We start from the raw sequence: 57,486 nt of genomic DNA on the forward strand, positions 1-57,486 counted from the left end.
TGTAGATCAGACGCAGCCGGGGAGTCGTGGCCAGCAGCCCCTTGACGATCCGCTCACCCATCAACACCAGCGAGGTGTGGTACGGGTCGTCGTCGAGCCAGCCCTCCCAGGTCGGGGCGTAGAGCACTGTGAACGGCCGGTCCACCGACTCGGCGCCGAAGGTGTGCACCCCGGCGAGCTGCGGCCGGCCGATCTCGACGATGTCCGAGTCGAGCACTCCCACCCCGGCCCGGGCGTACCGCTCCCGGCCGGCCAGGCCCGCGACCCAGACCTCGTCGTACACCTTGCTGTAGGGGTTGACGCTCGCCTGCTTGTCGCTGTCGCCGTGCCCGACGAAGATGTGCTTCGTGCCCGGCTCGCGGAGCATGTGGATGTTCGCGCCGACGTTCGCGGCGTAGAGCGCCACACGGACGCTGCCGAGTTCGAGGTTCATGAAGTCCACCCCGGCCGGTACGCAGATCACCGGCAGCCGGGTGTCGGCGAGCTCGGCGAACGCCTCCTTGCTGCGCAGCAGGACCACCGCGCGCTGGTTCAGCGCCTCGGTCGGCGCGAGCCACATGTTGGCCTGGTAGACGTCCTTGGCGGGCCCGGCGAAGTAGAGCGCCACCTCGGGCTGGTTGGTGTCCAGCCAGCGCTGCACGGCGGCCATCAGCGTGCCCTGCCCGGCCCCCTGGCCTCGGCCGCGCAGCCAGGTCAGCGCCACGATCGCGCCCACCACACCGGTCGCCACGACCGCCACCCCGCCAGCGACGAAGAACGGCGTCGGGTCGTGCTGCACCGCGGCGGCCACGGCGGCCGGCACCAGCAGCAGGTTGAGCAGGGGCATCCGGTCCCCGGCGACCGCCGCCGCCCAGGCCGGCGGCTGGGGGGCGGCGCGCAGCGGGCCCAGCTCGATGTTGCGCACCATTGCCGAGAGCGGGTTACGACGTTCGATCATTGTGGAGAACGCCCCGGCGAACACCGACACGACCCACACCGCGGCCGGCAGCGCCAGCAGCAGGGTCAGCTCTCCGCCGCGCAACCGCACCTCGGCGGCGACCAGGAGCACGGCGGCGAGGTCCCGGGTCAGCTGCCGGTACGACCAGTGCAGGCCGACCTTCTCCAGGAGCAGCTGCGACGACGGTGACCAGCGGGCGACGGCGAACTCGCCGATGATGGCTGCCAGCCCGGCGACGGCGAACAGGCCGACCCAGCCGAATACGCCGCCGACGAGCATGAGCAGATAGGCCAGCACCAGCAACGCGCTGTGGGCGGCCACTCCAAGGCGACCTGTCAACGTGCCGAACAAAGAGTTCGCTCCCTACGATTTCCAGGACGGGCCGGAGCCCTCGGTGGGTCGACGGCACTCCCCATCGCGCACGGACGGCCATGCCCAGGGGTGCGGCAGGCCACGGCGGCTGTGGTCCGGATTCCCGTGCGACGGCCGGCAGCGCGTGACTGCGACCTTAACGCGAGGGGACAAGGAGGCGTCGCTCGGGTATCCACCACCATTTCGGTCAAAGCTCGTACCTCGGCCGGCCGGGCCCGCTGCGGGCCCGGCCGAACCGATCGACGATGCGCTCAGCCGGCCCGCCGGAAACAGGTTGTCGCGCCGGGCGCCCGCCGCTTCGCGAACTCCTGGTAACCGAGCTGCGGTGCCATCTCACGGGCGTACCCGTTGCCGTTGTAGACGCAGATGGTGCCCACGTCGAGCCGGTCGAGCGCCGGTGCCAGCTCGGTCGACGTCGGCTTCTCGGTGCCGTCGGCGAAATCGGAGAGCAGCAGCCGGTCCTTGGCGAACTGGGATTCGAGGTCGTACTCGACGAGGTAGAAGTCGCGGGGCAGGACGACCCGGACCTCGCTGGTGACGATCAGGGACGTCCGCATGATCGTCTTCGGGGCGAGCAGCAGTCCCGGCGGCCGTTCCAGTCCCTTGATCCAGAAGGCGATGGACTGGCGCTGCTGGGGCAGCTTCCAGGTGGGCCTGTCGTGCACCTCGACCCAGCTCGTCGCCGACCACATCGGGGTGGCGAAGATGGCGAACGAGGCGACCAGCGCTGCCGCGAGCCCGCCCGCCGCCGCGCGTCGCAGCAACGGCGTGGGCGCCGGCACCCGCGCCGTGCAGAGCAGCCCGATCAGCGTGGGCAGGGCGAGCAACCACGGCACGCGCCACAGCACCACCGAGATGCCGCTCAGCGCGCTCAGCGCCTCCAGCACACCGGGCACGAACATGACGCTCAACGCGAGCGTCGCACCGGCGGTGAGCAGCGCGGGCGTACGTCGACGCGCCAGCAGCGGGCCGCACCAGAGCGCCAGGCCGCTGATCACCCCGACCACGCCGACCATCAGCGTCCGCTTGTAGGTGTAGGCAGCGTCGAAGAAGGCGTCGTCCGCGCCGTCTGCGCTCAGCCCGCCGAGGACCAGGCGGGACACCACGAGCGAGCCGATCGGGTACGCGAGCGCCGCCACGCCCGCCACGACTGCGGCCTTCCACCGCCCGACAAGCAGCATGGCGAAGCCTGCGGCGCCGACAAGCATCGGCAGGATGATCGCGGCAGTGGTGGTGAGACCGATCGCGGTGATCGAGAGCGCCACGATGAGCACCAGGCTGCGCCGGGACCGGGTGTCGAACCACTCGGTCAGGTAGAGCCACATCAGCGGGATGACGGCCGAGACGAACATGCCCTTGCCCTCGTAGAGGCGGGGCAGGTGGAACGTGCCAAGCGCGGCGTCCCCGCCGACGACCAGGTAGAGGTACGCGATGGCCACTGTGAAGGCCAGCACCGGACGGCGCGGGGCCCACCGGTGGGTCAGCCGCCACAGCGCCAGCACCGCGAGTACCGCGAGGATCGGCAGCATCAGATACCAGGTGGCCGACGCGGCGTGGATGCCCAGCACGTTTCCCAGCGCGCCGTTGAACACCTCGATCGACGGGATGGGCGGCTGCGAACCCATCGCCGGCAGGACGTTCTCGGAGAACAGGAAGTCGTTGAGCGGGATGAGATCCCGCTCGGCGATCCAGACCGACTTCCCGACGTAGTAGACGTCGTCGGGCGTGTTCCGGGCCAGGAAGAACGAGGAGATCGCCACAAGCACCGACACGACCAGCGCGTACGCCGACTGCGCCGCGGTCGGCGCCGGCCCGATCGAGGTGGGCGTCGGGCCGGCCAGCCAGACCCGGCGCAGCAGCAGGATCCCCCCGATGGCCGCGAGCAGGCCGGACACCGCCGGAATCCACCAGGAGACACCGGCGCCAGTGCCGATCACACCGGCGGTGAGCGCGGCCACCGCGGCGGCGACGAGCACGCCGATCAGCAGACGGCGGTCGACGACGGGTCGCGTGTCGGTCGACGCGACAGCTTCGGGCTGTTCACTCTCCGCGCCGGTGGCGGCCGAGCGGCGGCGGGCACGTACCAGCGCCACCACAGCGAGCACCACGCAGGCGAGCAGCCAGATCCGGAAGGTCACCGACGGACGCAGGGCGAAGATGAAGGCCGCGTGATAGATCACGGTGAAGAGCGCGAACGCGACAACGGCGCCATCGGTGAGCAGCGCCGGGGCGGCGGCCACCAGCGCGCGTACCCGCGCTGCCGGGCTTCGGTCGGGGCCGACGGCCGGCCCGGGTGCCTGTGCGGACCGCGACGGTGGGTCCGAATCGGTGGGCGCGACGGCGATGCTGTCGACGTTGGCCACGGGCGTCCTTCTCGTCAGGGCGGGGATCAAGGGAGGTGTCGGCCTGGTGACGGCCGAGTGTCAAGGGGGCAGCCTAGCCGAGGTGAACGGGATGGTCGGTCCTTGCGCGGCGGGTGTCGCGCGGCCGCTCAGCCGGAGGCTGGCGCCACCCTCGGCTGCGGCAGGGAAACGCTCGCGCCGAGCGCGACGGCAACTGATTCGACAAGGTTGTCCAGGTAGCTGTCGGTGAGCGGCAGCCGGGCGATGGCGAGCCGCCAGTAGAGCGGGCCGACGATGAGGTCGACGGCGGCGTCCGGGTCGGTGTCGGCGGGCAGTTCGCCGCGCTGCACGGCCCTGGTGATCAGGCGACCGCCGATCTCCTGCTGCCGGGCGTGCAGCACCTGGCGCAGGGTCTGGTCGATGGCCGGGTTGCGGGCGGCCTCGGCCAGCAGGTCCGGGATGATCTGCGACGCGAGGGGGTGGCGCAGCGCGTGCGCCACCGCCTGGAACAGCAGCGCGAGGTCGCCGCGCAGGGTGCCGGTGTCCAGCACCGGCAGCTTGCCGTGCGCCGCGGCGGCGACGAGTTCCACCACCAGGTCGAGCTTGGAGTTCCACCGTCGGTAGATGGCGGTCTTGCTGACGCCGGCCCGGCGGGCCACCGCCTCGATGGAGAGCCGGCCGTAGCCGACAGCGGCGAGCTCCTGCATCAGCGCGCGGCGGATGGCGGTGGTGATCTCGTCACGCAGCACCGCCGCACCGGCCGGGGCACGCCTCTTTTCGGTCGTCACCAGAGACTCTTCTCGCAGGTCACGCCGGCCAGCGTAGCGCAACGACGGTACGGTTGCGTCCCGACGTGTTTCGGACTACTGTCCTGGCAGCGACGAGGCGGCGCCCCGCGCACACTTCCCACTAGGATTCCATCGTCGCGAGCCACCCCGTCTGCACGAAAGATCGGAGCGCCATTTCCATGGCCACCACCGCGCTGGTCGACCCCGACACGGGCCTGACCCAGGCGCAGCTGGCCGCTCGACACGGACTGCGGGTCGCCGGTGAGCGCCCCTCCCTGGTCGAGTACAGCCGCCGACTGTGGGCCTACCGGCATTTCATCGCCGCGTACGCCAACGCCAAGCTGGTCGCCTCGTACAGCAATGCCAAGCTGGGCCAGCTCTGGCAGGTGCTCACGCCGCTGACGAACGCCGCCGTCTACTACCTGATCTTCGGGGTGGTGCTGGCGCAGAACGACCGGATCCCGAACTTCATCGGTTACCTGACGACCGGGCTGTTCATCTTCAACTTCACCCAGAGCGCGGTGCTGGCGGGCACCCAGTCGATCAGCGGCAACCTCGGGCTGATCCGGGCACTGCACTTCCCCCGCGCCAGCCTGCCGCTGTCCACCACTGTGACCCAGTTCCAGCAACTGCTGGCCTCGATGGTGGTGCTCATCGGGATCGTGCTCGTCACCGGCGAGCCGATCACGTGGAAGTGGCTGATCCTCGTGCCCGCCCTGCTGCTACAGGCGGTGTTCAACGCCGGCGTGGTGCTGTTCGTCGCCCGGATGGGCTCCAAGGCGAGCGACCTCAAGCAGGTAATGCCGTTCCTCATGCGCACCTGGATGTACGGCTCCGGCGTGCTCTACAGCGTCAGCCTCTTCTCCCGGCTGCCCGGCTGGGCGGCGACACTCGTCCAGTACAACCCGCTGCTCGTCTACATCGAGCTGGCCCGCTACGCGCTGCTGGACGAGCCGCCGTTGCTCAACGAGTCGCTGACCCAGCTCTGGCTGGTCGGCGCCGGCTGGGCACTCGTGGCCGGTATCGGTGGCTTCATCTACTTCTGGCGCGGCGAACAGGAGTACGGCCGTGGTTGATTCCCTGCACGCCGCCAACGAGGCGACCGTCGCCCTGCCCGTGCTGACGCCGGAACGGATCCCCACGGTGGTGGTGGACGACGCGCACATCATCTACCGGGTGCACCAGGGCGCCGGTGGTGGCACCACACCGGTGGCCGCGCTGCGCCGGCTGGTGAAGCGCACGAACGCGCCGAACATCCGGGAGGTGCACGCGGTCAAGGGCGTCTCGTTCACCGCGTACCGGGGCGAGGCGATCGGGCTGATCGGCAGCAACGGCTCCGGCAAGTCCACGATCCTGCGGGCCATCGCCGGCCTGCTGCCGGTCAACAGGGGCGCCATCCACACCCAGGGGCAACCGTCGCTGCTGGGCGTGAACGCCGCCCTGCTCAACGACCTGTCGGGTGAGCGCAACGTCGTGCTGGGCTGCCTGGCCATGGGCATGCATCCCGACGAGGTCGCCAAGCAGGCCCAGGGGATCATCGACTTCTCCGGGATCAACGAGCGGGGTGACTTCGCCAGCCTGCCGATGCGCACGTACTCGTCCGGCATGGCGGCCCGGCTGCGGTTCTCCATCGCCGCCGCCAAGAAGCACGACGTGCTGCTCATCGACGAGGCCCTCGCCACCGGTGACAAGGGCTTCCGCAAGCGCAGCGAGCAGCGGGTACGGGAGCTGCGCGAGGGCGCCGGCACCGTGTTCCTGGTCAGCCACCAGCTCTCCTCGGTGCGCGACACCTGTGAACGGACCCTCTGGCTGGAATCGGGCGTCCTGCGGATGGACGGCCCGACCGACGAGGTCATCCGGGCGTACGAGGCGTACGCGAACAAGAAGTAGCGCCGAGGTCACGCATCGACCCGGCACCATGTGGCCGCGTCGCCCGCGTTGGGGCGGCGCGGTCCGCGCGTTAAGGTTCATTCCGTCGCCGCTCGGGCGGAACCTTCCGTTAACGCATTCGACGAGAGTGAGGATCCGGCAATGACGCAGGACCAGACCACTGGCCCGGACGCCGCAACGGAGACCCCCGTACCCTGGCGGCCGTCGCGGACAGTGGCCGTGGTGCTGGCCGGCGGCACCGGGACCCGGCTGGGCCTCGGCATTCCCAAGCAGCTGCTGAAGATCGCCGGCAAGCCGATCATCGAGCACACCCTTGCCGTCTTCGAGGCCGCACCGGAGATCGACGAGATCATCGTGCTGATGGCTGCCGGTCACGTCGAGGACGCCCAGCAGATCGTCGAGAAGGCCGGCCTGCGCAAGGTCACCAAGGTGATCGAGGGCGGCGACACCCGCAACGCCACCACCCGGATCGCGCTGGAGGCTGTCGGCCCGGCCGACTGCAACATCCTCTTCCACGACGCCGTCCGCCCGCTGCTCAGCGGCCGGATCGTCCGCGAGTGCGTCAACGCGCTGTGGACCTACGACGCCGTGGACGTGGCCATCCCGTCCGCGGACACGATCATCCAGGTGGACGACAACGACTGCATCACCGACATCCCGGTGCGCTCCCGGCTGCGCCGCGGCCAGACCCCGCAGGCGTTCCGCTCCCCCACCATCCGCGAGGCGTACCGGATCGCCGAGGATGACCCCAACTTCGCCGCAACCGACGACTGCGGCGTGGTGCTGCGCTACCTGCCGGGCACCCCGATCAAGGTGATCGACGGCTCGGACGAGAACATCAAGGTCACCCACCCGGTCGACGTACACCTGGCGGACAAGCTCTTCCAGCTCGCCGCGGCGCAGGCGCCCCGGCTGACCAACCACCGCAGCTACACCGAGGAGCTGACCGGGCGCACCATCGTGGTGTTCGGCGGCAGCTACGGCATCGGCCACGAGCTGACCGAGCTGGCCCGGGGCTACGGCGCCCAGGTCTTCCCGTTCAGCCGCTCCACCACCGGCACCCACGTGGAGCGCGCCGACGACGTCGAGGCCGCCCTCAAGACCGCCTTCGAGGCCACCGGACGGATCGACCACGTGGTGGTCACCGCCGGGATCCTGGAGCGGGGCGCGCTGGCCGAGATGGACGAGGAGACGATGGACCGGCTGTTGCAGGTCAACTTCGTCGGCCCGGTGACCATCGCCCGCCAGGCCCTGCCCTATCTCCAGCAGACCAAGGGTCAGCTGCTGCTCTACACGTCCAGCTCGTACACCCGGGGTCGGGCCCGTTACGCGCTCTACTCGGCCACCAAGGCCGCCCTGGTCAACCTGACCCAGGCGCTCGCCGACGAGTGGGCCGACGTCGGCGTCCGCGTCAACTGCATCAACCCGGAGCGGACCGCCACCCCGATGCGTACGCGGGCCTTCGGCGAGGAGCCGGAGCACACCCTGCTCGCCGCGGAGGCCGTCGCCCAGTCCTCGCTCGACGTGCTGGTCTCCGACCTCACCGGCCAGGTCATCGACGTACGCCGGGCGCCCGGCGACGGGCCCGCGCCGGCCGCCGTGCCGGCCCAGCCCGGCGCGGGGCGGGTCGAGGTGTCTGCCGGCACGACCGCCGCAAGCTGACGCGGGCAGCGGAAGCGCGACGGCGGCGAACGGAGCGACATGCGCGGTGACCTGGTCCGAAAGTTGGCCGCCCGGTGCCTGAGCGTCGGCCTGGCCGTGCTGGCGTTCGTCGTGGTAGCGCTGACCGGCGCCACCGGTTGGGGGCTGGCGCTGGCTGTCGCCGCGCTGGCGGCAGCCGCCGCCGAACAGCGGATCCGAGCCGGCGCCGACCTGGTGGCGGAGACCACTCTGATCGCCGCCGCCGTGCTTGTCGGCTACGCCCGGCGGCTGGACGACGGGTTCGACCTGGCGCTCGCCGCCACCGCGCTGGTCCTGCTGGGGCTGGTGCTGCTGGTGGGGCCGCTGCGGAGCGCCGGCAACCTGGAGATCCGGGCGGCAAACCTGCCGGTACGGACCTGGACCCCGCTGATCGCCGGTCAGCTCGGCACCGCACTGCTCGGGCTGCTCGCCGTCGTGGCCCTGGCCGCCGCGCTCGCCCTGCCCGCCGTCGTCGCGCTGGCCGCCAGCCTCCTGGTGGGCGCCGGCGCCGGGGCTGTCGCGCTGGACCTGGCCCGGCGGCGGTTCCGGCCGGCCAGCGGCGGCAACCCGGTGGCCCGCGCGTTGCGCCGGCACCAGCCGGAGTTCCTGCTGCACTTCTCCGCGCCGCCCGGCTCGGAATACCAGGTCACCATGTGGCTGCCGTACCTGGAGCGGATCGGCCGCCCGTTCCTGGTGATGGTGCGCGAGCCGGAGTTCCTCGCGCCGATCGCCGCGGCCACAAGCGCGCCGGTGGTCTACTGCCCCACCCTGCGGACCATGGACGAGGCGCTGGTGCCGAGCCTGCGCGCCGCCTTCTACGTCAACCACGGCGCGAAGAACAGCCACTGCATCCGGTTCACCCAGCTCACCCACGTGCAGCTGCACCACGGCGACAGCGACAAGGCGCCCAGCGCCAACCCGGTCTCGGGAATCTTCGACCGGATCTTCGTGGCCGGTCCGGCGGCGATCGACAGGTACGCCCGCGCCGGCGTGCAGATCCCGGCGGAGAAGTTCGTCGTGGTGGGCCGCCCGCAGGTCGAGTCGATCGACGTACGCCCGGAGCCGACCGTCGGGCTGGCCCAGCCCACCGTGCTCTACACGCCGACCTGGACCGGGCACCACGCCGACGCCGACTACTGCTCGCTGCCGGTGGCCGAGGCACTGCTGCGGCGGCTGCTGGCGCGCGGCGCGACGGTGATCCTGCGGGCCCACCCGTACACGACGCAGAACCCGGCGTCAGCCCGTCAGCTGGGCCGGCTCACCGAGCTGCTGGTCGCCGACCGGAGCCGCACCGGGCGGCCACACGTGGTCGGGGCGGCGGCCCGGGAGCTGAGCCTGACCGAGTGCGTCAACCGCTCCGACGCGCTGATCTCCGACGTGTCCGGGGTCATCTCGGACTACCTCTACTCCGGCAAGCCGTACGCCGTCACCGACATGGGCAACGAGGGCGAACGGTTCACCGAGAACTTCCCGCTGGCCGCGTCGGGCTACGTGCTGCGCCGGGACATGTCCAACGCCGACGAGGTGCTGACCGCCCTGCTCGACACCGACCCGCTGGCCGAGGCGCGCTGGGCGACCCGCCGGCGTTACCTGGGTGACTTCCCCGCCGAGTCGTACGCGGAGGCGTTCCTGACCGCCGCCCGCCGGGAGTTGACGTCGACGGACCACACGACCGAGCGGCCGGCGCAGCTCACCCCGCTGGCCTGACAAGGGCGTGCCGAGCGTCAGCGGTACGCGTCCAGCAGCGCCAGCACGGCAGCCGGGTCCTCCACGTGCGCGTTGTGCCCGAGCCCGGGCAGCGTGGCGACCGGCACCCCGTACTCCTTGAGCTGCGCGTCGGTGACCATCGTGTCGTGCTCGCCGCGCGCCAGCACAACAGGCACGTCGGTCGCGGCCAGGAGCGCGGCGAGATCGGGCTCCCCGACGGCGAACGCGCCGGTGTCCATCGCCAGGCGCCACCGGCCGTCGACCTGGCGCAGACCGGCGTCCACCATCGGGTGGTCCGGCGGGATCAGGCCGGTCAGCCCGGCGATCCGCAGGTAGCGACGGGCCGCCTCGGCCCGGCTGGCGAACCAGCTGACCGGGCGGGCCGCGACGTCGGCGGCGCGGGTCAGCTCGTCCGGCGTCCAGACGGCCTTGATGCCGAGCCCCACCACGGCGTCCACTGGCGTTCCGGCGGCGCAGGCGGCCAGCGCCAGGCCGACCACACCACCCAGCGAGTGCCCGAGCACCACGATGCGGTCGCCGGGCGCCAGGGCCTGGGCGATCCGCTTGGCGAAACCCTCGAAGGAGTACGTCGGAAGTGGCTCCGACCAGCCGTGGCCGGCGAGGTCGGGCGCCAGCCACCTGCCGGGCCAGTGCTGCTCCAGCAGCGGCGCCCAGGGCAGCCAGACGTCACCGGTCGCCCCCATGCCGTGCAGCAGAAGCAGGACCGGCCTACGGTCGGCGTGACCACCCGATTCATCCACCACGGCCGCAGTCTCCCACGGCGTACCGGCTCGCAGCGAGATCCGTCGCGGTCCTGACCCGGCGTCGACGAAGACGCCGCGGGCGCCGGCCCCTCGTGGGAGACGGCGCCCGCGGCGTCTGGTGGGGTCTCACGCCTGGTCAGGCGGAGTAGCCCCGGGTAGCGATCCAGTTGGCCAGGTTGATCGTGGTCATCCAGTACTCGCCGTAGGCCGCGTTCGCCGAGTCGGCGATCCGCACGGTACGGCCGTTGTCCTTGTAGCCCACCACTGCGACGTAGTGCCCGCCGCCGAAGGAGTGCCAGCCGCCGTTCGTGTCGACGGCGTCCCCGGCCACGTTGGCCACCACGCCACGGCCGTCGGTGATCGCGGCGACGACGTCAGCCTGGAGACGGTCCATCTGGGCCGGGCTTGGCGAGCCGGCGAACATCCGGGTCCGGTACGGGGAGCCCTTCACCTCGGCGTTGAGCACCCGGGTGGTGTCCAGGGCCGAGTTGGTGCCCATCTCGGTGGTGCCCAGCTCGGCGCCCAACTGGTCCTGGGTGCGGTTGATGCCGGCGGCGCTGAGAGCGTTGCGGACGGCCGCCGGGCCGCAGTTGTAGTACGTGTTCTGCGCCTGGTAGCGGAAGTCGAGCACCTTTGTCGCGGGCGGCTTCGGCGCCGCCTTCCTGGCGGTCAGGTCCGGGTCGCTGCTGGCCTTGGCGGCCGGCGACGCGGCGCTTGCGGAGGGGGCGGCGGCGCTCGGGCTGGCGCTGGTCGGGGCGGCGCTGGCCGAGGGGTCCGCGACCCGGGCGTCGCCGCGGGAGGCGGCGGTGTCGCTGCGCATCTCGGCGACGGTCGAGGCGGTGTGCTGGCCGACGGGGGCCTCATCGGCGCCGGCCACCAGGGCGCCGGTGGTGGTCGCGATGGCGAGGGCCGCGGCGGAGGCGACGGCGATCTGGTACGGGCGTTCGGTGGCGAGGCGGCGCAGCTGACGCTGCAGGGTGTGCTTCACGGGTCCTCCACGGTTCAGGGGGAGAGCGGCACACCGGGGGCAGCCGGTATCCGGGCACGCGCCAGCGCGCGGACCGTGGTCCGCGGATGGTGGAGCCGCTCAGGGGAACGCCCGGCGTGGCCGGGCGGAAAGTGCGGTGACCCTGGGGGTCAGCTCACCGCCACGAGGCGGACAAGCGTGGGTACCGCGACGCCGTGAAGGCGGAGGAATAGCCGAGGGGTATGCGGGTGCTGCATGGGGATGGAACTCCTTCCGACACCGCCTACCGGGTTAGCTGACGGATTCGGGCGGGAAGATCGCCCTACCGCGGGCCGTGGCTCGCGGATTCACCCCGGACGTACTTGTGGGTCCCCGGTTCGTTGATCACGATTGAGCGGGTCAGCGCGGCGTCGCCATTCGCGATCGGTTACCGCACCGGACGGGATGACCCTACTGGCCCTCCTGAGCCCTGCCAAGCCTCGCTCACCTGCGTAAACCTTGAACGCGGCGACAATTTCTGGGCGTATTGCCGCTGACGTGACTCGATGGGACGAGCGGTTACGGAGGCACCGTAGGTCGACAAGCGGACAGGCCGTCGACAATGCCGCCGGATCTGCGGGAACAATCCGGCCGAACGCGTCAGCCGCCCGATTTCCCGCGCGTGTGACCGGGCTCACCGAATAATCGGGGCGTTTCAGCCCACCCGCGCCGGGCGCCACCGCGCCGCCGCCGGCAGAACCGCGACACGGACGGTGCGGCGGGCTGCCACCCGCGTCGGCCGCAACCGGGCCACCGCCGCGTAGGCCTCCTCGGCCAGGGCACGCGCAGCGGACGCCGCCAGCTCGGCGTCGCGCCAGGCCGCCCGTTCCCGCCCGGCGGCAGCCTCGTAGTCGGCCCGCCGCGTCTCCCGGACCGCCCGGCTGAGCAGCACCTCCTGCTCCACCGGGTGCCGACGCGGATCCCAGCCGTGCCGCTGGCCGAACACGTCGCCGAGCTGCCGCATGGTCAGGTCCCCCCGCCAGTACGCGGCCATCGCCGCCCGGTGCAGGTAACGCTCCCGGGTGGCGTACTCGGCGGGGGTGCGCGGGGTTCGCGGGGTGGGCAGCGCTCCGGCACCGGCGAAGCGTCGGGCCGCGGCGTCCGCCTCGTCGTACCGCACCCAGATCTGCTCCACCTGCTCCTGAGCGGTCAGCCAGTCCGCACGCCGCCGTCGGGCGGTCTGCGCCGCGCGGGCCGCGGCGACGGCCACCTCCTCGGCGTACCGGCGCAGGTCGGCGGCCTCGGCGGCGGCGGCCTCACGAGCGGTGGGCGGCGGCTCGACGGCCGCCCTGTCCCGTTCGGCGGCCGTCGAGTCCCGCTCCGGACGGGCCACCAGGACGGCGAGCACTGTCAGTGTCAGCAGGAGCAGGGCCGACCAGATGGCGGCGGCCTGCGGCACCTCGGTCAGGAACTCGTAGAAGACGACGGTCTCCATGGTCGGCACCTCGGCGGGAGAGCATTGCGATGGGAAGCCGCACGCGTTCGGTCCGACGCTACCGCCGGCACGAACCGGGCGCATCGGGCGCCGGGCGTGTCGACGCACGCCGCGCCGGACCGCGTCTGACCAGGTTGGACCCGTCAGCGCGAGTCGGCGTACGTCGATCGGTCGTCGGGCTTTTCGCCCCCGGCTTCGGTGGCCGCGGTCCGTTGCCGGGGGACGGCCGGCGGACGGGCCGGGCGGCGCGGTGCCAGTCGGCGCATCAGCGGAGTCTCGACGTAGCGGTGCAGCAACCCGGCCAGGACCAGGCTGACCACAAGGAACCCGAGCACCACAGCCGGGCCGCGCCAGCCTTGGAAGCCCGTCCCCCAGTCCCCGCTCCACCGCAGCACACTCGTCATCACCAGCACGTGCACCAGATAGAAGGCGAAGGAGACCTCGCCGAGCCACACCAGCGGACGGGACCGCCACGGCGAGCGCCGGTCCCGCACGTCCGCGTCCGCGGCGGCCGTGATCACCAGCAGGTACACGACGGCGAGCAGGGTGGTCCACAGTTCGGCGCGGATCCACTGTGAGGCGGCCACCCAGGTCGCCACGAAGATCACGGTGGCCGTCGTCAGCCCGGGGCCACGCCAGAGACCCCGACGCATCAGCTCGGCCGCCACCGCGCCCAGCCAGAACTCCAGCGACCGTACGGGCGGGAAGATCTGCGTGAACCACCACCGGCTGACCTCCGGCACCAACTGCTGGGCCGGCCAGAGCGCGAGGATCAGCAGGGGCAGCGCGACGATCAGCGTCCACAGCACCGCCGGACGGGCCCGGCGCAGCAGAGGCAGCGCCAGCGGCAGGCAGAGGTAGAAGAAGAACTCGCAGGAGAGCGACCAGCTCACCGTGTTGATGCTGTAGAACCAGCCCGGCCGGGGATCCCACGCCTGCAACAGCAGCAGGTTCTCCAGTGCCACCGCCGGCAGCACCGGGTCGGCGAACCACCAGGCGACAAGCAGCGCCGCCGCCCACAACACCAGGTGATTCGGATAGATCTTGGCGACCCGCCGTCGCCAGAAGGCGAGCCGTGAGTCGCCCGGGCGGGCCGACCAGACGAGCACGAAGCCACTCAGGATGAAGAAGAACTGCACCCCGGACAGGCCGAGGGAGAACACCGCGTCGACAACGGCCTTGAAGTCCGGCTCGGCGATGATCCGCATGGTGCCGGCGTGGAAGCCGAACACCAGCAGCGCGGCGATCCACCGAAGCCCGGTCAGCGAGGGAAGCCTGGCGAACACGGGCGCGGGCGGGGCCGCCGAGGCGTCAACGGTGCTCGTCATGCCGGGGTCCCGACGCTTCGCAGGGTCACCAGCACGTACGTCTCCTCCTCGGCGCGGGTCAAACGACGTGGCGGCCCCGGAAGGCCGCACCGGGGCACCTTACCGGGTCACTCCCGGGTGAACCGGGCGGCCGTTGTTTACCTCCTGCTCCGTCGGAGTTCAGGACTGAGGAGTTCTTGGCGCGCCTTCTTCGGCGGCACCGACGCCCTCGGCGCCGCACCGGTGCTGACCCGGGTGCTGCTGGCCACCGGCCACCCCATGGACCTCACCGTCGTCGTCGGGCGACAGGAGATCGAGGCCGACCTGGAGGACATCGCGCCCGGACGAAGGCAGATCATCCGTACCGTCCCGCCCACCGGCTCGCTACCGTCGCTGATCACCGGGGCGGACCTTGTGGTGAGCGCCGCCGGCACGTCGACGTGGGAGTTGTGCTGCCTCGGCGCGCCCGCCGCGCTGGTCTGCGTGGTCGACAACCAACGCGAGTCGTACGCCCGGGTGGTCCAGCACGGTCTGACGGCCGGCCTCGGTGAGCTGCCGGAGTTGGCTGAGGGTGGCCGCCGCGGGCGTACCGCGCGGGCGGCGGCGGCGCGGACCCTGCACGGGCTGCTCAGCTCGCCGCAACGCCGAGCGGCGCTTGCCGCCCGGGCCTGGGCCGCCGTGGACGGGCTGGGCAGAGCACGGGTCGTCGACGCGGTGTTCGAGGCGCTACGCCATGATCACGCTCGATCCTGGCTGTAGTCCCCTCGATCCGAACGCGAGACCACTGGATCCAGGATCGAGCACGACCATGGGGGCGACGCGAAGGGCGCGCGCCTAGCACGTGTGTACGAATGTGCTGTTAGGGTGGCCGCATGACGCAGGCCGCCTACCAGCCGTCGATGCTCGACCTGACCGACGCCGGGCCGACAGTGGGGCCGCTGCCCGGCCAGATCCGCCGGCGCCAGCTCAGCCGGGGCGCGTGGGTCGACCACCTGCCCGGGTGGGTGCGGGGCTCCGACGCGGTGCTGGACACCCTGCTCACCGAGGTGCCCTGGCGTGCCGAGCGACGCACCATGTACGACAGCGAGGTCGACGTGCCCCGCCTGCTCAGCTGGTACGCCGCCGACCGGCCATTGCCGCATCCTGTGCTCACCGCCGCACGGGCGGCCCTGACCCGGTACTACGCCCCCGAGTTGGGTGAGCCGTTCGTGACCGCCGGGATGTGCCTCTACCGCTCCGGGCGGGACAGCGTCGCCTGGCACGGCGACACCATCGGCCGCTCCGCGCACAGTGACACCATCGTCGCGATCGTGTCGTTCGGCTCGCCCCGACCGCTGCTGCTGCGTCCGCGCGGTGGCGGCGACAGCATGCGTTTCCCGGTGGGCCACGGCGACCTGATCGTGATGGGCGGCTCCTGCCAACGCACCTGGGAACACGCCATCCCCAAGACCACCCGTCCGGTAGGCCCGCGGGTGAGCGTCCAGTTCCGCCCCGTCAACGTGGCCTGACCCACCACCCAGGCGTGCCCAAAGGGCGCAGCGCCGCGCGGTGACGCCGACACAGGCCCGCCAGGGCCGGGTCAGTCGCGTTCCACCAGGTGACCCAGGACCGTCGGGCCGAGCATCACGGCGAAGCCACTGCCGTCTCGGCGAGGATCGGCTGCGGGAAGCTCCACCGGCTCGCCGGTGCCCGTCGCGCCGACCGGGCGCGGACCCACCCAGGCGACAGCGACGTCCGTCTCGTCCTTGAGGAAGCGGTGCGCCCGCACGCCGCCGGTCGCCCGGCCCTTCGCCGGGTACGCCTTGAACGGCGTCACCTTGACCGTCGCACCTGTGGACGTGACGACCATCGGCTCACCGTGCCCGGGGTCGTCGGTGCGCACCGCCCCGAAGAAGACCACCCGCGCCCCGGCCGGCAGGTTGATGCCCGCCATCCCGCCGCCCTTGAGGCCCTGCGGACGGACCAGCCCGGCGGCGAAGCGCAACAGCGAAGCCTCCGAGGTGACGAAGGTAAGCGTCTCGGCTCCGTCGGTCAGCCAGGTCGCACCGACCACCTCGTCGCCGTCACGCAGGCCGATCACCTCGAACTCGTCGGACCGCACCGGCCACTCGGGCGAGCAGATCTTCACCACGCCCTGCCGGGTGCCGAGCGCCAGCCCGGGTGAGCCCTCCGCCGGGCCGCCGAGCGGGGCCAGGCCGACAACCGTCTCCCCCGCCTCCAGCGGCACCAGCTCAGCGGCGGACATGCCGCCCCGCAGCGACACCGTGCCGGCCTGCTCGGGCAGCACCGGCAGCGGCAACACGTCGATCTTGAAGGCACGGCCGGCGCTGGTCACCAGGAGCACGCGGCCACGGGCCGTGGAGTGCACTATCGCGCGTACCGTGTCGTGCTTGACCCGGCCGTTGCGCCGGCGCCCCTCGGCGCTCTCCTCCGACTCGGCAGCGGTCCGGGCGACAAGCCCGGTCGCGGAGAGAATCACCTGGCACGGGTCGTCGGCGACCTCCAGCGGGCCGGCCGGCGCGGACGCGGCAAGCACCTCCTTGAGGTCACCGTCGACGAGCGTCGTGCGACGCTCCGCGCCAAACTGCTTGACCACGGCCGCCAGCTCGTCGGAGACGACCTTCTTGAGCACCCGCTCGTCGTCCAGGATCGCGGACAGCTCGGCGATCTCGGCGCGCAGCCGCTCCTGCTCGGCCTCCAACTCGAGCCTGTCGAACTTCGTCAACCGGCGCAGCGGAGTGTCGAGGATGTAAGTGGCCTGGATCTCGGAGAGGCCGAACTGGCTCATCAGCCCGTCCTTTGCGGCCTGGGCGTCGTCGCTGGCCCGGATCAGCCGGACCACCCGGTCGATGTCCAGCAACGCGATCAGCAGACCGTCGACCAGGTGCAGCCGCTCCTGACGCTTGCGACGGCGGAACGAGGTGCGCCGGGTGACCACCTCGTACCGGTGGGCCAGGAAGACCTCCAACAGCGCCTTCAACCCGAGGGTACGGGGCTGACCCTCGACAAGTACCAGGTTGTTGACGCCGAACGACTGCTCCAACGGGGTCAGCCGGTAGAGGTCGGCGAGCAGCGCCTGCGGGTTGACCCCCACCTTGCACTCGACGACGAGCCGGGTGCCGCTCTCGCGGTCGGTGAGGTCCTTGACGTCGGCGATCCCGGTCAGCCGCTTGGTCTTGGTGACCTCGTTGGTGATCGCCGCGATGACCTTCTCAGCGCCAACACCGTAGGGCAACTCCACCACTGTGATCGCCTGGCGGCCCCGGCTGCCCTCCAGCGGGCCGATCTCCACCTTGCCGCGCATCCGCACGACGCCACGCCCGGTCTCGTACGCGCGGCGCACCTCGTCCAGGCCGAGCAGCACGCCACCGGTGGGCAGGTCGGGGCCGGGGACGAACTCCATGAGCTTGTCCAGAGTGGCGTCCGGGTGGTTGATGAGCCAGCGGGCGGCGGAGACCACCTCGGCCAGGTTGTGCGGGATCATGTTGGTGGCCATCCCGACCGCGATCCCGGACGCGCCGTTGACGAGCAGGTTCGGGAAGGCCGCCGGCAACACTGTCGGCTGGGTCAGCGAGCCGTCGTAGTTGGGCTCGACGTCGACGGTGTCCTCGCCCAGCTCACCGACGAGCAGCATCGCCTCGCGGGACATCCGCGCTTCGGTATATCTGCTCGCTGCCGGGCCATCGTCTGGAGATCCAAAATTTCCATGCCCGTCGATGAGTGGCACGTTGAGCGAGAAGTCCTGCGCGAGGCGGACCATCGCGTCATAGATGGCCGTATCGCCGTGCGGATGGTACTTACCCATTGTATCCCCGACAATTCGGGCAGACTTCACGTGCCCGCGATCAGGGCGGTAGCCCTGCTCGTACATCGACCAGAGGATGCGCCGGTGTACGGGCTTGAGTCCGTCGCGGGCGTCGGGCAGGGCGCGGGAGTGGATGACCGAGAACGCGTACTCCAGATAGGAGTCGGACACCTCGGTGACCAGCGGATTGTCGAAGACCCGCGCGCCGGCCTGGTCGAACGAGGAGAGATCGACCTTGTTTTCCTTACGGCGTGCCATGACTCAGATCTCCACTCGAACGGTACGGGTGCTCATGCGTCGATCGCTTCCCGGTCGACGCGGTCGGCGGAGTCGATGAGCCAGTTGCGGCGCGGCTCGACCTTCTCCCCCATCAGCAGTTCGAGGATCCGCTCGGCGGCGTCCACGTCCTCGATGGTGATCCGGCGTACGGCCCGGGTGGCCGGGTTCATCGTGGTGTCCCACAGCTCGTCGGCGTCCATCTCACCGAGACCCTTGAAGCGCGGGATGGGGGTGACGATCTGCTTGCCGGCCTTCTCCAGCTTGCGGACCGTCGTCTCCATCTCGGCCTGCGTGTAGGTGTAGACCGTCTGCGGGTTGCGCCCCTTGGTGGTGATCTTGTGCAGGGGCGGCATCGCGGCGTAGAGCCGACCCGCCTCGATCAACGGCCGCATGTAGCGGGCGAAGAGGGTGATCAGCAGGGTACGGATGTGCGCGCCGTCCACGTCGGCGTCGGCCATGATCAGCACGCGGCCGTAGCGCAGCGAGGACAGGTCGAAGGTACGCCCCGAGCCGGCCCCGAGCACCTGGACGATTGCCGCGCACTCGGCATTGTCCAGAACCTGCTGGAGGTTGGCCTTCTGCACGTTGAGGATCTTGCCCCGGATCGGCAGCAGCGCCTGGTATTCCGACGAGCGGGCCATCCGGCTGGTGCCGAGGGCGCTGTCACCCTCCACGATGAACAGTTCGCTGCGTTCGACGCCGGTGGCCCGACAGTCGACAAGTTTCGGCGGCATCGACGCGCCCTCCAGGGCGGTCTTGCGCCGGGCCGCGTCCTTCTGTTGCTTCTGAGTCAGTCGCACCCGCGCCGCGTCGACGATCTTCTGAAGGACGACGCGCGCCTCGGCCTTTGTGCGCCGGTCCTCAAGCCACGCCTTGACGTGCGCGTCGACGAGGGTCTGGAGGACCTTTGTGATGCCTGTGGTGGACAGCTCGTCCTTGGTCTGCGAGGTGAACTGCGGCTCGGGGATCCGCACGTGCACCACGGCGGTCATGCCTTCCAGGACGTCGTCCAGGGTGGGCGGCTCCTCCTTGGCCTTGAGCAGCCCTCGGGTGTTGCGGACGGCGTCGGCGAGGGAGCGGACCAGGGCACGTTCGAAGCCCTTGCGGTGGGTGCCGCCGTGGGCGTTGCGGATGGTGTTGGTGAAGCACTCGACGGTGCGCTCGTAGCCGGTGCCCCAGCGGAACGCCACCTCCACCTCGGCGCGACGCTGCACGTTGGACTGCATGACACCGTTGGCGTCGGCGGCGTTCTCCCGGTATGTCCCCTCGCCGTTGACGAGCAGGATGCCGGACACGGGCCGGTCGCCGGCAGGGGCGAGGAACTCGACCATGTCGCTGAGCCCGTTGGGGTAGTGGAACCGCTCCTCGGCGGGCGTCTCGCCGGTCAGGTCCCGCAGCAGGTACGTCACGCCGGGGACCAGGAACGCGGTGTTGCGCAGCTTCATCCGGACCGCGTCGACGTCGAGCGCGGCGCCGGTCTCGAAGTAGCGGGCGTCGTGCCACCAGCGGATCGAGGTGCCGGTGGGCTGGCCGCGCTTCATCTTGCCGGTCACCTGGAGGCCGGGGCCTGCGGTGAACGGGGCGTCCGGACCGTCGCCGTCGAAGACGCCCGGGACGCCATGCCGGAACGACATCGCGTGGATCTTGCCGGCCCTGCGGACCGTCACGTCGAAGCGGCGCGACAGCGCGTTGACCGCCGAGGCGCCGACGCCGTGCAGGCCGCCGGAGGTCTTGTAGCCGGAGCCGCCGAACTTGCCGCCGGCGTGCAGCCGGGTCAGCACCAGCTCGACGCCGGAGATGCCGGACTTGGCGTGCACGTCGGTGGGGATGCCCCGGCCGTCGTCGTCGACCTGCACCGAACCGTCGGCGTGCAGGATCACCTCGACGTGGCTGGCGTGACCGGCGACGCCCTCGTCGGTCGAGTTGTCGAGGATCTCGTTGACGAGGTGACCCACGCCACGGCTGTCGGTGGAGCCGATGTACATGCCGGGCCGCTTGCGTACAGCGTCCAGCCCCTCAAGGTGGGTGAGGTCATCGGCCCCGTACAGGGTGTCAGGCTCTGCGGTCAACTGGTCGTACTCCCCGGTCTCGGCGGTGTGCAGCCGGTCACCGGCGACATCAGCCGGCGTGGCGCGCCGCAGCGAGCCTAGCCGGAGGCTGAGACATCAGCTGTAGGCCCCGCGCGACCCGCCGGGCCCGGACCCCACGGACGTGAGCAACCTGACAGCCCGCCACCTCGCCGCACCGGGCGCTCCGCAGGGTTCGAGGGTGCAGTCCTTGTGTGTCCTTCATCGAACGAATCCGTTACAGGCCATTGACGTCCGTCGCACGCGGGTGATGTGATCGCGCTCTCAGAGAATCTTTCATCTTTCGATGGATGGGAGCCCCATGCCCACAATCCGGCGTACCGCGCTCGCCGCGGCCCTCACGATCGTCACGGCCGCCCTGTCGACGGCCGTCGCACTGCCCTCACCGGTGGCCGCCGCCCCGTCGACCGCTGCCGCAGCCGCGCTGCCCACCGCCGCGGTGGCGCTCGGCGACAGCTTCATCAGTGGCGAGGGCGCCGGGGCGTACGCGCCGGTGGTCGACGCCAACGGCGTCGCCCAGGGCTTCCCCGGCTGGACGGCTCCGAACAACAACGCGTACTTCTGCCACCGGTCGGCGAACGCCTCGCTGCACAAGGCCAACCTGCCGGGCATCCAGAACCGGTTCAACCTGGCCTGCTCCGGCGGTCAGCCGCACGACATCGCCACCGCCTCCGGCGCACGGGCCAACGGCCGTACGGTGGCCGCGCAACTCGACCAACTGCGCGCCGTGGCGCAGACCAACGACATCGACCTGGTGCTTATCGGCCTCGGGTCCAACAACAGCTCGTTCACGTTCGGCAGCGTCGCCGAGAAGTGCGCCAACCGCTTCATCGCCGATGCCTGGACCGGCTGGTGGGAGTTCTGGGCGTACCTGGGCGGGCCGGTGGAGCAGAAGCCGTGCACCGACGCCGACCTGGCCACCGCGGCGCAGCTCAGCGCCGCCACCGCCGAGACCACCGCCGCCGTACGCCAACTGCTGACCACCCTCGACCAGGTGGACGCGGACGGGCAGCACCGGGTGGTGTTCCAGGACTACACAAACCCGCTGCCGTTGGACCTGAACGCGACGTTCCACACCGAGGACAGCCGGGACGACACCCGGGACAAGTTCCGCGACCTCGGGGCCGAGCGGTACGCGGCCGGCTGCCCGATCCACCGGGCCAGCCTCGCTCCCGGGCACCGCTTCTCGCAGGGCCTGGGCACCATCGTGAAGACCACCCGGGACACCCTGGCCGCCGAGTTCCCGGCCGACGACCTGGTCTACCTCAACGTGCAGCGCGCCTTCGACGGCGCCCGGCTCTGCGAGACGACGACAAGCCCCACCGGCTCGCTGGCCACCCCCATCCGGTTGCAGGACAGCAACCCGAACGGCACCTTCGTCACCAGCCTCTCCGGCAAGGACAAGATCGCCATTCAGCGGATCGCCAACACCTGCGTCAGCTACTTCCAGACCTGCCAGGAGTCGTGGCACCCGAACGCCACAGGGCACCAGGTGCTCGGCCAGTGCCTCGCCGGGGCGGCGGCCACCAGTGCCCGCGCGGTGAGCTGCGTCCGGGCCAGCAGCGGCGCGATCTCCGTCTCCTGAGGCGTCGCCCGGGGCCCGCCGACGACCGGCGGGCCCCGGCGGCTACCAGCCGGTAACCTCGCACGGCTAGGCTGAGCCGGTGAACGGGGACCCGGAGTACACGCAGGAGTTCGTCGACGTCGACGGCGCCCGGATCGGCGTGCAGATCTATCCGGAGCCGGACGGCCCACCCGGCGCCCCGGTCGTGGTGATCTGGCCCGCGATGGGGGTCCGTGCCCGTTACTACCGGCCGTTCGCCGCGGAGCTACGCGCCGCCGGACTCGCCGTGGTGGTCGCCGACCTGCGCGGCACCGGCACGAGCACCCCCGTGCCGAGCCGCGCCGACAGGTACGGCTACGCCGAGCTGGCAAGCGACGTCGGCGCCGTCCTGGCCGCGCTGAAGCCCCGCCTGGACGGGCGTACCCGGGTGCTGCTCGGCCACTCCCTCGGCGGGCAGGCCGCGCTCGTGCACCTGGCCCTCGACGGCGGCGACGCGGTCGACGGGTTGGCGCTTGTCGCGGTCGGCATCCCCTACTGGCGCACCTACCCTGGCCGACGAGGGTACGGCGTGCTGCCGTACACCCAGGGGATCGCCGCCACCGCGGCGCTGCTCGGCGTCTGGCCGGGTTGGGGTTTCGGCGGCCGGCAGGCACGCGGCGTCATCCGCGACTGGGCACACACCGCGCGGACCGGCCGTTTCCCCCACCTCGACGGTACGGACACCGAGGCGGCCGTACGCGCGGTGCGGATCCCTGTGCTCGCGGTCAGCGTGGACGACGACCAGTACACCCCGCACGAGACGGTGGACCACCTCTGCGGGAAGCTGGCCGCCGCCCCGGTGAGTCGGCAGCGGTACACGGTGGAGCAGGCCGGCGCGAAGCTGGACCACTTCACCTGGGTCCGTGCGAGCACTCCGCTGGCGCGGCAGGTGGCCCGCTTCGCCGAGGACCTGCCGCGCCGCTGAGCCCGAGCCGCACCGCCCGCTGACTCACTCGTCCTGGTCGAGCGGGACCAACTCGTCGTCGCGTTCCACCTGGATCGCGCCGTGGTCCTTGCGCGGGGCCACCTCGGCGATGTTCTTGTGCGGATCGCTGTCCGGGTGCATGAGCACCGGATCGGTGGTGGCGGTCTTCTCCCTGCTCTCCTCCGGCTGCGACATGACGTTCCCCTCTTTCGTCGGGTCGGTGGGATCTACCCGCCACCGCCCGGACGACTCCTGCTGTCGCCCCACCGACCGTGGTGTCCGCGACGTGTCCGCTGCGGCACGGATCGGCCTGCCCGGGGCGGGGTTAGCCACCCGGGCGGCGGGTAAGCCGCAGCGCCCGACACGGCGGAAGGGGATCAGATGTCCGAACGGCATACCGCACTGCGCTCCATGCACGATCTGGGCTTGGCGGCCTGGTTCGGCGGCTCCCTGATGGGAGCGCTTGGCGTCAACAGCGCAGCGGCGAAAATCAGCGATTCGACCCAGCGGCTCCCGATCGCATCGGCGGGATGGTCCAAGTGGACCCCGGTCAACGCGGCAGCTATCGGCGCCCACCTGGCCGGCGCGGTCGGCGAACTGGTGACGGAGAGCCCACGGGTGGCCGCACAGTCCGGGGTTGCCCGGGCCAGCGCCATCAAGACGGCGCTGACCATCGGCGCGCTCGCGGTGACCGGCTACAGCCGCCTGGTCGGCATGCGGCTGGAAAAGGCGGGCAACCCGCCCGTGAACGGCACCACCGAGCCCAATCACCAGACACCGGCGAGTGTGGCCTCCTCACAGCGGCAGATGAAGCTGCTCCAGTGGGCCGTGCCGGCGATCACCGGAACCCTTGTGGTGGTGACCGCGTACATGGGCGAGCAGCAGAAGCCCGGCCAGGTCCTGCGCGGGTTGCTCGGCCGGTCCAACGGGCTGATGAGCGCCCCGAAGTCGATGGCCAAGATGGGCATGGGTATGGGCAAGCGACAGATGGCGATGGCCGGGCGCTGACCGTCCCGGCCCGGCCGGCGTCCCGCCGACACCTCGACGGCGGGGCACCGGCCGGCCCACACCCTCCAATTGCGGTGGACCGACGAGCGAGGTGGCCATGACGGCACATGAGGGACGCAGTGGCGCGGGCGACCGGCTGGAGCCGGAGGCGACCCAGCCGTGGAAAGCCGACGGCGGCTTCGACGCGGAACCACCCTGGGGTGTGGGCGAGGACTCGCCGCTGGACGAGGGCAGCGAAGAGGCGGCGGTGCCCGAGGGACGGCGCGGAGACCGTCGCGCCGGGGCGCCAGCGGGCAGACGTGACCCGGCCGGACGGCACGGCTTCGGCTCGGTGGAGCCGACCCGTACGGCATCGGCCGGACCGACCGCGCCTCCGGACCCGGCACCCAGCGGCCGGTCCTTTCCCGACGACGCGGACGTCGACGACCGAACCCAGGACGCGCTGCGCAGTCGTGGCCGGCGCTCCTGAGACACCGGCGCGATGAGGCCGGCCCGTTGATCGGGCGGCCGTTCGCCGGGCGGGGGACAGCCCGCTGGCGACCCGCCCGTCAGGTGCCGGAGACCGCGGTGGCGGTCCGCCGCTCGGCCTCGTCGCCGAGCAGGGTCTCGGTGAGCAGCTGCGCCATCCGTGTCGCGTCGCGCTGTGCCTGACCGGCGCAGCAGTTGTTGAACAGCACGTGCAGCTCGTCGGCCGGGTCGGCCAGCTCGGCCAACCGGTCGGCCCACCGCTGTAGCTCCTCCTCGGCGTACGCGTAGCGGAACTTCTCCTGCTTGTCGCCGTCCCGCCAGGCGTCGCTGTGCCCGTGGAACCGGACGATCGCCGGCTCCGCCGTGCGGGTGAGGATGGGCGGCACCGACGACGGGTGCCCCTGCGGCATGTCGACGCAGACCAACGACAGGTCGTGCGCGCGCAGCAGGTCCAGAGTGTCGGCTGCGGCCGGACCGTCGAACCAGGACCCGTGTCGCAGCTCCACCCCTACCCGCCACGGCCGGCAGCGCTGCGCCAGCTCGACGATCCGACGCTCCGCGGCGACGCCCCGCGCCAGCCACGGCGGGAACTGCAACAGCACCGCCCCCAGCTTGCCGGCGCCCGCGATCGGGTCCAGGGCTGCCCGGAACCGGGCCCACAACTCGTCGTACGTCGACTCCGGCAGGTCACGCCAGCGGACCCGGCTCGGGCCGGCGTCCGGACGGAGGTCGCGGGGCAGCGTGGCGACCGGGGTGGGATGGCCGGTGAAGAGGCTGAACGCTTTGACGTCGAATGTGAAGTCGTCAGGTGTCGCGTCCACCCAGCCCTGCGTCACCTCGGGCACGGGGATCGCGTAGTAGGACGTGTCCACCTCGACCAGTGGGAACCGGCCGGCGTAGAAGGCCAGTCGGCGCGCCGGTGTGTTTGCCGAGCGCGGGTACCACCCGGAGCGCAGCAGCGACTGGTCGGCCCAGGAGGACGTACCCACCCTAATGACACCCATGTCATTCAGTGGACCGCTCTCCGGGCGAATCGGCAACCGGTGAGGGCTCACGCGCGGCGGTCCCGAGGGGCCGAGAAATGTCGGGCCCCGGTCCTACGCTGCGGCGGAGCGCACATCGACGGAGGGTTGCCGCCATGACCACCACTGACCTCACCCGCGAACGGGCCGACCTGCTCCAGTCGCTGCGCCGGCACCGGGGCTTTCTGTTGCAGACAGTCGACGGGCTCACCGACGAGCAGGCGGCGACGCGCACCACAGTCAGCGAGCTGTGCCTCGGCGGCCTCGTCAAACACGTGGCGGCCATGGAGGAACGCTGGATGCGCTTCGCCGTCGGTGGCGCGGAGGAGATGCAGCGTGAGCCCGTCGACTGGGTCGGTCAGTTCCAGATGGCGCCCGACGAGACGCTCGCCGGGCTGGTCGAGCGGTTCCACACGGTGTCCAGCCGGACGGACGACCTGATCGGCACCCTCGACCTGGACGCGGCTCACCCGCTTCCCGAGGCGCCATGGTTCGAGCCGGGTGCGGCGTGGACGGTCCGCCGGGTGCTGCTGCACCTGATCGCCGAGACGTCCCAGCACGCCGGGCACGCCGACATCCTGCGCGAGGCGATCGACGGCGCCAAGACGATGGGCTGAGCCCTGAGGCGGGCCTGATGTGACGTCGTGCCCGGACGCGGCGCTGAGGGTCACGAGATGACCTCAGAAGCGTTGGACCGGGTGACCAGCGAGCGGCTGCTCGATGGTCGTCTCGTCGACTCGCCGGCCAACCCACTGCCTGTGGCACGGCTGCTGACGGCGGCGCGTGCCGCGCCGCGCCCCGGCGAGCTGACCGGCGAGGGTCGTGCCGTGCTCGCCTTCCGCCGCGCCCGGGCCGCACCGCCCGTCACGCAGCCGCCGTCGGCGGCCGGCGCGTAGTCGGCACCAACGGCCGGCGCGTAGCCGTCTCCTGGCGCCCTGCTCAGCGGACGCGGGTTCTCCGGTTGATCATCACGCGGACGGTGGGCGGTCAGTTGACGCGGGGCCGGCCCAGCCGGCGGTCCCCGGCGTACGCGTCGAGCAGGCCCCACCGGCCGGGGATGCCCAGCAGCTCTATCCGGCCGAAGCCAGCGGGGAGGGCCGGGTTCACAAGCAGGTTCTCGCCTGTGGGTCGCAGGCCCAGCAGGGTGCCCAGCAGCATCAGCAGCGCACCCGACGACCACGACTGGGGCCGACCGGCCACGGGCAGTTGGACGGGATACTTCGTGAGGCTGCGCTCGTAGCCGGCGATCACCTCCGGCACCGCCCCGCGGAGTGTCTGCGCCATGTCGAAGATGCCCGCCGCGATCCGGGCCGCGTGCGCGTCGAAGCGGTAGTGCCGCAACCCGGCGGCGATCAGCGCGTTGTCCGACGGCCACACCGATCCCAGGTGCGAGCCCACCGGGTTGTACGGCCGCTGGTCGGTGGCGAAGGTACGCACCCCCCAGCCGCTGAACAGCTGCGGCCCGACGAGATGCTCGGCGACTGCCTCGGCCCGGTCGTCCGGGACGATCCCGCTCCACAGCAGGTGCCCGATGTTCGACGACAGGGCGTCGACCGGCTCGCCGTGCGGGTCGAGGGCCAGCGCGTAGTACTCCCGGTGCGGCAGCCAGAAGTCCCTGTTGAACCGTTCCTTCAGCGCCGCCGCCTCCTGTTCCAGCCGGTCGGCGTACTCGGGATCTCCCCAGCACTCGCGTGCCAGTCGCGCGCCCCGCCGTTTGGCGTCGTACGCGTAGCCCTGCGCCTCGCAGGTGGCCCGGGGAAAGGCGGGCTCCCGCCCGTACGCGTCGACGATGGCGTCGGCGGAGTCCTTCCAGGACTGGTTGACGGTGCCGTGCCGCTCGTTTCGGCGCTGGTAGCGCAGGTAGCCGTCGCCGGTCAGGTCGCCGTACTCGTCGATCCAGTCCAGAGCCATCCGGGCCGGGTGGCGCAGTTCGTGGACCAGGTCGGTGTCGCCGGACCAGCGTTCGTACTCGTCGAGCAGGACGACGAACAGCGGGGTGGTGTCCACCGCGCCGTAGTAGCCGGCGGTCGGCCGCTCGCCGAACGCCGCCGATTCGCCGTAGCGCGCCTCGACCAGGATCTTGCCCGGCTCCTCCTCGTGGACGTCGTCGAGCCGGCTTCCCTGCAGCAACGCCAACATCCGCAGCGTCGCCGGGGTCAGCTCGGGGGTGAACGCCATTGTCTGCAGGCAGGTGATGATGCTGTCCCGCCCGCACAGGGCCATGGCCCACGGCAGGCCACCGACAGGCACCTGCTCGCTGTATGCGAGCGGCGTGTACCGCAGCGCGCTCAGGTCGGCGAGGCTGCCCTGGTACATCCGCTCCAGGCTTTTCCGCTCGGCCACCAGTTGCGGTGCCCGATCCAGCCAGGTGGACAGGTCGTCGTGCATCCCGCTGCCGATGTCGTGCTGGTGGGACTCCAGGCTGGCGCGCACGTCCCGGCCGCCCTCGCCGCGCATTGTCGTGGCGACGTGCAGGGTGGTCTCCCACGTCCCTTCGGGCGCGACGCGGATCCGGAAGGTGAGCCCCTGCTCGTCGATGTCGGCCGAGGCGCTGCTGCTCACTGTGGTCTCGCGGACGAACCGGTCCCGCTGGTAGCGCAACATGAGCCGCTGGTTCCCGGAGTCAGCGGTGATCTGGACGTGGCGCTGCCGGACGCCTGCGTCCTCGGGGATGTCGGCGATGTCGGCGAAGTCGGTGCCCACCTCCATCCGCACTGTGAACTCGGCGGGCTCGGAGGAGTGGTTGAGCACGGTGATCCGCTCGTGCAGGCGGTCGTGGATCGAGCGGTGCCGGATGAGCGAGACGTCGGCGTCGATGTAGTGACTCGCCACGCCGGGCACCAGGAAGAACCGGGTCTCGTAGTGCGCGACGTCGTCGCGGGAGAGGGCGTTGAGGCGTTCCCCGTCGACGCTGAGCACCCAGTGGGACAGGAAGCGGGTGTCGAACGAGAAGAGACCGACCGGTGCCTGCGGATCGACCTCCATGTCGCCCTGGGCGTCGCTGATGGCGAACACGTTGCCGGCGATGACGTTCACCCGCTCCTGTTTCATTGCCGCCCCTCCCGTCGCGCCAGAGCGGCCCGGCCCAGCTCGCGGGGGTGCCGTGCGCCGGCCGGGCCGGGGAAGACTCGCCGCAGCAGCATCAGCAGCGCCATGTTGCCCCGCACTGTCAGCTCGTTGCGCAGCAACGCCACGGCGAGGTGCATCCGGCCGTTGGCCAGCTTGTCGAAGACGTCCCGGGAGGCCCCGACCACCAGGTCGGCGTCGTCGGACGACCGGGTCACCTGGATGTGCTGGTCGGCGATCGTCAGGTACCAGTGGTCGGTGCAGCCGTCACAGCGCAGGTCCAACCGCACCGTCCCGGAGGTCGTCTCCGGCAGGTCAGGACGCCGGCCGACGTCCAGGTGTTGCAGGAACTGCGTCGCGGTCGTGCCCATCACGTCCCCTCTCCCGGCATTTCCACAGGGTCGCCCGCGTCGGGATGAGCCCGGCTCACCCGAACGGGGTGATGCGGGCAGGACAGCGCGGCGACCAGGCCGAGGGCTGTTTGCCGCCTCCCGGAGCGGGCAGGCACCGGCAAGCCAGACCTATGGGAGGTATCGGAATGCGTGCGCTGCGGCTACGGCAGTGGAAGTCGGAACCGGAACTGATGGAGGTGCCCGAACCGACGCCCGGAACGGGTGAGGTGGTGGTGCGCATCGGCGCTGCTGGCGCCTGCCACTCCGACCTGCACCTCATGGACGAATTCGAGCCCGGTTCGGTGCCGTGGAACCCACCGTTCACCCTGGGCCACGAGAACGCGGGGTGGGTGCATGCCGTCGGCGACGGCGTGACCGGACTGACGATCGGTCAACCCGTGGCGGTGTACGGGCCGTGGGGCTGCGGCACCTGCGCCCGCTGCCGCGTCGGCGTCGACCCGTACTGCGAGAACCCTGCCGGCGCTCCGGTCCCCGGTGGCGGTGGCGGGCTCGGCCTGGACGGCGGCATGGCCGAGTACGAGCTGGTGCCGGACGCGCGGCACATCGTGCCCCTGCCCGACGGCCTGGATCCGGTGGAGGCGGCGCCGCTCACCGACGCCGGTCTCACCCCGTACCACGCCATCCGGCGCTCGTGGCCGAAGCTGCCACCGGGCAGCACCGCAGTCGTCATCGGTGTCGGTGGGCTGGGCCACGTCGGCGTGCAGATCCTCAAGGCCACCACGGCCGCCCGGGTGATCGCCGTGGACACCCGTGCGGAGGCTCTGCGGCTGGCGCAGGAGTGCGGCGCCGACCAGACCGTCACCTCCGGCCCGACCGCCGCCGAGGAGATCCGCGCGGCCACCGGGGGACGGGGCGCGGACGTGGTGCTCGATTTCGTGGGCGCGGACGCCACACTGGCGCTCGGCGTGGCGGTGGCCCGCACCGTTGGCGACCTGACGATCGTGGGCATCGGCGGGGGGACCCTGCCGGTGTCGTTCTTCTCGGTGCCCTACGAGGTGAGCATCGCGACCACCTACTGGGGCAGCCGGCCCGAGCTGATCGAAGTGCTCGAACTGGGCGCGCAGGGGCTGATCCGGCCGAAGACCACCACGTTCGCGCTCGACGACGCCCTGGACGCGTACCGCCAGATGCGCGAGGGGACGCTTGAGGGTCGTGCGGTGATCGTGCCGTGAGTCGGCGGACGCCGGTCAGCCGGCGTCGAACAGGCCGCGGACGTAGTGGGCCTGGCCGGCGTGCTGCTGGTCGTCCTCGGCGATGCTGACCAGCCGCACGCCGAGGGTGACCGGCGGGTCCCATGCCTCGTCGACCACCCGGTCCAGGTCCGCCGGTCGCAATCCGGCCAGGAACGATCCGGTACGCGCCGAGACGGCCGCGTAGTAGTCGACGAGGGCCTGCGCGCTCTCCGGGCGTACGCCCGCGACCTGTTCCGGCGTGTGGCCGTAGCCGGTGTCGTCCGGGTCGGCGGGCAGGCCGAATCGCTGCGCCCAGTCGCCGCTGACCCAGATCTGCTCGGCGTCGAGCAGTTGGGCGACGTGATGGTCCTGGACCCGCGTCAGGTGCCAGACCAGCCAGCCGATCGAGTTGGCGCCCGGTGCGGGCGTCCAGCGCAGCTGCTCCGGGGTGAGCCCGTCGACGGCCGAGCGGACAAGGTCGGGCAGCCGGTCGTAGGTTTCGGTCAGAAGGTCACTCACGTCCACAGGTCACGTCTCCTTGTCGATTGCGGGTCAGGTACCGCCGACACTCAACGGCCAAACCTCGGTCGCCAGGTTGATCATGGTCCTGTCCGCGGCATGGGTGACCAGCGACTAGGTGCGTAATGTCCGGTTTGGCAGGCGACAGTCGGGAAACCGAAAACAGGCGGTGCGGATGTGGCCGGCCGTGGGATGGTTCGACGTGGATGCCGTACCGGTGTCGACCCGCCGGGATGCGGGTGGCCCGGCCGGTGGCGCGGGAGCACACCGCTTCGCCGAGGGCGGCTTCGACGAGGAGAGGCAGTGCCCATGCAGGCTCAGCGCAGGCCACCGCGCAACCAGCGGAGCCAGACCCGGGACGACCGGACCGGCGGCGGCATGACCGGGGCGGCCACGCCACTGACCATCTGGGCCGCCGCCGTGCTGCTCGGCCGGATCGGCGCCGGTGACGACGACATCGAGGACGAGCGGCACATCCTGCGCGGCATCGAGTGACCTTTCGGCGGCCCCTCACAGCCAGCCGCGCCGCTTGAAGATCAGGTAGAGGGTGCCGCAGACCAGCAGCATGAGCAGCAGCGCGAACAGGTAACCGAAGCGCCAGTGCAGCTCGGGCATGTGGACGAAGTTCATGCCGTACACGGTGCCGATAAGCGTGGGCGCGAACAGGATCGCCGCCCATGAGGACACCTTCTTCAGCTCCTCGTTCTGGGCGTAACTGGCGGCGGTGAGGCTGCGCATCTCCTCGTTCTGCTGCTGCGAGACGAGGGTGGCGTTGACGGTGAGGATGCTCTGGAGCAGGTGCCGGAAACCGTCCACCCGCTCCACCACCTGGGTGAGGTGGTCGGTGACGTCCCGCAGGTAGCGGCTCAGTTCCTCGTCGGCGCCGTCACCGCCGGCCAGCGCGCCGAGCATTGCCAGCAGCGGTCGGGCCGCCCGCTGGAACTCGATTACCTCCCGGCTGAGCCCGTAGATGCGCCGGCTGGCGTTCGGGTCACCGCCGAAGACCTGCGTCTCGATCTCGTCGATGTCGTTCTCCAGCCCCGCCACCACCGGCGCGTACCCGTCGACGACCTGGTCGAGGACCGCGTACAGGACCGCCTCGGGCCCCTGGGCGAGCATCGGCGCGTCGGCCTCCATCCGTCGCCGCACAGCGGCCAGGTCGGGGGCCTCACCGTGCCGGACGGTCACTACGAAGTCCGGCCCGATGAACAGGTGCAGCTCGGAGAACTCGACCTCTTCCCGCATGTCGTCGTAGCGGGCGGCGCGCAGCACCACGAACAGGGTGTCGCCGTACTGCTCCAGCTTGGGCCGCTGGTGGGCGTTGATCGCGTCCTCGACCGCCAGGTCGTGCAGGCGGAACTCCCGGGCCAGCGAGGTGATCTGGTCGATGTCGGGCCGGTACAACCCGATCCAGGCCATCGCGTCGGTCTGCTCCTGGAGGCAGCGGTACGTGTCGGCGAGACCGTTCGGTGAGGCGAACCGGTGCCCCTGGACGTAGACGGCGCTGTCGACAAGACCGCCGGAGGGCTCCGTGGTCGGCTCCCCCATGGGTGGCACGCCGACGCGGGTCTCGTACTCGTCGAGTTGGCGGCCGAAACCACCGCCCGGGCGAAACCGACGGCCGCCGACCATGACGCGCTCCCTTTTCCGGTGCCGCCCGTCCGGCGGCCTCCCCACCGGGACGCGCTGCTTTCCCCGGGCCCTGCGGCCCGAAACCCTCCGGCGTGCCGCCCGCCGGACGCCCGGCGACCAACGGTTTCGGCGGACGGGCGGCGGTGCGCCGACGGATACTCGCGGTGACCATGGGCGGGACGGGGGTAGCGCCGATGGAGGTCGACAGGCGCGCCGGCCGGCGGACGGACCGGGTGCGACGCTGGCTGCTCGCCGACGCGTCGGAGCGGCCCGTGCCGCAGGGTCTGCACGCCCGCCCACCGGCGCAACGGAACCACCCGTGGTGGAAGGTGATGTGCCTGACCGGCGTCGATTACTTCTCGACGCTCGGCTACCAGCCGGGCATCGCGGCGCTTGCCGCCGGGGCGCTCTCGCCGGTGGCGACCCTTGTGCTGGTGCTCGTGACGGTGCTGGGCGCGCTGCCGGTCTACCGGCGGGTGGCGGTGGACAGCCCGCACGGTGAGGGTTCCATCGCGATGCTGGTACGCCTGCTGAGCTACTGGCCGGGCAAGCTGTTCGTGCTGGTGCTGCTCGGTTTCGCGGCCACCGACTTCATCATCACCATCACCCTGTCCGCCGCCGACGCCACGGCGCACCTCGACGAGAACCCGTTCTGGCCCAGTGGCCTCAAGGGTCACGAGGTGCTGCTCACGCTGCTGCTCGTGGCGCTGCTCGGCGCGGTGTTCCTCAAGGGCTTCGGTGAGGCCGTCGGGATCGCCGTCGTCCTGGTCGCTGTCTACCTGACGTTGAACGCCGTGGTGATCGTTGACGCGCTGTGGCGGGTGGTGACCCATCCGAGTGCGGTCGGGGACTGGACCACGGCCCTGACCACCGGGCACGGCGACCCGCTGATGGTCGTCGCGCTGTCCCTGCTGGTGTTTCCGAAGCTGGCGCTGGGCCTCTCTGGCTTCGAGACCGGCGTGGCGGTGATGCCGCACATCCGGGGGGACCGGCGGGACTCGGAGGACCGTCCGCTGGGCCGGATCCGGGGCGCGCGTCGCCTGCTCACCACCGCCGCCGCCACAATGAGCGTCTTCCTGATCACCAGCAGCGTGACCACCACAGTGCTGATTCCGCCCGAGGCGTTCCAGCCGGGTGGTCCGGCGAACGGGCGGGCCCTGGCCTATCTGGCGCACGAGAATCTCGGCCAGGTCTTCGGCACGGCGTACGACCTGTCGACGATCGGGATCCTCTGGTTCGCGGGCGCCTCGGCGATGGCCGGCCTGCTCAACCTGGTGCCCCGCTATCTGCCCCGGTACGGCATGGCGCCGGCCTGGGCGCGGGCGGTCCGGCCGTTGGTGCTGGTGTTCACCGGCGTCGCGTTCCTCATCACGATCATCTTCAGGGCCAGCGTCGACGCGCAGGGCGGCGCGTACGCCACAGGGGTTCTGGTCCTGATCACCTCGGCGTCGACGGCGGTGACCCTCGCGGCACGGCGGCGCGGGCAGCGCGGGCGCATGATCGCGTTCGGAGTCATCGCCGTCGTGTTCGTCTACACAACGGCGGCGAACGTGGTGCAACGCCCCGACGGCGTCAAGATCGCCGCCTGCTTCATCGGTGCGATGATCCTGGTGTCGGCGCTTTCGCGGGTGCTGCGGGCCTTCGAGTTGCGTGTCGACCGGGTCGAGTTGGACCCGCTCGCGACGGCGTTCGTCGCCGAGCGTGCCGGGCGTCGGATCCGCCTCATCGCCCACGAGCCGGGGCGGCGCGACCTGGCGGAGTACCGCGACAAGCTGGCGCAGACCATGGCCGACAACGACTTCCCCGACGACAGCGATGTCGTCTTCGTCGAGGTCCACGTCACCGATCCGTCGGACTTCGAGACCGGGCTGCTGGTGCGCGGCAGCGTGGCGCACGACCGCTTCCCGGTGCTCAGCCTGGCCAGTTCGTCGGTGCCCAATGCGCTGGCCGCCCTGCTGCTGGAGATCCGCGACCGCAGCAGGCGACGTCCCCACATCTACTTCGAGTGGACCGAGGGCGGTCCGGCCCGCAACGTCCTGCGCTACCTGGCGTTCGGGCAGGGCGAGATCGCGTCGGTGACCAGGGAGATCCTGCGCCGCCAGGAGCCCGACCCGACGCGCCGGCCGCACGTGCATGCCGGCTGACCAGGCAACGGACGGTGAGCGTGGTCATATCGGCTGGACGGCGGGCCGGGGTCTGCTGCTAGCCTCGGCGCAGGTCATGAGTGCCAGCGCGAAGCCCCGGCTTGCTGGCCGGCAACCCTCCTCCGCGGTGGGGTGCCCCGGGTGAAGACCAGGCACCGGCAGGACGCCGGTGCAAGCGTGGCCTGGCACCCAGGTCAGCACAGACCCGGGAGACCTTTATGCGCATCCTCAACACCGATCCACAAGCCGACGGCGCGGACTTCCGCGCAGGTCGGGTCACGCCGGTACTGATCCGGCGGCGGCACGTGGACATGATGCGGGTGTGCAGCGCCGCCTGTCGCGGCCGCGCAGCGCACTAGCGCACTTCCCCTTTCCAGGAACCACCCAAGCGGTACGCCCTCATCGGGCGCACCGTGGGCGGCGCACGTCCACGCCCGCCCCAGACGCGACCTTTCGGAGACACTCGTGCGATTCCTTCCTGCTCTGACCCGTGCCGCCGCTGTCGGTGCCGCCGCGATCCTCGCCGCGACCGCGCTCACCGCCTGCGGCTCCGACGACGCTTCGTCCGAGGCCACCGGCAACCCGTACAACCTGGCGCAGCCCGGCGTGCTGCGGGCCGGCACGCTCTCCGACGCGCCGCCGAACGTGTTCCTCAAGGACGGCAAGTTCACTGGCTTCGACAACGACCTGCTCACGGCGGTCGCCGACAAGCTCGGCCTGAAGGTCGAGTTCGTCGGCACCGACTTCTCCGCGTTACTGTCCCAGGTCAACAACCGCAAGTTCGACGTCGGCAGTTCCTCGATCACGATCACCGAGGCGCGGAAGAAGACAGTCGACTTCGGCAACGGCTACGACTTCGGCTACTTCGGCCTGGACGTTCCGGCCGGCTCGCCGATCACCGGCTTCGACCAGCTCGCCGGCAAGCGGGTCGTCGTGGTGCAGGGCACCGTCCAGGACGACTACGCCACCGGGCAGAAGCTCGACCCGGTCCGCGTGCCGGACTACAACAGCGCGATCAACCAGCTCAAGGCGGGCACCGCCGACGCGTGGATCGCCCCGGCCGAGATCGGCGACAAGCTGGCCGCCGACAGCAACGGCAAGATCACCGTGGCGGCCAAGCAGCTCAGCCCCACCCCGACCGCGTACGCGGTGGCAAAGGGCAACGACAAGCTGCGCGAGGCGCTGAACAAGGGCCTCGACGAGGTCATCGCGGACGGCACGTGGAGCCGGTTGCAGGCGCAGTACTACCCGGGCCGGCCGGTTCCGGAGGACTTCAAGCCGGGCAGCGGCACGGTGGCAGTGCCGTCGGCGGCTGCGTCCGCGTCCGCCGCGTCCTGACGGCGTACCAGTGACGAGCGAGCAGGGCGGTAGGAGAGGCGACCGATGGATCCGTTGAGCACCCTCTGGGAGACCTTCTTCGACTGGAGGTCGATGCGCGAGGCACTGCCCGACATGCTTACCGTCGGGCTGCCCAACACCCTGATCCTGGCGGTCTCCGCCGCCCTGCTCGGCTCGGTGCTGGGCCTGCTGCTCGCCGTCGCCGGCATCTCCCGCAGCCGATGGCTGCGCTGGCCGGCGCGCGTCTACACCGACATCTTCCGGGGGTTGCCTGCGGCGGCCACGATCCTGCTGATCGGCGTCGGGCTCGCCCCGCTCGGCATGGAGGTCTGGGGGCCCGACCCGTACCCGCTGGGCATTCTGGCGCTGTCGCTCATCGCGTCGGCGTACATCGGTGAGATCTTCCGCTCGGGCATCCAGTCGGTGGAGGCCGCCCAGTTGGAGGGCGCCCGCGCGCTCGGCTTCTCCTGGGCCGACTCGATGCGGCTGGTGATCATTCCGCAGGGCATCCGGCGGGTGCTGCCCGCCTGGGTCAACCAGCTCATCGCGCTGATCAAGGATTCCAGCCTGGTCTACTTCCTCGGGCTGGTGGCCAGCCAGCGCGAGCTGTTCCGGATCGGGCAGGACTACGCGGCAAACACCGGCAACCAGTCCGCGCTGCTGCTGGCCGGGCTCTTCTACCTGGCGTTGACAGTCCCGCTGACGCACATCGTCAACTGGATCGACCGGCGGCTGCGCCTCGGCCGGCCGGCCACCGCGCCACCGGACGACGACGAGGACGAGCCGGCGCTTGCCGGCATCCCGGAAGGAGACCGCCGATGAGCATCGCGACGACCACCTCGGTCAGCCTCGACGCGCGGGACGTACACCTCGCCTTCGGGCCCAACCGGGTGCTGCGCGGCGTCGACCTGACAGTGCCGCGCGGTGCGACGGCCTGCGTGATCGGGCCTTCCGGGTCGGGCAAGTCCACTCTGCTGCGTACCCTCAACCGGCTCATCGAGCCCGACCGCGGCGACGTGCTGCTGGACGGGCGCAGCGTGTTGGGCGACGACCCGGACGCGCTGCGGCAGCGGGTGGGCATGGTCTTCCAGCAGTTCAACCTCTTTCCGCACATGAGCGTGCTGCGCAACATCACCCTGGCACTGCGCCGGCTGCGCAAGCTCAGCGAGGACGAGGCGGTAGCTGTCGCCCGCGCCCAATTGGAGCTGGTCGGGTTGGCAGGCAAGGCCGACGCCCGGCCGACGCAACTCTCCGGCGGCCAGCAGCAGCGCGTCGCGATCGCCCGGGCGCTGGCCCTGCGACCCGAGGTGATGCTCTTCGACGAGGCCACCTCGGCGCTCGACCCCGAACTGGTGAAGGGCGTGCTCGGGGTGATGGCCGACCTCTCCTCCGGCGGGATGACGATGGTGGTGGTCACCCATGAGATGGGCTTCGCCCGGCAGGTAGCCGACACCGTCGCCTTCATGGACCGGGGCGTGGTGCTGGAGGCCGGCCCTCCGGAGAGGATCTTCGAGGGGGCCGAGCACCCACGGCTGCGCCGCTTCCTCGATCAGGTGCTCTGAGCCGCGACATCAGTCCTCGGGGCCGCGCCCCAGCAACCGGATCTCCTCGTTGTCGAGCGCGGCCTGCAACTCCAGCAGCACGAGGTCGTCGATCTCCCGCCTGTCGCGCAGGCGGGTGACCTCGCGCCGTTTGTGGGCGAGAATTCCGAGGCGCAGTTGACGTTCCAGGTCACGTTCCTCGGCGGTGTCCCCGCCGCCCTCGTTCACGTCCGCCAGGTGCCGCTGGTACTCGGCCTGCAACCGGCGAACCGCGTCCTCCCCGGCACCGATGTCCGCGGCGACCTGGGGTAACGCGGCCAGGCCGGCCTCGGTGGCGCGTAGCCGCGCCTGCCGCACCTCCTCGTCGCGCCCGGGGTCGCCGCCCAGCCCCGCCCAGCGCACCACAAGCGGCAGTGTGGTGCCCTGCACCAGCATGATCAACACGATGACCAACGCGGTGACGAAGATGATCAGGTCGCGTTCGACCACCGGACGGCCGGCGACCGTCATCGTCGGGACGGCAAGCGCCGCGGCCAGCGAGACGGCGCCCCGGAACCCGGCCCAGCCGGCGACGGTGCCGACCCGCCATCGGGACGCCCCGCCGTTGCTGTCGGTCGGTGCCCGGCGGCGCAACAGCATCGCCGACTCGCTCGTCAGGTAGACGAACAGCAGCCGCGTGGCGATCACGACCGAGGTGACCACCACCACGATCATCAGGGCCCGTTGCGGCGAGGTGCTGGTGATGCCCCGGACGGCCCGGGGGATCTGGGTGCCGAGCAGGACGAACAGGCCGCCGTTGATGAGGAACGTGGACAGGTCCCAGAACGCGTAGGCAAGCACGCGGGAACGGGCGCGGATCACCCGTGGACCGGCGTAGGCGAGGACCAGGCCGGCGACGACCACCGCGAGCACACCGCTTGCGTGCACCGAATCGGCCAGCAGGAACGCGCCGAACGGCGTCAGCACGCTCAACGCGCCCTCGCGCAGCGGATCGTCGAGCCGTTTGCGAATCAGCACCACGAAGCCACCCACCAGCAGCCCGGCGAGCACACCACCGGCGCTGGCGCCGACGAACTCCTCGCTGATGCCCAGCACACCCGGCTCCGCGGCGCCGGTGAGCAGACCCACGGCCACCGCGAAGATCACCAAGGCGGTGCCGTCGTTGATCAGGCTCTCCGCGTGCAGGGTGGTGAGGAGCTTGCGGGGCAGCCGTTTCGCCAGACCGGTGACCGCGGCGGCGTCGGTCGGCGCGAGAACCGCGCCGAGCACCCACGCGGGGGCGGGGTGCACCCCGAACGCCTGCGCGGTAAGCGACACCGTGACCATGGTGAGCAGCACGAGCACCACGGCGAGCAGCCCGATCACCGGCAGGTTGGCCCGGATCTCGCGCAGGCTGATGGTGAGGCTCTCCCGGTAGAGGATCGCCGGCAGGAAGATCAGCAGCACCAGGTCCGGTTCCAGGGTCAGCTCGGACAACGGCGGTGTCAGCCCGAGCAGGACGCCGAACGCGATGAGCAGGACCGGCGGCGCGACGCGGTACCGGCCACCGAGGGTGGTGCCGAGCAGGACTGTCACGCCCAGCACCACGATCAGGACGAGCGCCTCCACGCGTACCTCCCTCGATCCGTGGCGACGACGGCACGCGCCGGTGCCTCCATCTGACCGCACGCCGCCGGACAGTTCCACGAGAACCGGCAAGTCGACCGGCCCCCGGAACGCGGCAGCACCCCTTGTCGGTCGACGACGACGCGCACGCCGCGGCGGCGGTGACGACTCAGGCGCGGGCGCGGGCGGTGATCGCTCGGGCGGTACGGAGGTGGTCGGCCGCTTCCTCGGGGCGGCCCAGTGCCGCGGCCAGCCCGGCGAGGTGACCCGCTACCGGGCCGGCGGTGAGGACCCCGCTGCCGGCGGCCAGTTCAGTGGCGGCCGGGCGGAGCGCTGCGGCGACGTACTCCATCGTGGATCGGTCCTCCACCGCGAGCGCCGCCTGGGCGATGAGGCAGAGCCGGGTCTCCCGCAGCAGGTCGTGCGGGCCGTCCGGGAGGGTCCGCAGCGCGGTGCGGGCAGCGTCCCGGTCGCCGGCGGCGGCGAGCAGCAGCGGTCGGACCCACGGTTCGTGCGGCCCCCAGTCCAGGCTGGCCCAGTCCTCGACGTCCAGGCCCGCAACCGGTCCCCCGGCGTCGACCTGTCGATCGGCGCGCGCCGGCAGGTCGGCGCTGGCGGCGGCGTCCAGGTGCAGGCCGAGCAGCGCGAGCGGGAGCAGCCCACGGGTCAGGCCCGGCATGTCGTCGGCGGGCAGCCGGTCGGCAGCCGCCCGGTACGCCTGGGCCGCGGTGGCCCGGTCGCCGTCCAGGGCGAGGCGCAACGCGGCGTACCAGCCGGTGAAGACGCCGACCAGCGGCAGCTCGTACCGCTGGGCGAGGCGGTCGGCGGCGCGGGCGTGCGCGTCGGACCCGGCGCGGTCGGCGCGCGCGCAGCACGCCTGGACCAGGATGAGATGGCCCAGCACCTCGAAGGTCACCAGTTGGTGCCGGGCGGCGACGTCGATGAGCTGCTCTCCGATCCGCGCCCGCTCGGTGGCCAACCCGACCCTGTCGAAGGCGTGCATGAAGCGCGCGTTGAGCGCGAAGGCCAGCAGCCCGGCGTCCCCGGCGGTCCGGGCGATCGTCTCGGCCTCGGTGGCGGCCCGGCGACCACTGTCACCGGTGCTGCCGCGCAGCTCCAACGCGAGCGTGCTCAGCAGCCGGCTGCGCTGCGCCGAGCCGGTCGATCCCAGACCGGCCAGGGCGTGTTCCGCGGCGCGGACGATGCGCCCGGAGAGCAGGTCGTCGTCGTTGCGGGTCCAGATGGCGGGCACGTCGAAGCCGGCCAGCACCGCCGCCGTCAGCCGGGGGTCACCGACGGTTTCCGCGTCGGCGATCGCCCCGGCCCGGTACCGCCGCGCCTCGGCCAGCCGGCCCGTCACCGCCAGCGCCCGCCCGAGGCCGAGCACCGCGCTCAGCCGCTCGCGCCGCTCGGTCCCACCGGCCCTGTCGTACGCCTCGATGACCTGCGCCCACAGCCGGGCCGCCTCGTGCGGGTTGCCGGCCCGCTCGGCCACCTCGGCGGCGGTACGCGCGTAGCCGGCAGCCCGCCGGGCGGCGTCCGGTCCCCCGGCGTGCAGCAGGTGGTGCGCGAGCGCGGCCGGGTCGACCGGCTGACGCCGTTGCAGCGCGTCAGCCGCCGCGGCGTGCCAGGCGGCGCGGCGGGGAGCTGACAGGTCGGCGTAGAGGGTGTCGCGGACCAGGATGTGGGTGAACCGTAGCTGCCCGTCGGACTCCCCCTCGGTCAGGAAACCGGCCTGCAACGCGCGGTCCAGGGCGTCCAGCACCGCCTCCGGGTCGTCAGTGAGCGCACCGAGGACCTCCGGGTCGAGGTCGCGGCCGAGCACTGCCGCCTGCCGCAGCACGGTACGGGTCGGTTCGGGCAGCTGCCCGACGCGGTGCCGGATGACGTCGCGCACTCCCGGTGGCACTGCCGCCAGCGCGACAGCGCCCTCACCCACGTACAACTGGGCCAGCTCGCGTACGAAGAACGGGTTGCCGCCGCTGCGATGGTGGATAAGCCGGACCGTCGGCGGGTCCAGCTCCACCCCGGCGACGGCACGGGCCAGTTCGCCGGTCGCCTCGTCGGACAGGCCGGCCAGGTACTCCCGTACCGGTTCCAGGCTGGCGGAGCGGGCCAGCGCGGCGGTCAGCTCGGGGTTGATCTCGGTGGCCCGGTAGGTGCCGAGAATCAGCACCGGTCCGGTCGCCGGCTGCGGGCCGGTGAGCAGCCCGGTCAGCAGGTCGAGCGTGTCCCCGTCGGCGCGGTGCAGGTCGTCAAGGACCACCAGCAGCGGACCCCGGTCGGCGACGCCCGAGAGCAGCGATGCCACCGCGCGGTGCCTGCGGAACCGGGCCACCGCCGGATCGCCTGCGCCCTCGGACCCACCTCCGGCAGGCTCGGCCAGCGCTGTCGGTCCGGTGAGCGCGTCGGTGATCTGGGTCCACGGCCAGGCTGCCGGGGCGCCCTCGTACTCCGGGCTGCGACCCCACGCCGTCGCCCAGCCCTCGGCGGTGAGCCGGCGGGTCAACGCCTCGGCCAGTGCGGTCTTGCCGGCGCCCGGATCGCCGCTGAGCAGGGCGAGCGCGGGCCGGCCGGAGCGGGCGACGGCCTCGGCGGCGTGCCGCAGCCGCTGAAGTTCCGCGTCCCGACCAACGAACGGCCGTTGCGGCGGCGAGCCGACCCGACCGGATGTCGAGCCGACTCGACCTGGTTGCGGCGTCGAGTCGACCCGACCGGATGGCTGCGGCGACCCGACTCGCCTGGCTGGCGGCGGCGCGGTGCTGGTGAGGTGGGGCGCCTGGGCCAGGATGTCGGCTTCCAGCTGCCGCAGCTCGGGTCCCGGGTCCAGGCCCAGCTCGGCCACCAGGACGTCGCGCGCCTGGCGCAGCGCGGCCAACGCCTCGCCCTGTCGGCCGGAGCGGTACCGGGCGACAGCGAGCAGCCGCCAGGCGTCCTCCCGCAGCGGATGGTGGGCGAGGTGGGCGGGCAGGTCGGCGGCTGCCTCGTCCGGCCGACCCAGCGCCAGCAGCGCCTCGGCGCGTCGCTCGACGGCGAGCATCCGCAGCTCGTCCAGCCGGTTGATCTCCGCGGCCGCCCAGATCTCACCCGCGCAGTCGGCGTACGCGGGCCCGCGCCACAACCCCAGGGCCGCGTCCACGGCGTCCAGGGCCGGTGCGGGCAGTCCTGCCGTGAGCAGCCGTCCCGCCTCGCCGACCGCAGCCTCGAACCGCCAGGCGTCCACCGCGTCCGGGGCGGCCCGCAGCACGTACCCGGTGGGTTCGGTGACCAGGAGCCGGGGTGGCTGCCGGGGCGGCCGGTCCGGCTCCAGCGCCCGCCGCAGGTCGGCGACGAAGGTGCGGATGGCACCCACCGCGCCGTCGGGAGGGCTCTCCCACAGGTCGTCGACGAGGCGTTCCACAGGCACGACCCGGCCCCTGGCGATCAGCAGCCGGGCCAGCACGGTGCGCTGCCGGGGCCCCTTGAGCGCGACCGGGCCACCTTCCGTCGTGGCTGTCACCGGCCCGAGCACGCCGAAGGTCACCGCCTCGGGTGCGGCCTGCTGCCTGGTCACAGGACCAATCTAGGCGGGCGTCCCGGGCCACCTCGGCCGGCCGGTACTGATCCGTCGCTGACCGGTCGCTGATGCCCACCGGCCAGGCTCGATCAGGTACGACGGCGACGGGCACCCGCCCCCGCCGACCCCGCTCATCAGGAAGGTTCCCCGTGGACCCGAGGATCAACGGTTTCGACTACCGCCGCGTCACCGTCGCCGACGGTGTGACGCTCAGCGCCGCCGTGGGCGGCTCCGGGCCGGCGATCGTGCTGCTGCACGGTTTCCCGCAGACCCACCTCATGTGGCGGCACGTCGCGGCCGACCTGGCCGCCGATCACACAGTCATCTGCCCCGACCTGCGCGGGTACGGCGACAGCGACAAGCCCGTGGACACCGACGGCGACGCGTACGCCAAGCGCACCATGGCGGCGGACATCGTGGCGCTGGCCGGCGCGCTCGGTCACGACCGCTTCGCGCTTGCCGGTCACGATAGGGGTGCCCTTGTCGCGTTCCGGGCGGGCCTCGACCATCCGGCGGCGGTCAGCCGACTCGCCCTGCTCGACATCCTGCCCACCCTGGACATGTGGGACGTGCTGCACGGTGTCTCGGCGGCTGTCGCGTTCCACCTGTACCTGATGGCGCAGCCGCAGGGCCTGCCCGAGCAGCTGATCGGTGGCAGCCCGGACGCGTTCTTCGGCTACTTCCTGGACCTGTGGGCACGCGATCCGGAGGCGATTCCCGCCGACGTGCGGGCCGCGTACCTGCGTGCGTCCCGGGAGGCGGTTCCCTCGATCGTGGCCGACTATCGGGCGTCAGCCGCTGTCGACGTCGCCCACGACACCGCCGATCGGGCGGCTGGCAACCTGCTGCGGATGCCGGTGACGGTCCTCCAGCAGGACTGGGGGGCGGCGCTGGGCTACGACGCGGCGAAGGTGTGGCGGGCCTGGGCGCCGGACCTGGAGCACCAGACCGTCACCTGCGGGCATTTCATGGCCGAGGAGGCGCCGGCCGAGGTGGTCCGGGCGCTGCGCGCCCTGCTGGGGCGATAGATCGACAACCCCCATGACTCTCAGTTAAATTCCCGACACGTATAGTTATGACAGGGAGGGTGGCCGGTTCGCCGGCCCTCCCCCCGTCACGCTGCGCGCAGCCCGGCCGAAGCCCTTCTGCACCCCATCTGACCTGCGGATACACGACGTTACGCAGGTGGACGCGAACCGCCCGCCGGTGATACACAGGCAGATACCGGCCAGCCAACGACGGCGAGTCGCTCACCTCCTCGACCATCGACCGTCCACACGCACCGCCTGGACGAAGGCCGCCGACGGACCGCGCCGCGAACGCGCGACCAGCAGCACGGCACGTCCCCCGGCGGGCGGCGGGTGACCACGGTCCTCGACCAGGGAGTTGCCGTGGGAATTCTGCGAGTCCGGGCCAAGCACCAGCCGTTCGAGGTGGCCGCTCTGGTCACGACGTCCATCTGCGGTGTCCTGCTGATGGCGCTCGATGTCCGACCACCGTCTGTCCAACTGTCGATGCCCGAACCCATCCGGCTCGGCTGGGAGGTCTCCCTGATCGTCGTCGGGGTGGCCGGGCTGCTGGGCATCCTGTGGCCCGGTCGGCTCTCCACGAGCCTCGGCATCGAGTTCGCGTCCGTCCTGGTGCTCGGCACCATCACCGGCATGTACGCGGTGGCGCTGGTGGCGGTGTCGGGCCAGCAGGGTGTCGTCGCGGCGTCGCTGATCAGCGCGGTGCCTGCGGGGTCGTTCTGGCGGGCCGCCCAGATCGCCAACGACCTGCGCTGCCTGGCCTACGGCCACCAGTGCACGACCCACCGGCGGGTCGTGGGAGGTGTCACGTGATCTCAGCACCGACCCCCGAGGCGCCGGGCTGGGTACAGATACTGATCAGCCTGCTCGGCATCCTCGGCGGGACCACCGGCCTGGCCGCCATCGCCACAGTCGTGGTGCAGCGCGGCAAGTTCAAGGCCGACGCGGCCGACACCCTCACCGAGGCCGCCCTGACCCTCGTGCAGCCACTACAGTCGCGGATCACCGAGTTGGAAGGCCAGGCGATAAGCGCCAGATCGGAGCTGGGGCTGCTGCGCGAGCAGGTCAACCAGTTGCAGTTCGTCGTCCGGGTCCTCACCCGCACACTGGACCGGTGGCGGACGGCGATCCGTGCGCCCGACGCCACCCTGCGCAAGGTCCGTGCGGTCGTAGCGGAGTCCGACCGGCAGCCCGAAGACTCCTGAGCTGCCCCGGACTCTGGCGTGATCCGGCAGCTGGTGCCCGGTCGCTGGTCGACGCGGGGCGGCAGCCCGGCCGGCTAGCCAGGTGCCGCGTCGCTTCGGTCGACGGACTCCCGCCTCCACATTGCGGGCATCGCGTCGAGCAGGACGATCAGCAGCAGTATCCCGGCGACGATCGCGCTGCCGTCCGCACCTGCAAGGGGTGCCCGCGCAGGGCGGGGAGCAGCAACGCCGCCCTGCCCAGGTGGATGGCGACATAGGCGACGGCGAACACGAGCGCGTGCTCGTCGAACGCGGTGGGCACGGCGGCGGCCATCAGCAGGCCGCCGAACATCACCCAGAGAAGCAGGGCGACGATAAGCGGCGCACGCGGGTCGAACCAGTCGGCCGACCACGCGGTCACGAACCACACCCACCAGATCGCCGCCAGCAGCACCAGCACCTGGAAGCCGCCGAGGATGCTGAGGTCGTGCAGGAACGCCTGGGAGAGCCGGGTCAGCGCGAAGATGACTGTCAGGTCGAAGAAGAGCTCCAGGAACGACGTACGGCGGGGGTTCTCCCGCCGTTGCAACAGCCGTCCCGGAAGCCCACTCGTCATTCGCCGTCCCCCCGGGCCCGCAGCCGCAGTCGCCGCCCCAGTCGTACCACCCGCGCCGAGGCGCCCGGGTCGATTCGCTAGCGGGACCGCTCGGCGACCACCACCGAGATCCCGTCGAGGACCCGTTGCAGGCCGAACTCGAAGGCGTACTCCGGGCCGTACGCGGCGCCGTGCTGCTGCCCGGCCGCCGTGCCGACCCGGGACGCGGTCGGGAACCTGTCGGCGGTCAGGAACGTCTCCAGCCACGGCGCGTGCGACTGCCACCACTGCCCGTCGGTCATGCCGGTGTCCCGCTCCAGGTCGAGCACCTCCGACGCGGCGCGGGCGGCGCTCTTGACGTGCCCGAGGACGAGGGTGAGGACCGCGTCCATCTCCACGTCGGTGAGACCGATGTCGGCGACCGCGCCGAGTTCGTGGTCGTACTTGGCGATCGTGTGCGGGCCGAGCACCGGCCGGGTCGTCTCGGCCCGCAGCATCCACGGGTGGCGCTTGTAGAGCGCGAGGTTGTCCCGGGCGATCCGCTCCAGCCGTGCCCGCCAGTCGCCGTCGCCGGCGGTGCGGGGCATCTCGCCGTACGCGGTGTCGATCATGACGTCGACGAGTTCGGTCTTGCCCGGCACGTACGTGTATACCGACATCGTGCCGACGCCGAGCGCCTCACCGACCCTGCGCATGGTCAGCGCGTCGAGGCCCTCGGTGTCGGCGATGTCGATCGCGGCGCGGACGATCCGGTCGACGCTGAGCCCTTGGCCGGCGCTGCGACTGGTCGGTTCCCGGGTGCGCCACAGGATGGCCAGGCTGCGGGCCGGGTCCGCGCTCGCCTTACGCTGACTCGCCATGGTCGGCAATCCTAACAACGCGGCCGTACGCCGTACGACGCCCGGCCGGCGCACGCGAGGGTAGGGCTGGGCATACCTCGGAAGGGGGTCTGGACGGCTGGGGCGCCGGGCCGTCGGCGAATAGCGTCTGCGGCATGACCCCGGACCACCCTCGTCACCTGGCCGAGGCGCTGCGCCGCCGCGACTGGCTGATCTCCGCCTGGCCGTGGCGGGCGCTTGCCTACCTGGTCAGCACCGTGCCGATCGCCGGCGTGCTCGCCATCGGGCTTCTCGTCATCGGCGCGCCACTGTTGGCCGCCGTCAACGCGCTCCGGCAGCACGGCCGACCCCCGGGCCTCCCCCTCATGCTGTTCCTGGCCGTCGGCAGCCTCACCCTGCTGGCGCTGGCGCCGATCGTGAGCTTCCCGGTCGCCGTCGTCGAACGCTGGCGCCTCGGCCTCGTGGACGGCCGCCCTCTGCCGGTGCCGCGGTGGACCGGCCTGGCCGCCCGCTACCGCAGCGCGGCCGGCTGGCGCGAGGTGGCGTACCTGTTCTGCCTCGGCGGTGTCGCGCCTGTCGCGTACTGGGTGTTCCTGCTGCTGGTGCTTCTCGACATCGGCTTGATCGCGAGCCCGTGGCTGGCGTTCGACAGCACGTCGGAGCCCGGCGACGCCGCGCAGGTAATCGTCGTCTGGGGCACCGTCGACACCGCGGGCGAGGCCATCCCGTACGCGATAGTGGGCGTGCTGCTCGTTCCGGTGCTCTGGTACGCGGCCGGGCTGCTCGCCGCCGGCCAGGCAGCGGTGGTGCGGTGGACGCTGGCCCGGCCGGTCGACGCGGCAGCGCTGCGCGAGGTCGCCCGGTCCCGGACCCGGCTGGTCGGCGCGTACGAGGCGGAACGGCGCCGGATCGAGCGCGACCTGCACGACGGCGCGCAACCCCGGCTGACAAGCCTCACGCTCCAGTTGGGCCTGGCCCGGCTGGACGTGGGAGAGGACTCCCCCGCCGCAGGGCCCCTCGCGGTCGCGCACGACCAGGCGCGGGGCCTGATGGTGATGCTCCGGCAGTTGGTGCACGGCATCCGGCCGCAGAGCCTCACCGACCTCGGCCTCGCCGGCGCCGTCCGGGAGCTTGCCGACGCGGCTCCCGTCGCGGTCACCGTCTCCGCCGACCTGGACGGGGAGTTGCCGGAGATCGTCGAGACCACCGCGTTCTTCGTGGTGTCCGAGGCGCTCGGCAACGTGGTCCGGCACGCCGGGGCGACCCGCGCGCAGGTCCGCCTGAGTCGGGCCGGCGGCGATCTCGTCGTGGAGGTGTCCGACGACGGACGCGGCGGCGCCGACCCGTCGCGGGGCACCGGCCTGACCGGTCTCGCCGATCGGGTCGCCGCCGCCGATGGGCGACTGCTGCTGGCCAGCCCACCCGGCGGGCCTACCCTGGTCCGGGTGGAGCTGCCATGGCCCCGGTGACCCGTGTCGTGCTTGCCGAGGACGAGGTGCTGTTGCGGGAGGGCCTGGTCGCGCTGCTGACCCGCTTCGACTTCACTGTGTGCGCCGCCGTCGGCTCCGCGCCCGAGTTGTTGGACGCGGCCCGTACGCACCAGCCGGATCTGGTGCTTACCGACATCCGGATGCCACCGGACCGGCGCGACGACGGGCTGCGGGCGGCCGTCGCGCTGCGCGCCGAGCGGCCCCGGCTCCCGGTGGTGGTCCTGAGCCAGTACGTGCAGACCGGGTACGCGGCGGCGCTGCTGGACAGCGGCGACGGCCAGCGGGTGGGCTACCTGCTCAAGGACCGGGTGTCCGAGGTCACCGAGTTCGTCGACACGCTGCGCCGGGTCACCGCTGGCGGCACCGCCATCGACCCGGACGTGGTGCGGCAACTGCTGCACCGCCCGCGCGACCCGCTGCGTGCCCTCTCCGTCCGGGAACGCGAGGTGCTGGCGCTGCTGGCCGAGGGCCGGTCCAACGCCTCGATCGCGGCCCGGCTGCATGTCACCGAGGCTGCGGTCGGTAAGCACGTCGGCAACATCCTGCTGAAGCTCGACCTGCCGCCCAGTGACGACACCAACCGCCGGGTGCTGGCCGTTCTCACCTATCTGCGCGCCGACCCGGCCGGCTGACCAGCACCGGGTCTAGATCAGCCCGGCTGCGCCGAGGCGTAGATTCGACAGGCGGTGCCGCCGCCATCCGGGCGCGGGCCGGGGAGGAGCACGGCATGTCGGAGGCGTTGCGGGTCGGTCTGCTGGGGTACGGGCTGGCGGGTCGGGTGTTCCACGCGCCGCTGATAGCCGCGACGCCAGGGCTGCGACTCGACGCCATCGTGACCCGCGATCCGCAGCGGCGCGAGCAGGCCGCACAGCACCATCCGGACGCCCGGCTGGTCGACGACGCCGACGCGCTGTGGCGTACACCCGAGGCTCTGGACCTGGTGGTGGTGGCGACGCCGAACCGGCAGCACGTGCCGATGGCCCGGGCGGCGCTGGCCGCTGGCCTGCCGACCGTCGTGGACAAGCCGCTCGCACCGACCTCCGCCGAGAGCCGCGCGCTTGTCGACGAGGCAGCCGAGCGCGGGGTGCCGCTGACGGTGTTCCAGAACCGGCGCTGGGACGGTGACTTCCTGACCGCCCGGCAACTGGTGGAGCGGGGCGAGCTGGGGCGGGTGCTGCGCTTCGAGTCCCGGTTCGAGCGGTTCCGGCCGACGATCAAGCCGGGCTGGCGGGAGCTCGCGGGCCCCGAGGAGGCTGGCGGCGCCCTCTTCGACCTGGGCGCGCACCTCGTGGACCAGGCGGTGCAGCTGTTCGGCCCTGTCGAGCGCGTCTACGCGGAGGTGGACCGTCGCCGTGCGGGCGCGGCTGTCGACGACGACGCCTTCGTGGCGCTGACGCACGCCAACGGGGTGCACTCGCACCTGTGGATGGGTGCGGTGACCGCCCAGCTCGGGCCCCGGCTGCGGGTGCTGGGTGACCGGGCCGGCTACACCACGTACGGCCTCGACGTGCAGGAGGCGGCTTTGCACGAGGGCGGCCGACCGGACCAGCCGGGCTGGGGCGAGGTCCCGCCGGAGCGGTACGGCCTGCTGGGCGTCGACGGAGATCTGCGCCCGGTGCCGACCGAGCCGGGGGCGTACCAGAGCTTCTACGCGCAGGTGACCACGGCGTTGCGCGAGGGTACGCCGATGCCTGTGGACCCGCGGGATTCGGTGGCCACCGTCGAGCTGATCGAGCTTGCGCACCGGTCAGCGGCCGAAGGCGTAGTGCTACCGGTCCCGATCGCCTGACGGGTTGCCGAGCTTGGCCGGTGGGGGTGCCGGCGGGTTGACGTGGACACCGGGCCGGCCGGTGAGCGCGCCGGGCGGGAGCCCAGGAGCGTTGCCGGCCCGGCCCGGTGCCGGATCAGCGCTGCTTCAGCTCGCGCCAGGATGGGTGGGTGCCGCGCCAGGCGTCGGCCAGGATGGCCGCCGAGGCCCGGCTGGGGCACTGCTGCACCCGCTCACGACCCGACGCCCCACCGATCTGGGCGCGGACCTCCCAACCCTGCCCATCAGTACGGATGTACACGTCCCGGCGCCCGCGCGGGGTCGTGTCTCCGTTCCACCAATGCTCCTCGACCTTCATTCGCCGACCGTATAGCAATTTTTGCGCGGAGGGTACGGCGCAGGAACGCACGGACCTGGGCAAGAGCCGCAATTCAGGCGCAAATCGAGACCAGTGTTAACGGTTAGCAACCTTCGACGGCCGTCAACCCTGCGCCGTGAGCAGGTAGTCGTCCGCCTCCGCGCTCCACCGCAGATCGACTGCGCCACCGGTCGCGGCCGCCTTGCAGAACTGGAGGAAGCTGCGGTACCCCAGCTTCTTCTCGCTGAAGTCCGGACGGGCCCGACGCAGCTGGTTCTTCAGACCGGACAGCGCCACGGGATTGCCGGCGCTGCCGAGGTCGCCCACCACCGAACGGAGCAGACCGAAGGCCACCTCCCGGTCGCCGTGCTCGGGCAGCGAGACCTCGGGGTCACCCTTGGCGGGCCCCTCGGCCAGGTCGACCACGTTGTGCCCGGCGAGGTGGCGCAGCAGTTCCCCGAAGGTACGGAAGCCGTAGTCGGACTCGCTGAAGGTCGGGTCCTTGCGCAGCAGGGTCCGCTTGAGCCGGGAGGCTGTCACCTCGCCGCTGGCGCTGCCCTGCAACCCGGCCACCGTCTGGGCCACCAGCACAGCCAGGGCGTCGACGTCCCGGCCGGGCTCCTCCCCCGCCGGCCGACCCTCGGGCTCCTGCTCCCGTTCCTCCTGCTCCGGCTCGGGCGGTCGCTGACCCGGGCCCGACTGTCGGGCCGGGCGACCCCGCCGGCTGGCGGTCGGCGGGATGTCCACGCCCTCCAGCCGGTCGTAGTAGAGGAACTCGTCGCAAGCCGGAGGGAGCAGCGCCGACGTCGACCCCTCGACCCCGACACCGATGACCTTCTTGTTCAGCTCGCGGAGCTTGTGCACGAGCGGGGTGAAGTCGCTGTCACCGCTACAGATGACGAACGTGGAGATGTAGTCGCGTTCGAAGGCCAACTCGATCGCGTCCACCGCCATCTTGATGTCTGCCGCGTTCTTGCGGGAGGCGCCCATGCGCTGCGGGATCTCGATCAGCTCCACGTGGGACCGGGTGAGCATCCGGCGGTCCTCGTCGAAGAACGACCAGTCGGCGTACGCCCGGCGCACCACCACCCGTCCCCGCTCGGCAAGCGCGTCGGCGATCGGCCGGAAGTCGAAGGCCGCGCCGCCACGATGGTCGCGGGCGCCCAGCGCGAGGTTCTCGTAGTCCAGGAAAAGGGCGATCCGGTCTTCTTGCTCCACGCGGCACAGCGTACGCCGCGCAGAGGCGGCCGGAGCAGAACCGCCACCCAACGCGACAGTCCATTTCTTACCAGCATGTTGTCGCTTTTTTTCGTTTACGGATAGGCATCTTGCAGCACAGTGGTCGGTACTGGCACGATGACGATCAATGTCGGGCGTAGGGGGAGCGCCGGGCGGACCTCCCCACCACCATCCACGAAGGAGTGGCACCGATGTTCCGGAACTCGATGCGGGCGCGGGGTCGCCCAGGCCGCCCGACCATCACCACCGTCAGCCTCGCGACCGCCATCACAGTGCTGGCGGCCGGCGGGTCCACTGCCGCCGTCGCCGGTCCGCCGGCACCCGCCGCGACGCCTGTGGTCACCCGAGCCGGCCTCGACCCGGCGCTTGTCGCCGGGCGGGGCGCCGACGTGGACTTCGTCGAACAGGAGGCGGAGAACGCCCGCACCAACGGCACTGTCATCGGCCCCGACCGGTCCGCCTACACGCTGCCCGCGGAGGCGTCCGGCCGCCGGGCGGTCGGCTCACTCCCGGCCAGTACGTCGAGTTCGTCCTGCCCAGGGCGGCCAACGGCATCACAGTGCGGTACAGCATCCCGGACGCGCCGACCGGAGGCGGGATCACAGCACCCCTGCGCGTCTCGGCGAACGGCAAACACGTGCGCGACATGACGCTGACGTCGCAGTACTCCTGGCTGTACAACCAGTACCCGTTCTCCAACGACCCCCGGGCCGGGCTGCTGCACCCGGACTGGTGGATCACCGAGTGCCAGTGCGTGCCGTCGGCCACCACCCCGTACCCGAGCATCAGCACGCCGTTCCGGCCCGCCCACTTCTACGACGAGCAGCGACTCCTGCTCGGGCGCACCTACCGGGCCGGTGACACGATCCGGCTCACCGCGCCGAGCGGCAGCGCCGCCGCCTGGACCGTCATCGACCTGCTCGACTCCGAACTGGTCGCGCCGCCCCGCGTCCGGCTGCTCGCCGCCAACGTGCTGGCCTTCGGCGCCGACCCCACCGGCCGGCGGGACTCCGCCGACGCCCTCGACCGGGCCATCGCGTTCGCCAGGCGTACCCACCTGACCGTGTACCTCCCGCCGGGCACCTACCAGGTCAACAGGCACATCGTCGTCGACGACGTCACAATCGAGGGCGCGGGCAACTGGCACACCATCATCAAGGGCCGCGAGGTGGCCCTGTCGCCGCCCGCACCGGACGGCTCTGTGCACACAGGCGTCGGGTTCTACGGCCGCGACGCCGCCGACGGTGGCAGCCGCAACGTCCACCTCTCCGGCTTCGCCATCGAGGGCGACGTACGGGAACGCATCGACACCGACCAGGTGAACGCCATCGGTGGCGCGATGAGCGACTCCACAATCGACGGGCTCTACCTGCACCACACGAAGGTGGGCATCTGGTTCGACGGGCCGATGCGCAACGTACGCGTCACCAACAACATCATCGTCGACCAGATCGCCGATGCGCTCAACTTCCACACCGGCGTGACCGACTCGCTCGTCGCGCACAACTTCGTCCGCAACACCGGCGACGACGGCCTGGCGATGTGGTCGGAGAAGACAGCCAACGCGCGGAACACGTTCGACCACAACACCGTGCAGTCCCCCACGCTCGCCAACGGCATCGCCATCTACGGCGGCACCGACACCACCGTGTCGCACAACCTCGTCGCCGACCCGGTCCGCGAGGGCAGCGCCCTCCACGTCGGCGCCCGCTTCGGCGCGGAGCCGTTCACCGGGCACCTGCGGATCACCGACAACACCACTGTCCGCGCCGGCACGTACGAGCTGAACTGGAACATCGGGCTGGGCGCCATCTGGATCTTCGCCCTGGACCGGAGCATCGACGCGCGCATCGAGGTCACCGGTGACGCGTACCTCGACAACACGTACAACGCGATCATGCTGGTGAGCGACTGGCCGGTGAAGGACCTCTACTCGATAAACGACGTACGGTTCCGCGACATCCGGGTCGACGGCACCGGCACGTCAGTGGTCAGCGCCCGCTCGGCGGGGTCGGCGTCGTTCGCCAACGTGGACGCCCGCAACGTCGGCGCGGTAGGCGTCAACAACTGCGGGTCGTTCCACTTCACAGCGGCCGGGTCGGAGTTCACCCTCACCGACCTGGGCGGCAACGACGGCGGCTGGCTCGCCCCGTGGCTGCTGCCCAACACCATCACCTGCGACGACCGGCCGCCGGTCTCGCCACCACCGCCTCCGTCGCGATGGTGAACGCGGTGGGCGGCCCGGAAGTCGGGCCGCCCACCGCACGGCTTGTCAGGCGTCAGAGCGTCCGGGCGTACGCCAGCGGCACCGTCGTCGCCTGCCCGGCCCAACTGCCGCTCAGGGTGGCGCCGGCCGCGCCCGCAGCCCCGTCCTCAGCGGGTCGCCGGACGACGACAAGCTCGACGGAGTCGGTGACGATGATCGTGCTGTCCCCGTCGACCACCCGACGGATGCCGCCGACCGGGCGCACGCTGTTGTCCCCGGCGCCGCTGGCGACCACCGTCATCGTCGGCTCGCGCACCTCGCGCCGGCCGTCGACCTCGAAATACTGCTCGGCCTGGCCGGTGCCGGCCAGGATGGCGTGGGCCAGGGCCGCAGCGTAGACCGGGTCGCCGCAGCCGTCGTACACCCAGCGCTGGCCGAGCGCCGAGTGCTCGACGGTGCCCACCAGCCAATCGTCTGCGCCGTCGACGGGCGCGGCGCGGTACGTCAGCGGCACCTGGTGCACAGGCCCGCCGGAGGCGCCGACAAGCATCGTCTCGATGCCGACCTCGCCAGCCGGATCGTCGAAGCGGTAGGCGCCCGAGCTCACCGCGTTGACCCCGGCCGGCCCCTGGTACCACTGTCGGCCCGGCAGCCAGGTCGCCAGCAGGTCCAGCTTCGAGGGGCGCAGCGTCGCCCGGTGCAGCAGTGCCATGTGCAGAGCCTAGGTCAGAGGCCCGCGCACGGGTTGCCGTCCACCGTGCAGCCCACCGGTTCCCTGGCCTTGGGTCGGCCGTCGCGGACGTCGAAACGGATCGTCCGCGAACCGCCCGCCGGCACGGCCGGCCCGCTGAAGGTGATCGCCCTGTCGTTCTGCCGCCATTCGGCGCCCTCGACGTCGTCGACGCTGCTGCCCTCGGCGAGGGTCACCACCACGGACCACTGCTCGGCCGGTGCTCGGCCCGGATTGTTCACCACCACCTCACCCGTGTAGCCGAACAACCGGCTGGAGTCGGTGTCGTAGCGGGCCGTCAGCGGCGGCGGTGGCGCGGCCGAAGGCGTACGCGAGGGTTTCGCCGTCGGGGTGCGGCTCGGGCTGGTGGTGGGCGACGCGGCGGTCCGGGACGGGCGCGCCGACGATGTCGCCCTCGGTGGTGCGGTGGACGTGGCGGTCGCGGCGCTCGGCTCCGACGTCGCGGTCGGCGATGACGAGACCGGCGCGGCGGCCTGCTTCGACCCGCCCGGCAGCGTCATCCAGGCCACCAACCCCGCCACGAGAACGACACCGACCAGGGCGGTGACCACCGTCCGACGGCGGCGGCGTGCCCGCGCTGCGCCGACCCCGCCGATCAACGGCAGTTCGGCGGTCATCCCGGCCTCGCCGCGACGCAGGTCGACCTGCTGGAACGCGAGCCAGTCCAGGATGGCCGGCAGGCGCACCGTCAACGCCTGGCGGAGTTGCTGCTCACGCGGCCCGTGCTGCTCCGCCGACCAGGAGCCGTGGGTGGGGACCTCGCGAACGCTCAGCCGGCAGCCCTGGGTGGTGGGGGTGACAACGCAGGTCAGCTCGGTGAGCCGACCTGCCTCGTCGCAGCGCAGCTCCAGCAGCTCCGGCACCTGACGTTCGATCACCTCGACCTCGACGTTGGCATCGAAGCCGGGCAGTCCGGCAGTGTGCAGCAACAGCCGGTCCGGCACTCCCTCGACCATGTCGGCCTCGGCGAACCAGCGGCCGATCAGCTCCCGATCGGTCAATGCGAGCCAGACCCGGTCGGGCGGGTGGGACAGGTCGACGTGCGCGTCGATCTCGATCACGGCGAGACTCTAACGGGTTGCCCACCGACGCGTCGGGCCCCTCCCGCCTGCTCGACGGGTCGTTCAACCCCAGCGCGTCGACAGTTGCGCCGCCGTCGCCAGCGCGGCCCGGGCACCGGCGCTGATCTCGGCGACAAGCTGCGCCGCCGGCACGTCCCGGGCCAGCGGGTGGGCCTGACCGGCCCACAGGTTGACCACCGAGGCGTCCTCGTCGCGCCGGGCCGCGGCGAGCAGCGGGCGGGTCAGGTGCAGCACCTGCGGGTAGCCGGCCGGCGCTGCCGCGTCGTGCGCACGCAGGAAGGCGTTCACCACACCCCGGGCCCGCTTGCCGGTGTACGCCCGAGTCAACGCGGTGGGTGCGGCGCTTGCCACCGCCGCGCGGTGCAGCGGCGAACTGCCCGCCTCCGGGCAGCGCAGGAACGCCGTGCCGAGTTGCGCGGCGGCGGCACCGGCGGCCAGCGCCGCCGCCAGAGCGGGGCCGTCGGCGATGCCACCGGCGGCAACAAGTGGCCTGTCGCAAACGGCGGCGGCCAGCCGCAGCAGCGGCAGCAACGCGTAGTCGTCGTCATCCGGCACGCCGCCGCGATGCCCACCGGCCTCGGTGCCCTGCACCACGACGGCGTCCACACCCAGCTCGGCGGCGGCCGTGGCGGCGTCGGGGCGGGTGACAGTTGCCCACACCTCGGTACCCCGCTCGCGTAGGGCCGCCACGGCTGCCCGGTCGGGCAGCCCGAAGACGAAGGACACCACCGGGACCGGGTCCGCGAGCAGAGCCGCCAACTTCTCCGGGTACGCGTCGTCGCCGCCCACCGGATCGCCCAGGCTCACCCCGAACCGGTCGGCCTGCGGGGCGAGCCGCCGCGCGTACCCCCGGATTGCGGACTCGTCGACGGCGTCGTCACCGGGCAGGAAGACGTTGACCCCGAACGGCCGCTCGGTACGTGCGCGGACCTCGGCGATGTCGGCGACAAGCCGTCCGGTGTCGATCATTCCGGCGGCCAGGAAGCCCAACCCGCCGGCGGCGGAGACGGCCGACACGAGGGCTGGCGTGGACGGGCCACCGGCCATCGGAGCCGCGACGATCGGCTGGCGCAGGGCGGAGAGCACTGACATCCACCCATCCTGCCGCACCGATCCGCTGGTCGTCAGCGTCGGAGGGTGTGCCGCCGCCACAGCACCGCGCCCACCGCGAGGAGCGCCAGCAGCGTCCCTCCGCCGGCCATCAGCGGCCAGAGCTGCCCCACGTCGAGGCCGCTCGCCTGCGCCGCCGGGCTGCCCGGCGTGGATGGCGGTGCCGCGGCGGCGGACTCCGCGGGTTGGGCCGTCGGGGTCGGCGTGCTGCTGGCGGGGTACCGCAGGATCGTCGGACGGGTGCCCGGCGGCTGGCTTGCGGTCTCGGAGACGGTGAGCAGGGACCGGCCGTCGCGGCTGTAGGTGATCGACTCGCCCTGTGGCTCGTCGGGCAGCGCGACGATCCGGGGGGTGCCTGTGGTCAGCGCGGCGACCACGTCGCCGTTGGACACGTCGTACTCGAAGGCGTCGGCGTAGCTGCGCAGCGCCACCCGCTGGCCGTCCGGGGCGCTCGCCCCGCCGGTGATCACGTTGCGCCCGACGAACGAGTACGGGTTGCTTGTGGTGGTGGACGGCAGGGACACCTGGCCGACCAACGCCAGCGGTGTGGTGCCGTCCGGCTTCAACGCGGTGGTCGGCGCGTACAGGTAGACGGTGCCGCTGCCGCCCTTGGTGATGACCAGCGGCCGGCCGTCCCCGTCGAGCAGCATCGCCTCCGCGTCGTGCGGGCGGTCCGGGTACGTCATCCGGTACAACACCGGTTGATCGGCGCCCGGAGCGAGCCGCCACAGCCCGATCGTCTCCCGGGTGCGGTCGTTGTCACCGATGTCGGCGACCCAGATGGTGCCGTCCCGACCGATCGCCAGGTCCTCGGTGTCCCGGGGCCGGGTGGGGTAGCTGACCGTCCGCTGCACCGCGCATCGTTCGTCGAGGAAGAAGATCCGTCGGCGGGCCTCGTTCTCGGCGCCGTCGTTCACCACCACGTACCCGTCGTCGGTGGCGACCATCCCGGAGATCTCGGTGAGCCTGTCGTCGCGGATCTGGCACACCGACGCGCCGGTCGCCGCGCCAGCCGCACCCGGCGTCAGCAGCACCGCCGGTGGGACCACGCCGGTGAGCAGAGCCGCCAGCACCGCCCCAATGCGGGCACGCCGCCCCCAGCTCAACCACCCGCGTACCCGCATCGCCCGCCCTCCTCGTCGCAGCCGTGATCCGACCACCTGCCCATCCTTGCTGATCACGACCACCTGCGACGGCCATCGGGGCGCACGCCACACCCCATGTCGACGTACTGTCGCTCCGCCCGGTCGCGGATTCGGGGCGCCACGCACCGCCCCTGGTGGGCCGTCCCAGATGACGGCGCGCCGCCGTTTCGTCGTACCCGTAGTCCATGATCGTGTCGTCGCAACGCCGCCGGGCATCGGCGGGCGTGCGCATCATCCTGAGTTTGTCGATGGCGGGAGGGCGGGACGTGACGGACGCCGA

Annotated in this window: 48 protein-coding genes, 2 pseudogenes and 2 riboswitches (1 of these 52 cut by a window edge); of the genes and pseudogenes, 25 read left to right on the forward strand and 25 right to left on the reverse strand. The window is 71.8% G+C overall.

What is annotated here, in order from left to right; translation table 11 throughout:
- From ACLQ23_RS08815 to ACLQ23_RS08825, 3 genes are all read right to left on the reverse strand, one after another.
- A protein-coding gene (locus ACLQ23_RS08815; protein ID WP_425880513.1) for a CDP-glycerol glycerophosphotransferase family protein crosses the window boundary here: on the reverse strand, positions 1-1,288 show its 5' portion. 476 nt of this gene lie to the left of the window's left edge; 1,288 of the gene's 1,764 nt are visible here — the first part of the coding sequence; its start codon is at positions 1,286-1,288; the stop codon falls past the left edge of the window.
- Positions 1,289-1,560: 272 nt separating this feature from the next.
- Positions 1,561-3,672, reverse strand: coding sequence for a DUF6077 domain-containing protein (locus tag ACLQ23_RS08820; RefSeq protein WP_425880514.1), 2,112 nt, complete (start codon positions 3,670-3,672; stop codon positions 1,561-1,563).
- 128 nt (positions 3,673-3,800) lie between these two features.
- Positions 3,801-4,400, reverse strand: coding sequence for a TetR/AcrR family transcriptional regulator (locus ACLQ23_RS08825; RefSeq protein WP_425735494.1), 600 nt, complete (start codon positions 4,398-4,400; stop codon positions 3,801-3,803).
- A 218-nt stretch (positions 4,401-4,618) separates the two neighbouring features.
- Here ACLQ23_RS08825 and ACLQ23_RS08830 point away from each other — a divergent pair, with 218 nt between their 5' ends.
- The 4 genes from ACLQ23_RS08830 (at position 4,619) to ACLQ23_RS08845 (ending at position 9,716) form a co-directional block, all read left to right on the forward strand.
- Positions 4,619-5,515, forward strand: coding sequence for an ABC transporter permease (locus tag ACLQ23_RS08830; protein ID WP_355595419.1), 897 nt, complete (start codon positions 4,619-4,621; stop codon positions 5,513-5,515).
- A 4-nt stretch (positions 5,516-5,519) separates the two neighbouring features.
- Positions 5,520-6,329, forward strand: coding sequence for an ABC transporter ATP-binding protein (locus ACLQ23_RS08835; RefSeq protein ID WP_157552259.1), 810 nt, complete (start codon positions 5,520-5,522; stop codon positions 6,327-6,329).
- A 141-nt stretch (positions 6,330-6,470) separates the two neighbouring features.
- On the forward strand, positions 6,471-7,991 hold the full coding sequence (locus ACLQ23_RS08840; protein ID WP_425880515.1) for a D-ribitol-5-phosphate cytidylyltransferase: 1,521 nt from the start codon (positions 6,471-6,473) through the stop codon (positions 7,989-7,991).
- Positions 7,992-8,030: 39 nt separating this feature from the next.
- Positions 8,031-9,716 (forward strand): CDP-glycerol glycerophosphotransferase family protein, encoded by a 1,686-nt coding sequence (locus tag ACLQ23_RS08845; protein WP_355595423.1) that lies wholly within the window; start codon positions 8,031-8,033, stop codon positions 9,714-9,716.
- 17 nt (positions 9,717-9,733) lie between these two features.
- On the opposite strand, the gene ACLQ23_RS08850 is transcribed toward ACLQ23_RS08845, so the two are convergent.
- The 4 genes from ACLQ23_RS08850 to ACLQ23_RS08865 form a co-directional block, all read right to left on the reverse strand.
- On the reverse strand, positions 9,734-10,480 hold the full coding sequence (locus ACLQ23_RS08850; protein ID WP_425880516.1) for an alpha/beta fold hydrolase: 747 nt from the start codon (positions 10,478-10,480) through the stop codon (positions 9,734-9,736).
- Between the two features lie 136 nt (positions 10,481-10,616).
- A complete protein-coding gene (locus ACLQ23_RS08855; RefSeq protein ID WP_355595427.1) occupies positions 10,617-11,468 on the reverse strand; it encodes a C39 family peptidase in 852 nt (283 codons plus the stop codon).
- 244 nt (positions 11,469-11,712) lie between these two features.
- A riboswitch (cyclic di-AMP (ydaO/yuaA leader) is annotated at positions 11,713-11,854 on the reverse strand.
- A 287-nt stretch (positions 11,855-12,141) separates the two neighbouring features.
- A complete protein-coding gene (locus tag ACLQ23_RS08860) occupies positions 12,142-12,921 on the reverse strand; it encodes a hypothetical protein (protein ID WP_425880517.1) in 780 nt (259 codons plus the stop codon).
- 143 nt (positions 12,922-13,064) lie between these two features.
- The gene (locus ACLQ23_RS08865; RefSeq protein WP_425880518.1) at positions 13,065-14,249 is read right to left on the reverse strand and encodes an acyltransferase family protein; all 1,185 of its coding nucleotides are present in this window, start codon (positions 14,247-14,249) and stop codon (positions 13,065-13,067) included.
- A gap of 183 nt (positions 14,250-14,432) precedes the next feature.
- Here ACLQ23_RS08865 and ACLQ23_RS08870 point away from each other — a divergent pair.
- Both ACLQ23_RS08870 and ACLQ23_RS08875 read left to right on the forward strand, forming a co-directional pair.
- Positions 14,433-14,987: pseudogene (locus ACLQ23_RS08870) on the forward strand (spore coat protein); the annotation flags it as partial.
- 113 nt (positions 14,988-15,100) lie between these two features.
- On the forward strand, positions 15,101-15,736 hold the full coding sequence (locus ACLQ23_RS08875; RefSeq protein WP_355595433.1) for an alpha-ketoglutarate-dependent dioxygenase AlkB: 636 nt from the start codon (positions 15,101-15,103) through the stop codon (positions 15,734-15,736).
- A gap of 71 nt (positions 15,737-15,807) precedes the next feature.
- On the opposite strand, the gene ACLQ23_RS08880 is transcribed toward ACLQ23_RS08875, so the two are convergent.
- Together ACLQ23_RS08880 and ACLQ23_RS08885 are read right to left on the reverse strand one after the other, a co-directional pair.
- Entirely contained in the window at positions 15,808-18,291 is a 2,484-nt protein-coding gene (locus ACLQ23_RS08880) for a DNA gyrase/topoisomerase IV subunit A (RefSeq protein WP_355595435.1), read from the reverse strand.
- A gap of 32 nt (positions 18,292-18,323) precedes the next feature.
- The gene (locus ACLQ23_RS08885) at positions 18,324-20,381 is read right to left on the reverse strand and encodes a DNA gyrase/topoisomerase IV subunit B (protein WP_425880519.1); all 2,058 of its coding nucleotides are present in this window, start codon (positions 20,379-20,381) and stop codon (positions 18,324-18,326) included.
- 319 nt (positions 20,382-20,700) lie between these two features.
- On the opposite strand from ACLQ23_RS08885, the gene ACLQ23_RS08890 reads away from it, so the two are divergent.
- Together ACLQ23_RS08890 and ACLQ23_RS08895 are read left to right on the forward strand one after the other, a co-directional pair.
- On the forward strand, positions 20,701-21,984 hold the full coding sequence (locus ACLQ23_RS08890) for a hypothetical protein (RefSeq protein ID WP_425880520.1): 1,284 nt from the start codon (positions 20,701-20,703) through the stop codon (positions 21,982-21,984).
- A 79-nt stretch (positions 21,985-22,063) separates the two neighbouring features.
- Complete coding sequence (locus tag ACLQ23_RS08895; RefSeq protein ID WP_425880521.1) at positions 22,064-22,927, forward strand: alpha/beta fold hydrolase; 864 nt, start codon at positions 22,064-22,066, stop codon at positions 22,925-22,927.
- 24 nt (positions 22,928-22,951) lie between these two features.
- Here the strand turns inward: ACLQ23_RS08895 and ACLQ23_RS08900 are convergent, their stop codons facing one another.
- On the reverse strand, positions 22,952-23,122 hold the full coding sequence (locus ACLQ23_RS08900; RefSeq protein WP_387158030.1) for a hypothetical protein: 171 nt from the start codon (positions 23,120-23,122) through the stop codon (positions 22,952-22,954).
- 186 nt (positions 23,123-23,308) lie between these two features.
- Here ACLQ23_RS08900 and ACLQ23_RS08905 point away from each other — a divergent pair, with 186 nt between their 5' ends.
- Positions 23,309-23,935: a hypothetical protein gene (locus tag ACLQ23_RS08905; RefSeq protein WP_053652741.1), complete on the forward strand. Its 627-nt coding sequence runs from the start codon at positions 23,309-23,311 to the stop codon at positions 23,933-23,935.
- 97 nt (positions 23,936-24,032) lie between these two features.
- A complete protein-coding gene (locus ACLQ23_RS08910) occupies positions 24,033-24,404 on the forward strand; it encodes a hypothetical protein (RefSeq protein WP_053652742.1) in 372 nt (123 codons plus the stop codon).
- Between the two features lie 79 nt (positions 24,405-24,483).
- Here ACLQ23_RS08910 and ACLQ23_RS08915 read toward each other — a convergent pair whose 3' ends face one another.
- Positions 24,484-25,407, reverse strand: coding sequence for a DUF72 domain-containing protein (locus ACLQ23_RS08915; RefSeq protein WP_082377231.1), 924 nt, complete (start codon positions 25,405-25,407; stop codon positions 24,484-24,486).
- 134 nt (positions 25,408-25,541) lie between these two features.
- Here ACLQ23_RS08915 and ACLQ23_RS08920 point away from each other — a divergent pair, with 134 nt between their 5' ends.
- Together ACLQ23_RS08920 and ACLQ23_RS08925 are read left to right on the forward strand one after the other, a co-directional pair.
- Positions 25,542-26,042, forward strand: a complete 501-nt coding sequence (locus ACLQ23_RS08920) for a DinB family protein (RefSeq protein ID WP_053652744.1) — start codon at positions 25,542-25,544, stop codon at positions 26,040-26,042.
- A gap of 57 nt (positions 26,043-26,099) precedes the next feature.
- Positions 26,100-26,321 carry a hypothetical protein gene (locus ACLQ23_RS08925; RefSeq protein ID WP_425880522.1) on the forward strand — a complete coding sequence of 74 codons (222 nt, stop codon included), beginning with the start codon at positions 26,100-26,102 and terminating at the stop codon, positions 26,319-26,321.
- A 91-nt stretch (positions 26,322-26,412) separates the two neighbouring features.
- Here the strand turns inward: ACLQ23_RS08925 and ACLQ23_RS08930 are convergent, their stop codons facing one another.
- Both ACLQ23_RS08930 and ACLQ23_RS08935 read right to left on the reverse strand, forming a co-directional pair.
- Entirely contained in the window at positions 26,413-28,476 is a 2,064-nt protein-coding gene (locus ACLQ23_RS08930; RefSeq protein WP_355595451.1) for an amylo-alpha-1,6-glucosidase, read from the reverse strand.
- On the reverse strand, positions 28,473-28,862 hold the full coding sequence (locus ACLQ23_RS08935) for an SCP2 sterol-binding domain-containing protein (protein ID WP_306272193.1): 390 nt from the start codon (positions 28,860-28,862) through the stop codon (positions 28,473-28,475). The genes ACLQ23_RS08930 and ACLQ23_RS08935 overlap by 4 nt, the downstream gene beginning before the upstream one ends.
- 167 nt (positions 28,863-29,029) lie before the next feature.
- On the opposite strand from ACLQ23_RS08935, the gene ACLQ23_RS08940 reads away from it, so the two are divergent.
- Positions 29,030-30,076: an NAD(P)-dependent alcohol dehydrogenase gene (locus tag ACLQ23_RS08940; protein WP_306272194.1), complete on the forward strand. Its 1,047-nt coding sequence runs from the start codon at positions 29,030-29,032 to the stop codon at positions 30,074-30,076.
- A 15-nt stretch (positions 30,077-30,091) separates the two neighbouring features.
- Here the strand turns inward: ACLQ23_RS08940 and ACLQ23_RS08945 are convergent, their stop codons facing one another.
- On the reverse strand, positions 30,092-30,601 hold the full coding sequence (locus tag ACLQ23_RS08945) for a mycothiol transferase (protein WP_425880523.1): 510 nt from the start codon (positions 30,599-30,601) through the stop codon (positions 30,092-30,094).
- Positions 30,602-30,898: 297 nt separating this feature from the next.
- Between ACLQ23_RS08945 and ACLQ23_RS08950 the strand changes: the two genes are divergently transcribed.
- Positions 30,899-31,090, forward strand: a complete 192-nt coding sequence (locus ACLQ23_RS08950; protein WP_157552249.1) for a hypothetical protein — start codon at positions 30,899-30,901, stop codon at positions 31,088-31,090.
- Between the two features lie 15 nt (positions 31,091-31,105).
- Here ACLQ23_RS08950 and corA read toward each other — a convergent pair whose 3' ends face one another.
- Positions 31,106-32,227: a magnesium/cobalt transporter CorA gene (gene corA / locus ACLQ23_RS08955; RefSeq protein WP_053652751.1), complete on the reverse strand. Its 1,122-nt coding sequence runs from the start codon at positions 32,225-32,227 to the stop codon at positions 31,106-31,108.
- 194 nt (positions 32,228-32,421) lie between these two features.
- On the opposite strand from corA, the gene ACLQ23_RS08960 reads away from it, so the two are divergent.
- From ACLQ23_RS08960 to ACLQ23_RS08975, 4 genes are all read left to right on the forward strand, one after another.
- Positions 32,422-34,371: an amino acid transporter gene (locus tag ACLQ23_RS08960; RefSeq protein WP_425880524.1), complete on the forward strand. Its 1,950-nt coding sequence runs from the start codon at positions 32,422-32,424 to the stop codon at positions 34,369-34,371.
- Between the two features lie 72 nt (positions 34,372-34,443).
- Positions 34,444-34,555, forward strand: a riboswitch (SAM riboswitch).
- Positions 34,556-34,836: 281 nt separating this feature from the next.
- Entirely contained in the window at positions 34,837-35,709 is an 873-nt protein-coding gene (locus ACLQ23_RS08965; protein ID WP_355595462.1) for an ABC transporter substrate-binding protein, read from the forward strand.
- A 45-nt stretch (positions 35,710-35,754) separates the two neighbouring features.
- Positions 35,755-36,531, forward strand: a complete 777-nt coding sequence (locus ACLQ23_RS08970) for an amino acid ABC transporter permease (RefSeq protein ID WP_355595464.1) — start codon at positions 35,755-35,757, stop codon at positions 36,529-36,531.
- Between the two features lie 2 nt (positions 36,532-36,533).
- Positions 36,534-37,271 (forward strand): amino acid ABC transporter ATP-binding protein, encoded by a 738-nt coding sequence (locus ACLQ23_RS08975; RefSeq protein ID WP_355595528.1) that lies wholly within the window; start codon positions 36,534-36,536, stop codon positions 37,269-37,271.
- 9 nt (positions 37,272-37,280) lie between these two features.
- Here the strand turns inward: ACLQ23_RS08975 and ACLQ23_RS08980 are convergent, their stop codons facing one another.
- Together ACLQ23_RS08980 and ACLQ23_RS08985 are read right to left on the reverse strand one after the other, a co-directional pair.
- Positions 37,281-38,858: a Na+/H+ antiporter gene (locus tag ACLQ23_RS08980; RefSeq protein ID WP_355595466.1), complete on the reverse strand. Its 1,578-nt coding sequence runs from the start codon at positions 38,856-38,858 to the stop codon at positions 37,281-37,283.
- A 166-nt stretch (positions 38,859-39,024) separates the two neighbouring features.
- On the reverse strand, positions 39,025-42,408 hold the full coding sequence (locus ACLQ23_RS08985) for a BTAD domain-containing putative transcriptional regulator (protein WP_425880525.1): 3,384 nt from the start codon (positions 42,406-42,408) through the stop codon (positions 39,025-39,027).
- A 152-nt stretch (positions 42,409-42,560) separates the two neighbouring features.
- Between ACLQ23_RS08985 and ACLQ23_RS08990 the strand changes: the two genes are divergently transcribed.
- From ACLQ23_RS08990 to ACLQ23_RS09000, 3 genes are all read left to right on the forward strand, one after another.
- Entirely contained in the window at positions 42,561-43,439 is an 879-nt protein-coding gene (locus ACLQ23_RS08990) for an alpha/beta fold hydrolase (RefSeq protein WP_355595470.1), read from the forward strand.
- 363 nt (positions 43,440-43,802) lie between these two features.
- Positions 43,803-44,252, forward strand: coding sequence for a hypothetical protein (locus ACLQ23_RS08995; protein WP_355595472.1), 450 nt, complete (start codon positions 43,803-43,805; stop codon positions 44,250-44,252).
- Positions 44,249-44,644: a hypothetical protein gene (locus ACLQ23_RS09000; RefSeq protein ID WP_355595474.1), complete on the forward strand. Its 396-nt coding sequence runs from the start codon at positions 44,249-44,251 to the stop codon at positions 44,642-44,644. The genes ACLQ23_RS08995 and ACLQ23_RS09000 overlap by 4 nt, the downstream gene beginning before the upstream one ends.
- Before the next feature lie 148 nt (positions 44,645-44,792).
- On the opposite strand, the gene ACLQ23_RS09005 is transcribed toward ACLQ23_RS09000, so the two are convergent.
- Positions 44,793-45,239, reverse strand: a complete 447-nt coding sequence (locus ACLQ23_RS09005; RefSeq protein WP_355595476.1) for a low temperature requirement protein A — start codon at positions 45,237-45,239, stop codon at positions 44,793-44,795.
- 77 nt (positions 45,240-45,316) lie between these two features.
- Entirely contained in the window at positions 45,317-46,078 is a 762-nt protein-coding gene (locus ACLQ23_RS09010; RefSeq protein WP_355595478.1) for a TetR/AcrR family transcriptional regulator, read from the reverse strand.
- 134 nt (positions 46,079-46,212) lie between these two features.
- On the opposite strand from ACLQ23_RS09010, the gene ACLQ23_RS09015 reads away from it, so the two are divergent.
- The 3 genes from ACLQ23_RS09015 (at position 46,213) to ACLQ23_RS09025 (ending at position 49,336) form a co-directional block, all read left to right on the forward strand.
- Positions 46,213-47,526 carry a sensor histidine kinase gene (locus ACLQ23_RS09015; RefSeq protein WP_355595480.1) on the forward strand — a complete coding sequence of 438 codons (1,314 nt, stop codon included), beginning with the start codon at positions 46,213-46,215 and terminating at the stop codon, positions 47,524-47,526.
- The gene (locus ACLQ23_RS09020; RefSeq protein ID WP_355595482.1) at positions 47,514-48,179 is read left to right on the forward strand and encodes a response regulator transcription factor; all 666 of its coding nucleotides are present in this window, start codon (positions 47,514-47,516) and stop codon (positions 48,177-48,179) included. The genes ACLQ23_RS09015 and ACLQ23_RS09020 overlap by 13 nt, the downstream gene beginning before the upstream one ends.
- Positions 48,180-48,274: 95 nt before the next feature.
- On the forward strand, positions 48,275-49,336 hold the full coding sequence (locus ACLQ23_RS09025; RefSeq protein WP_355595484.1) for a Gfo/Idh/MocA family oxidoreductase: 1,062 nt from the start codon (positions 48,275-48,277) through the stop codon (positions 49,334-49,336).
- 115 nt (positions 49,337-49,451) lie between these two features.
- On the opposite strand, the gene ACLQ23_RS09030 is transcribed toward ACLQ23_RS09025, so the two are convergent.
- Positions 49,452-49,673, reverse strand: coding sequence for a hypothetical protein (locus ACLQ23_RS09030; protein ID WP_030335934.1), 222 nt, complete (start codon positions 49,671-49,673; stop codon positions 49,452-49,454).
- A gap of 123 nt (positions 49,674-49,796) precedes the next feature.
- Positions 49,797-50,891, reverse strand: a complete 1,095-nt coding sequence (locus tag ACLQ23_RS09035) for a PIN domain-containing protein (protein WP_355595486.1) — start codon at positions 50,889-50,891, stop codon at positions 49,797-49,799.
- A gap of 227 nt (positions 50,892-51,118) precedes the next feature.
- Here ACLQ23_RS09035 and ACLQ23_RS09040 point away from each other — a divergent pair.
- A pseudogene (locus ACLQ23_RS09040) lies at positions 51,119-53,139 on the forward strand (glycosyl hydrolase family 28-related protein).
- A 52-nt stretch (positions 53,140-53,191) separates the two neighbouring features.
- On the opposite strand, the gene ACLQ23_RS09045 reads toward ACLQ23_RS09040, so the two are convergent.
- The 4 genes from ACLQ23_RS09045 to ACLQ23_RS09060 form a co-directional block, all read right to left on the reverse strand.
- Entirely contained in the window at positions 53,192-53,830 is a 639-nt protein-coding gene (locus ACLQ23_RS09045) for a CG0192-related protein (RefSeq protein WP_355595489.1), read from the reverse strand.
- 14 nt (positions 53,831-53,844) lie between these two features.
- On the reverse strand, positions 53,845-54,930 hold the full coding sequence (locus tag ACLQ23_RS09050; RefSeq protein ID WP_355595491.1) for an SRPBCC domain-containing protein: 1,086 nt from the start codon (positions 54,928-54,930) through the stop codon (positions 53,845-53,847).
- 63 nt (positions 54,931-54,993) lie between these two features.
- Positions 54,994-56,043 (reverse strand): nitronate monooxygenase, encoded by a 1,050-nt coding sequence (locus tag ACLQ23_RS09055; RefSeq protein WP_355595493.1) that lies wholly within the window; start codon positions 56,041-56,043, stop codon positions 54,994-54,996.
- 32 nt (positions 56,044-56,075) lie between these two features.
- Positions 56,076-57,185, reverse strand: a complete 1,110-nt coding sequence (locus ACLQ23_RS09060; protein WP_355595495.1) for a hypothetical protein — start codon at positions 57,183-57,185, stop codon at positions 56,076-56,078.
- Between the last annotated feature and the right edge of the window lie 301 nt (positions 57,186-57,486).

This window comes from Micromonospora sp. DT41 (assembly GCF_049841715.1).
In the GTDB taxonomy this organism is placed as follows: domain Bacteria; phylum Actinomycetota; class Actinomycetes; order Mycobacteriales; family Micromonosporaceae; genus Micromonospora; species Micromonospora profundi.

Coding starts and splice junctions, on each gene's coding strand:
- ACLQ23_RS08830 (WP_355595419.1), top strand. CDS start 4,619: ATGGCCACCACCGCGCTGGTCGACCCCGACACGGGCCTGACCCAGGCG.
- ACLQ23_RS08840 (WP_425880515.1), top strand. CDS start 6,471: ATGACGCAGGACCAGACCACTGGCCCGGACGCCGCAACGGAGACCCCC.
- ACLQ23_RS08845 (WP_355595423.1), top strand. CDS start 8,031: ATGCGCGGTGACCTGGTCCGAAAGTTGGCCGCCCGGTGCCTGAGCGTC.
- ACLQ23_RS08860 (WP_425880517.1), bottom strand. CDS start 12,921: ATGGAGACCGTCGTCTTCTACGAGTTCCTGACCGAGGTGCCGCAGGCC.
- ACLQ23_RS08865 (WP_425880518.1), bottom strand. CDS start 14,249: ATGACGAGCACCGTTGACGCCTCGGCGGCCCCGCCCGCGCCCGTGTTC.
- ACLQ23_RS08875 (WP_355595433.1), top strand. CDS start 15,101: ATGACGCAGGCCGCCTACCAGCCGTCGATGCTCGACCTGACCGACGCC.
- ACLQ23_RS08880 (WP_355595435.1), bottom strand. CDS start 18,291: ATGGCACGCCGTAAGGAAAACAAGGTCGATCTCTCCTCGTTCGACCAG.
- ACLQ23_RS08890 (WP_425880520.1), top strand. CDS start 20,701: ATGCCCACAATCCGGCGTACCGCGCTCGCCGCGGCCCTCACGATCGTC.
- ACLQ23_RS08900 (WP_387158030.1), bottom strand. CDS start 23,122: ATGTCGCAGCCGGAGGAGAGCAGGGAGAAGACCGCCACCACCGATCCG.
- ACLQ23_RS08905 (WP_053652741.1), top strand. CDS start 23,309: ATGTCCGAACGGCATACCGCACTGCGCTCCATGCACGATCTGGGCTTG.
- ACLQ23_RS08910 (WP_053652742.1), top strand. CDS start 24,033: ATGACGGCACATGAGGGACGCAGTGGCGCGGGCGACCGGCTGGAGCCG.
- ACLQ23_RS08915 (WP_082377231.1), bottom strand. CDS start 25,407: ATGGGTGTCATTAGGGTGGGTACGTCCTCCTGGGCCGACCAGTCGCTG.
- ACLQ23_RS08920 (WP_053652744.1), top strand. CDS start 25,542: ATGACCACCACTGACCTCACCCGCGAACGGGCCGACCTGCTCCAGTCG.
- ACLQ23_RS08925 (WP_425880522.1), top strand. CDS start 26,100: ATGACCTCAGAAGCGTTGGACCGGGTGACCAGCGAGCGGCTGCTCGAT.
- ACLQ23_RS08930 (WP_355595451.1), bottom strand. CDS start 28,476: ATGAAACAGGAGCGGGTGAACGTCATCGCCGGCAACGTGTTCGCCATC.
- ACLQ23_RS08935 (WP_306272193.1), bottom strand. CDS start 28,862: ATGGGCACGACCGCGACGCAGTTCCTGCAACACCTGGACGTCGGCCGG.
- ACLQ23_RS08940 (WP_306272194.1), top strand. CDS start 29,030: ATGCGTGCGCTGCGGCTACGGCAGTGGAAGTCGGAACCGGAACTGATG.
- corA (WP_053652751.1), bottom strand. CDS start 32,227: ATGGTCGGCGGCCGTCGGTTTCGCCCGGGCGGTGGTTTCGGCCGCCAA.
- ACLQ23_RS08960 (WP_425880524.1), top strand. CDS start 32,422: ATGGAGGTCGACAGGCGCGCCGGCCGGCGGACGGACCGGGTGCGACGC.
- ACLQ23_RS08970 (WP_355595464.1), top strand. CDS start 35,755: ATGGATCCGTTGAGCACCCTCTGGGAGACCTTCTTCGACTGGAGGTCG.
- ACLQ23_RS09005 (WP_355595476.1), bottom strand. CDS start 45,239: ATGACGAGTGGGCTTCCGGGACGGCTGTTGCAACGGCGGGAGAACCCC.
- ACLQ23_RS09010 (WP_355595478.1), bottom strand. CDS start 46,078: ATGGCGAGTCAGCGTAAGGCGAGCGCGGACCCGGCCCGCAGCCTGGCC.
- ACLQ23_RS09015 (WP_355595480.1), top strand. CDS start 46,213: ATGACCCCGGACCACCCTCGTCACCTGGCCGAGGCGCTGCGCCGCCGC.
- ACLQ23_RS09020 (WP_355595482.1), top strand. CDS start 47,514: ATGGCCCCGGTGACCCGTGTCGTGCTTGCCGAGGACGAGGTGCTGTTG.
- ACLQ23_RS09025 (WP_355595484.1), top strand. CDS start 48,275: ATGTCGGAGGCGTTGCGGGTCGGTCTGCTGGGGTACGGGCTGGCGGGT.
- ACLQ23_RS09030 (WP_030335934.1), bottom strand. CDS start 49,673: ATGAAGGTCGAGGAGCATTGGTGGAACGGAGACACGACCCCGCGCGGG.
- ACLQ23_RS09045 (WP_355595489.1), bottom strand. CDS start 53,830: ATGGCACTGCTGCACCGGGCGACGCTGCGCCCCTCGAAGCTGGACCTG.
- ACLQ23_RS09055 (WP_355595493.1), bottom strand. CDS start 56,043: ATGTCAGTGCTCTCCGCCCTGCGCCAGCCGATCGTCGCGGCTCCGATG.
- ACLQ23_RS09060 (WP_355595495.1), bottom strand. CDS start 57,185: ATGCGGGTACGCGGGTGGTTGAGCTGGGGGCGGCGTGCCCGCATTGGG.